At 62.1% G+C, this 55,739-nt stretch carries 58 protein-coding genes and 1 tRNA gene (2 of these 59 cut by a window edge); 44 read left to right on the top strand and 15 right to left on the bottom strand.

Features of this window, described 5'->3' with window-relative positions:
* Positions 1-367 carry the 5' portion of a DUF4864 domain-containing protein gene (locus LB524_RS15075; protein WP_015317725.1) on the bottom strand. 53 nt of this gene lie to the left of the window's left edge, so only the first 367 of its 420 coding nucleotides appear in the window; it begins with the start codon at positions 365-367; its stop codon lies off the left edge, out of view.
* A 319-nt stretch (positions 368-686) separates the two neighbouring features.
* Between LB524_RS15075 and LB524_RS15070 the strand changes: the two genes are divergently transcribed.
* The 16 genes from LB524_RS15070 to LB524_RS14995 all read left to right on the top strand — a co-directional run bounded on the left by LB524_RS15070 (position 687) and on the right by LB524_RS14995 (position 17,458).
* Positions 687-923 carry an Lrp/AsnC family transcriptional regulator gene (locus LB524_RS15070; protein WP_010909609.1) on the top strand — a complete coding sequence of 79 codons (237 nt, stop codon included), beginning with the start codon at positions 687-689 and terminating at the stop codon, positions 921-923.
* A 171-nt stretch (positions 924-1,094) separates the two neighbouring features.
* On the top strand, positions 1,095-2,507 hold the full coding sequence (locus LB524_RS15065) for a circularly permuted type 2 ATP-grasp protein (protein ID WP_181171261.1): 1,413 nt from the start codon (positions 1,095-1,097) through the stop codon (positions 2,505-2,507).
* Between the two features lie 161 nt (positions 2,508-2,668).
* Entirely contained in the window at positions 2,669-3,610 is a 942-nt protein-coding gene (locus tag LB524_RS15060; RefSeq protein WP_015317727.1) for an alpha-E domain-containing protein, read from the top strand.
* 64 nt (positions 3,611-3,674) lie between these two features.
* Positions 3,675-4,466 (top strand): transglutaminase domain-containing protein, encoded by a 792-nt coding sequence (locus tag LB524_RS15055; protein WP_015317728.1) that lies wholly within the window; start codon positions 3,675-3,677, stop codon positions 4,464-4,466.
* A 31-nt stretch (positions 4,467-4,497) separates the two neighbouring features.
* Positions 4,498-5,229: a peptidase gene (locus tag LB524_RS15050; RefSeq protein ID WP_015317729.1), complete on the top strand. Its 732-nt coding sequence runs from the start codon at positions 4,498-4,500 to the stop codon at positions 5,227-5,229.
* Positions 5,230-5,344: 115 nt separating this feature from the next.
* Positions 5,345-6,757, top strand: a complete 1,413-nt coding sequence (locus LB524_RS15045) for a pyridoxal phosphate-dependent decarboxylase family protein (RefSeq protein ID WP_224527798.1) — start codon at positions 5,345-5,347, stop codon at positions 6,755-6,757.
* A 127-nt stretch (positions 6,758-6,884) separates the two neighbouring features.
* Complete coding sequence (locus LB524_RS15040; protein ID WP_015317731.1) at positions 6,885-7,652, top strand: DeoR/GlpR family DNA-binding transcription regulator; 768 nt, start codon at positions 6,885-6,887, stop codon at positions 7,650-7,652.
* Between the two features lie 126 nt (positions 7,653-7,778).
* Positions 7,779-9,305: a glycerol-3-phosphate dehydrogenase gene (gene glpD, locus LB524_RS15035; RefSeq protein WP_015317732.1), complete on the top strand. Its 1,527-nt coding sequence runs from the start codon at positions 7,779-7,781 to the stop codon at positions 9,303-9,305.
* Between the two features lie 43 nt (positions 9,306-9,348).
* Positions 9,349-10,428 carry an ABC transporter ATP-binding protein gene (locus LB524_RS15030; protein ID WP_140726882.1) on the top strand — a complete coding sequence of 360 codons (1,080 nt, stop codon included), beginning with the start codon at positions 9,349-9,351 and terminating at the stop codon, positions 10,426-10,428.
* A 10-nt stretch (positions 10,429-10,438) separates the two neighbouring features.
* Entirely contained in the window at positions 10,439-11,506 is a 1,068-nt protein-coding gene (locus LB524_RS15025) for an ABC transporter ATP-binding protein (protein ID WP_140821755.1), read from the top strand.
* Positions 11,507-12,373: a carbohydrate ABC transporter permease gene (locus LB524_RS15020; RefSeq protein ID WP_027044598.1), complete on the top strand. Its 867-nt coding sequence runs from the start codon at positions 11,507-11,509 to the stop codon at positions 12,371-12,373.
* Between the two features lie 37 nt (positions 12,374-12,410).
* A complete protein-coding gene (locus LB524_RS15015; protein WP_411908819.1) occupies positions 12,411-13,292 on the top strand; it encodes a carbohydrate ABC transporter permease in 882 nt (293 codons plus the stop codon).
* Positions 13,293-13,294: 2 nt separating this feature from the next.
* Entirely contained in the window at positions 13,295-13,582 is a 288-nt protein-coding gene (locus LB524_RS15010) for a DUF2160 domain-containing protein (RefSeq protein ID WP_015317737.1), read from the top strand.
* A 79-nt stretch (positions 13,583-13,661) separates the two neighbouring features.
* Positions 13,662-15,389, top strand: a complete 1,728-nt coding sequence (locus LB524_RS15005; protein ID WP_015317738.1) for an ABC transporter substrate-binding protein — start codon at positions 13,662-13,664, stop codon at positions 15,387-15,389.
* A gap of 91 nt (positions 15,390-15,480) precedes the next feature.
* The gene (glpK, locus tag LB524_RS15000) at positions 15,481-17,016 is read left to right on the top strand and encodes a glycerol kinase GlpK (RefSeq protein WP_224527795.1); all 1,536 of its coding nucleotides are present in this window, start codon (positions 15,481-15,483) and stop codon (positions 17,014-17,016) included.
* On the top strand, positions 16,997-17,458 hold the full coding sequence (locus tag LB524_RS14995) for a DUF6882 domain-containing protein (protein WP_224527792.1): 462 nt from the start codon (positions 16,997-16,999) through the stop codon (positions 17,456-17,458). The genes glpK and LB524_RS14995 overlap by 20 nt, the downstream gene beginning before the upstream one ends.
* A gap of 118 nt (positions 17,459-17,576) precedes the next feature.
* Here LB524_RS14995 and LB524_RS14990 read toward each other — a convergent pair whose 3' ends face one another.
* Positions 17,577-18,047, bottom strand: a complete 471-nt coding sequence (locus tag LB524_RS14990) for a BA14K family protein (RefSeq protein WP_015317740.1) — start codon at positions 18,045-18,047, stop codon at positions 17,577-17,579.
* A 256-nt stretch (positions 18,048-18,303) separates the two neighbouring features.
* Between LB524_RS14990 and LB524_RS14985 the strand changes: the two genes are divergently transcribed.
* Positions 18,304-18,379 (top strand) — tRNA-Lys (locus tag LB524_RS14985).
* A gap of 63 nt (positions 18,380-18,442) precedes the next feature.
* Here LB524_RS14985 and LB524_RS14980 read toward each other — a convergent pair.
* Positions 18,443-18,889 (bottom strand): hypothetical protein, encoded by a 447-nt coding sequence (locus LB524_RS14980; protein WP_224527789.1) that lies wholly within the window; start codon positions 18,887-18,889, stop codon positions 18,443-18,445.
* Between the two features lie 217 nt (positions 18,890-19,106).
* Between LB524_RS14980 and LB524_RS14975 the strand changes: the two genes are divergently transcribed.
* From LB524_RS14975 to LB524_RS14955, 5 genes are all read left to right on the top strand, one after another.
* Positions 19,107-20,168 (top strand): glycosyltransferase family 4 protein, encoded by a 1,062-nt coding sequence (locus LB524_RS14975; RefSeq protein WP_015317742.1) that lies wholly within the window; start codon positions 19,107-19,109, stop codon positions 20,166-20,168.
* Positions 20,169-20,213: 45 nt separating this feature from the next.
* Positions 20,214-22,376, top strand: a complete 2,163-nt coding sequence (locus tag LB524_RS14970) for an amylo-alpha-1,6-glucosidase (RefSeq protein WP_140616516.1) — start codon at positions 20,214-20,216, stop codon at positions 22,374-22,376.
* Positions 22,377-22,482: 106 nt separating this feature from the next.
* The gene (locus LB524_RS14965; protein WP_015317744.1) at positions 22,483-24,258 is read left to right on the top strand and encodes a trehalose-6-phosphate synthase; all 1,776 of its coding nucleotides are present in this window, start codon (positions 22,483-22,485) and stop codon (positions 24,256-24,258) included.
* A complete protein-coding gene (gene otsB / locus LB524_RS14960; protein WP_015317745.1) occupies positions 24,258-25,058 on the top strand; it encodes a trehalose-phosphatase in 801 nt (266 codons plus the stop codon). Before LB524_RS14965 ends, otsB begins: the two co-directional genes overlap by 1 nt.
* Positions 25,058-25,270 carry a hypothetical protein gene (locus LB524_RS14955; RefSeq protein ID WP_015317746.1) on the top strand — a complete coding sequence of 71 codons (213 nt, stop codon included), beginning with the start codon at positions 25,058-25,060 and terminating at the stop codon, positions 25,268-25,270. The genes otsB and LB524_RS14955 overlap by 1 nt, the downstream gene beginning before the upstream one ends.
* Before the next feature lie 6 nt (positions 25,271-25,276).
* Here LB524_RS14955 and dprA read toward each other — a convergent pair whose 3' ends face one another.
* Genes dprA through LB524_RS14935 form a run of 4 tightly spaced genes read right to left on the bottom strand, consistent with a single transcriptional unit; the run spans position 25,277 to position 29,311 of the window.
* On the bottom strand, positions 25,277-26,410 hold the full coding sequence (gene dprA / locus LB524_RS14950) for a DNA-processing protein DprA (protein ID WP_224527769.1): 1,134 nt from the start codon (positions 26,408-26,410) through the stop codon (positions 25,277-25,279).
* Positions 26,407-26,994 carry a glycerol-3-phosphate 1-O-acyltransferase PlsY gene (gene plsY, locus LB524_RS14945; protein WP_015317748.1) on the bottom strand — a complete coding sequence of 196 codons (588 nt, stop codon included), beginning with the start codon at positions 26,992-26,994 and terminating at the stop codon, positions 26,407-26,409. The genes dprA and plsY overlap by 4 nt, the downstream gene beginning before the upstream one ends.
* Positions 26,995-27,047: 53 nt before the next feature.
* The gene (locus LB524_RS14940) at positions 27,048-28,334 is read right to left on the bottom strand and encodes a dihydroorotase (protein WP_224527765.1); all 1,287 of its coding nucleotides are present in this window, start codon (positions 28,332-28,334) and stop codon (positions 27,048-27,050) included.
* Entirely contained in the window at positions 28,331-29,311 is a 981-nt protein-coding gene (locus tag LB524_RS14935) for an aspartate carbamoyltransferase catalytic subunit (protein ID WP_140790177.1), read from the bottom strand. Before LB524_RS14935 ends, LB524_RS14940 begins: the two co-directional genes overlap by 4 nt.
* A 218-nt stretch (positions 29,312-29,529) precedes the next feature.
* On the opposite strand from LB524_RS14935, the gene LB524_RS14930 reads away from it, so the two are divergent.
* The 3 genes from LB524_RS14930 to LB524_RS14920 all read left to right on the top strand — a co-directional run bounded on the left by LB524_RS14930 (position 29,530) and on the right by LB524_RS14920 (position 32,186).
* Positions 29,530-31,158 (top strand): DNA alkylation response protein, encoded by a 1,629-nt coding sequence (locus LB524_RS14930; RefSeq protein WP_015317751.1) that lies wholly within the window; start codon positions 29,530-29,532, stop codon positions 31,156-31,158.
* A 138-nt stretch (positions 31,159-31,296) separates the two neighbouring features.
* The gene (locus LB524_RS14925; RefSeq protein WP_015317752.1) at positions 31,297-31,845 is read left to right on the top strand and encodes a hypothetical protein; all 549 of its coding nucleotides are present in this window, start codon (positions 31,297-31,299) and stop codon (positions 31,843-31,845) included.
* On the top strand, positions 31,845-32,186 hold the full coding sequence (locus LB524_RS14920; RefSeq protein WP_224527762.1) for a DUF6105 family protein: 342 nt from the start codon (positions 31,845-31,847) through the stop codon (positions 32,184-32,186). The genes LB524_RS14925 and LB524_RS14920 overlap by 1 nt, the downstream gene beginning before the upstream one ends.
* Here the strand turns inward: LB524_RS14920 and ruvX are convergent.
* Positions 32,104-32,610, bottom strand: a complete 507-nt coding sequence (gene ruvX, locus LB524_RS14915) for a Holliday junction resolvase RuvX (protein ID WP_224527759.1) — start codon at positions 32,608-32,610, stop codon at positions 32,104-32,106. The two genes, LB524_RS14920 and ruvX, sit on opposite strands and share 83 nt — an antisense overlap.
* A gap of 125 nt (positions 32,611-32,735) precedes the next feature.
* Here ruvX and LB524_RS14910 point away from each other — a divergent pair, with 125 nt between their 5' ends.
* The 6 genes from LB524_RS14910 to LB524_RS14885 all read left to right on the top strand — a co-directional run bounded on the left by LB524_RS14910 (position 32,736) and on the right by LB524_RS14885 (position 37,162).
* A complete protein-coding gene (locus LB524_RS14910; RefSeq protein ID WP_140790171.1) occupies positions 32,736-33,443 on the top strand; it encodes a metal-dependent hydrolase in 708 nt (235 codons plus the stop codon).
* 23 nt (positions 33,444-33,466) lie between these two features.
* Positions 33,467-33,883: a hypothetical protein gene (locus LB524_RS14905; RefSeq protein ID WP_015317756.1), complete on the top strand. Its 417-nt coding sequence runs from the start codon at positions 33,467-33,469 to the stop codon at positions 33,881-33,883.
* Positions 33,884-33,970: 87 nt separating this feature from the next.
* Entirely contained in the window at positions 33,971-34,258 is a 288-nt protein-coding gene (gene gatC, locus LB524_RS14900) for an Asp-tRNA(Asn)/Glu-tRNA(Gln) amidotransferase subunit GatC (RefSeq protein ID WP_015317757.1), read from the top strand.
* Between the two features lie 7 nt (positions 34,259-34,265).
* Positions 34,266-34,721, top strand: a complete 456-nt coding sequence (locus tag LB524_RS14895; protein ID WP_140616365.1) for a GNAT family N-acetyltransferase — start codon at positions 34,266-34,268, stop codon at positions 34,719-34,721.
* A complete protein-coding gene (locus LB524_RS14890; protein ID WP_224527756.1) occupies positions 34,721-36,286 on the top strand; it encodes an amidase in 1,566 nt (521 codons plus the stop codon). The genes LB524_RS14895 and LB524_RS14890 overlap by 1 nt, the downstream gene beginning before the upstream one ends.
* 78 nt (positions 36,287-36,364) lie before the next feature.
* The gene (locus LB524_RS14885; RefSeq protein ID WP_224527753.1) at positions 36,365-37,162 is read left to right on the top strand and encodes a YdcF family protein; all 798 of its coding nucleotides are present in this window, start codon (positions 36,365-36,367) and stop codon (positions 37,160-37,162) included.
* On the opposite strand, the gene LB524_RS14880 is transcribed toward LB524_RS14885, so the two are convergent.
* Positions 37,135-37,851 carry a DUF599 domain-containing protein gene (locus tag LB524_RS14880; protein ID WP_015317761.1) on the bottom strand — a complete coding sequence of 239 codons (717 nt, stop codon included), beginning with the start codon at positions 37,849-37,851 and terminating at the stop codon, positions 37,135-37,137. The genes LB524_RS14885 and LB524_RS14880 overlap by 28 nt on opposite strands.
* Positions 37,852-38,026: 175 nt before the next feature.
* Between LB524_RS14880 and LB524_RS14875 the strand changes: the two genes are divergently transcribed.
* From LB524_RS14875 to LB524_RS14865, 3 genes are all read left to right on the top strand, one after another.
* Complete coding sequence (locus LB524_RS14875) at positions 38,027-39,430, top strand: L-serine ammonia-lyase (RefSeq protein ID WP_224527750.1); 1,404 nt, start codon at positions 38,027-38,029, stop codon at positions 39,428-39,430.
* Positions 39,431-39,506: 76 nt separating this feature from the next.
* Complete coding sequence (locus LB524_RS14870) at positions 39,507-39,944, top strand: DUF1489 family protein (RefSeq protein WP_140616375.1); 438 nt, start codon at positions 39,507-39,509, stop codon at positions 39,942-39,944.
* 272 nt (positions 39,945-40,216) lie between these two features.
* A complete protein-coding gene (locus LB524_RS14865) occupies positions 40,217-40,918 on the top strand; it encodes a DnaJ domain-containing protein (RefSeq protein WP_224527731.1) in 702 nt (233 codons plus the stop codon).
* Positions 40,919-40,964: 46 nt separating this feature from the next.
* Here the strand turns inward: LB524_RS14865 and LB524_RS14860 are convergent, their stop codons facing one another.
* On the bottom strand, positions 40,965-42,386 hold the full coding sequence (locus tag LB524_RS14860) for an SPOR domain-containing protein (RefSeq protein WP_224527728.1): 1,422 nt from the start codon (positions 42,384-42,386) through the stop codon (positions 40,965-40,967).
* A 284-nt stretch (positions 42,387-42,670) separates the two neighbouring features.
* Between LB524_RS14860 and LB524_RS14855 the strand changes: the two genes are divergently transcribed.
* The 3 genes from LB524_RS14855 to clpA all read left to right on the top strand — a co-directional run bounded on the left by LB524_RS14855 (position 42,671) and on the right by clpA (position 46,061).
* Entirely contained in the window at positions 42,671-43,000 is a 330-nt protein-coding gene (locus LB524_RS14855) for a phasin family protein (protein ID WP_015317766.1), read from the top strand.
* Positions 43,001-43,256: 256 nt separating this feature from the next.
* Complete coding sequence (clpS, locus tag LB524_RS14850) at positions 43,257-43,586, top strand: ATP-dependent Clp protease adapter ClpS (protein WP_010909565.1); 330 nt, start codon at positions 43,257-43,259, stop codon at positions 43,584-43,586.
* Between the two features lie 6 nt (positions 43,587-43,592).
* Positions 43,593-46,061: an ATP-dependent Clp protease ATP-binding subunit ClpA gene (clpA, locus tag LB524_RS14845; protein ID WP_140664145.1), complete on the top strand. Its 2,469-nt coding sequence runs from the start codon at positions 43,593-43,595 to the stop codon at positions 46,059-46,061.
* A gap of 79 nt (positions 46,062-46,140) precedes the next feature.
* On the opposite strand, the gene LB524_RS14840 is transcribed toward clpA, so the two are convergent.
* The 4 genes from LB524_RS14840 to LB524_RS14825 all read right to left on the bottom strand — a co-directional run bounded on the left by LB524_RS14840 (position 46,141) and on the right by LB524_RS14825 (position 49,226).
* The gene (locus LB524_RS14840; RefSeq protein ID WP_224527725.1) at positions 46,141-46,572 is read right to left on the bottom strand and encodes an HIT family protein; all 432 of its coding nucleotides are present in this window, start codon (positions 46,570-46,572) and stop codon (positions 46,141-46,143) included.
* Between the two features lie 176 nt (positions 46,573-46,748).
* Positions 46,749-47,963: a GNAT family N-acetyltransferase gene (locus LB524_RS14835; protein WP_224527722.1), complete on the bottom strand. Its 1,215-nt coding sequence runs from the start codon at positions 47,961-47,963 to the stop codon at positions 46,749-46,751.
* A 55-nt stretch (positions 47,964-48,018) separates the two neighbouring features.
* Positions 48,019-48,747, bottom strand: a complete 729-nt coding sequence (locus LB524_RS14830) for a glycerophosphodiester phosphodiesterase (RefSeq protein ID WP_140616389.1) — start codon at positions 48,745-48,747, stop codon at positions 48,019-48,021.
* A gap of 14 nt (positions 48,748-48,761) precedes the next feature.
* Entirely contained in the window at positions 48,762-49,226 is a 465-nt protein-coding gene (locus LB524_RS14825) for a RidA family protein (RefSeq protein WP_015317774.1), read from the bottom strand.
* Positions 49,227-49,364: 138 nt separating this feature from the next.
* Between LB524_RS14825 and LB524_RS14820 the strand changes: the two genes are divergently transcribed.
* The 5 genes from LB524_RS14820 to tsf all read left to right on the top strand — a co-directional run bounded on the left by LB524_RS14820 (position 49,365) and on the right by tsf (position 53,107).
* Complete coding sequence (locus LB524_RS14820; RefSeq protein ID WP_015317775.1) at positions 49,365-50,195, top strand: cell envelope integrity EipB family protein; 831 nt, start codon at positions 49,365-49,367, stop codon at positions 50,193-50,195.
* A gap of 36 nt (positions 50,196-50,231) precedes the next feature.
* Positions 50,232-50,510 carry a DUF4031 domain-containing protein gene (locus LB524_RS14815; RefSeq protein WP_140616396.1) on the top strand — a complete coding sequence of 93 codons (279 nt, stop codon included), beginning with the start codon at positions 50,232-50,234 and terminating at the stop codon, positions 50,508-50,510.
* A complete protein-coding gene (locus tag LB524_RS14810) occupies positions 50,507-51,118 on the top strand; it encodes a LysE family translocator (RefSeq protein WP_224527719.1) in 612 nt (203 codons plus the stop codon). Before LB524_RS14815 ends, LB524_RS14810 begins: the two co-directional genes overlap by 4 nt.
* A gap of 177 nt (positions 51,119-51,295) precedes the next feature.
* Positions 51,296-52,078 (top strand): 30S ribosomal protein S2, encoded by a 783-nt coding sequence (gene rpsB, locus LB524_RS14805; RefSeq protein ID WP_015317778.1) that lies wholly within the window; start codon positions 51,296-51,298, stop codon positions 52,076-52,078.
* A gap of 108 nt (positions 52,079-52,186) precedes the next feature.
* Positions 52,187-53,107 (top strand): translation elongation factor Ts, encoded by a 921-nt coding sequence (tsf, locus tag LB524_RS14800; protein ID WP_224527717.1) that lies wholly within the window; start codon positions 52,187-52,189, stop codon positions 53,105-53,107.
* 4 nt (positions 53,108-53,111) lie between these two features.
* Here the strand turns inward: tsf and LB524_RS14795 are convergent, their stop codons facing one another.
* A complete protein-coding gene (locus tag LB524_RS14795) occupies positions 53,112-54,056 on the bottom strand; it encodes a LysR family transcriptional regulator (RefSeq protein ID WP_224527715.1) in 945 nt (314 codons plus the stop codon).
* Between the two features lie 117 nt (positions 54,057-54,173).
* Here LB524_RS14795 and LB524_RS14790 point away from each other — a divergent pair, with 117 nt between their 5' ends.
* A complete protein-coding gene (locus LB524_RS14790; RefSeq protein WP_015317781.1) occupies positions 54,174-54,701 on the top strand; it encodes a nuclear transport factor 2 family protein in 528 nt (175 codons plus the stop codon).
* Between the two features lie 35 nt (positions 54,702-54,736).
* Positions 54,737-55,739, top strand: the 5' portion of a protein-coding gene (locus LB524_RS14785) for an aldo/keto reductase (RefSeq protein WP_015317782.1). Its footprint extends 107 nt past the window's final position; the window shows 1,003 of its 1,110 coding nt (coding positions 1-1,003); the start codon lies at positions 54,737-54,739; the stop codon falls past the right edge of the window.

The following is a 55,739-nucleotide window of genomic DNA, read 5'->3' as shown; positions in this document are numbered from 1 at the left end:
TGCCGTCAGGCTGCTGCTGCAGCGTGTAGACCGCCTCGTAGTCCTTGCCGTCGGGGCCGACGATCAGCACTTGCTGGACGATCGAACCGGGACCAGTCTGCTCGACCTTGCCGAAAGCATAGGACTGGGGTTTGCGCACAGGCGGGTAGCCGTTGGTCACCATATTCATGAAGGCATCGACGGTCGGGAATATCTGCTTCACGTTTGGGGCGGCAAAGCTGTACGCCTTGGCGCCGTCATCGGCGATGAGGGCCTTCAACTGACTGTCGATGACGGCCTGACCAGCCTTGATCTCGGCATCTCCGGCAGACGCCTGGAAAGCCAGCATGAGCGAAACGAACGCGAATGCGAAAAAGCCGCGGCGCATGGCTTGTCTCCACCGTCCTCGAACCGCCTCCAGAAGTTCCAGGAGACATCCTAACATACGTGCCAGGGCGCCTCACGGTTTCAGCGGCCGCCAATATTCGTCGCGCCTCGGTGCAGAAGCCATGCACGAACGATATTGCAGGGCATGCCCGCGCTGGTGATCGGCGGCAGGCTCTGCAAGCACGGCATGCCGGTTGCGGGGCCGCGCGAGGCGGTGGCCGGGACCCCGCGCCGGCTAAGCGCGCATTCCAGTGCTTGAAAGGCTGCCTCCAGTCTGCCAGAAGGGCCGCTTGGACCTGGAAGTTTAGCGGGACGAAGCCATGAAGGCCTTTTTCGTGCAGATCAAATGCGAGCTGGGCAAATCCTATGAGGTTGCCAGCGCGCTTGCCGACGCCGAGATCGCCTCGGAAATCTACTCCACCGCCGGCAACTACGATCTGCTCGCCAAATTCTATGTCGACGACGAAGAAGACGTCGGCCATTTCGTCAACGAGAAGGTGCAGATTCTTCCCGGCATCAAGGACACGTTCACCGTCGTCACCTTCCGCGCCTTCTAACAGTGCGAGTCAGTTGCCCCGGCACGAGGCAAAGGCTGATCAAGCTCGTATTTGGGCTGCCTTAATTTTGGGCAGCCGCAACATACTGATCGTCCGCTTCCCCCAAATCACCGATTGCGCTTGATTTTCTCCCGCGACGCCAGTGAAATGGCTTCACAGGGGAGTATGCGATTGGCAGCGTTCGATGAAATGCTTCCGGAAGTCTCCGGATTGAGAAGACCGTATTCGGCTTACGATCGCTGGCTGAAGGAGCAGGATCCAGCCAGGCTTACCGAGAAGATGCAGGACGCCGAACGCGTCTTTCGCAAGACGGGCATTACCTTCGCCGTCTACGGCGAACAGGAAGCCTCCGAACGGCTGATCCCGTTCGACATCGTCCCTCGCATCATTTCAGGCAATGAGTGGCGGCGCCTGACGCAAGGCATCGAGCAGCGCGTCCAGGCGCTGAACGCCTTCCTCGACGACATCTACCATCGCCAAGAAATCCTGCGCGCCGGCCGCGTCCCAAGGGATCTCATCGCCAGGAATGAGGCCTTCCTGCCGGAGATGATCGGCGTGCGGCCGCCGGCCGGCGTCTATACCCACATTATCGGCGTCGACATCGTTCGCATCAGCGAGGACGAGTTCTACGTTCTGGAAGACAATGCGCGCACGCCGTCCGGTGTCTCCTACATGCTGGAGAACCGCGAAACGATGATGCAGCTGTTCCCCGAGCTGTTCCAGAAGATCAAGGTGCGGCCAGTGGAGAACTACCCGCAGCTGCTGCGCCAGTCGCTGGCGGCCGTGCGGCCGCAGAACACCGAGGGTGCCCCGACCATCGCGGTGCTCACGCCGGGCAGTTTCAATTCCGCCTATTTCGAACACGCTTTCCTTGCCGACCAGATGGGTGTGCAGCTTGTGGAGGGCCAGGATCTGCGCGTCGTCGACGGCCATGTCGCGATGCGCACCACCGAAGGCTACAAGCAGATCGACGTGCTTTACCGCCGCGTCGATGATTCCTTCCTCGATCCGCTGACCTTCAGGCCGGATTCAGCGCTTGGCATACCCGGCATCATGGATGTCTATCGCGCCGGCAATATCACCATCGCCAATGCGCCTGGCACGGGTATCGCCGACGACAAGGCGATCTATTCCTATATGCCCGAGATTGTCGAATTCTACACCGGCCGCAAGGCGATCCTCGGCAACATCCCGACCTGGCGCTGTTCGGAACCGGACAGCCTGAAATACGTGCTCGAGCACATCCACGAACTGGTCATCAAGGAAGTGCATGGTTCCGGCGGCTACGGCATGCTGGTCGGACCGGCGGCGACCAAGAAGGAATGTCAGGATTTCGCCAAGAAGCTGCAGGCCAAACCGTCTAATTACATCGCCCAGCCGACGCTCGCGCTCTCGACCTGTCCGATCCTGACTGAAAAGGGGCTGGCGCCGCGCCATGTCGATCTCAGGCCCTACGTACTGGTCTCGGATCGCATCCAGATCGTGCCCGGCGGGCTGACGCGGGTCGCGCTGAAGGAAGGCTCACTGGTGGTGAACTCCTCCCAGGGCGGCGGGACGAAAGATACCTGGGTGCTGGATGATTGAGCTGAGCGAGTAGGGATTAGCGATTAGTAAGTAGTGAGTAGTGAGTAGTGAGTAGTGAGTAGTCAGCTATAGAGGGAAAGCGCATGTCATATCTCATATGGATTCAACTATTTACTACTGACTACTCACTAATCCCTACTCACTAGCCCAAGGGCCTTCCCATGCTTCTCGGCCGCACCGCCAACGGGCTCTACTGGATGAACCGCTATATTGAGCGGGCGGAAAACATGGCGCGGCTGGTCGACGCCGGGCTGCGCATGGCGCTCACCCGCACCCAGAGCGCGTCGGAGGAGTGGAATTCGGTGCTGCTCAGCGCCGGCTCCGACATCACCTTCAAGCAGAAATACCCGGACTATACCGCGGCCAATGTCTCCGATTTTCTCTTGCGCGACACGTCGAACCCATCGAGCACGATGTCGTCGATCGAGACCGCCCGCAACAATGCGCGCATGGTGCGCACCGCGCTGACGCGCGAGACGTGGGAGAGCATCAACGAAGCCTGGATGGCGCTGAAACGGATGCTGGCGAGGCCGATAGACGAGCGCGACCTGCCCAACGTGCTCGACGCGATCAAGCGCGAGACAGCGCTGATCCGCGGCTCGTTTTACGGCACCATGCTGCGCAACGAGATCTTCGATTTCTCGCAGCTCGGCACCTATGTCGAGCGCGCCGACAACACCGCGCGCATCCTCGACGTGAAATACTACGTGCTGTTGCCGTCGATCTCCTGGGTCGGCTCGACGCTCGACAACTATCAGTGGGAATCGATCCTGCGCTCGGTGTCGGCGCATCGCTCGTATCGCTGGGTTTATGATGCCGACTATAAGCCGACCAACATCGCCGACTACCTGATCCTCAACGTCCGCATGCCGCGATCGCTGACCTTCTGCTATCGCTTCCTGGCAGAGCATCTGAAGTTCCTGGGCGACGACTATGGCGAGCGCCATGCCTGCCATGCGACGGCGCAAAACACGCAGACAATGCTGCAAGCAGGATCGATCAAGGACATATTCGATGCCGGGCTGCACGAGTTCCTGGCCGGGTTCATTCGCGACAACACAAGGCTCGGCGACGAGATCGCGCAGGACTACAGGTTTTATTGAGCATGATGCCGGGAAGTGGATATCGGTTTTCGCTAGAGATCATGCACGCGAACGGAAGATGGCCATGCGGCTGAAAATCACGCACCGGACCGAATACCGCTACGACGCACCGGTGCAGTATTTGCTCCAGAGGCTGCGGCTGCTTCCCGTGAGCGGGCCGACTCAGACCGTGCTGTCCTGGGCGCTGAAGGTCGAGGGTGCGCGCGAGGAAGTGCGATTTACCGACCATTACGGCAACGACAACAGGCTGTTGAGCGTCGAGGGTGACCACGACTTCATTACAGTCGAAGCGTTGGGCGAGGTGGTGACGCGCGATACATCGGGTGTTTGCGGGCCTCATCAAGGCTTCGCGCCACTCTGGTTGTTCGCGCAGGAGACCGCTTTGACCACCATAGGCGGCGGCATCCGTGATCTTACCGAGGCGGTCGGCAAGGGCACCGACCTTGACAGGCTGCACCGGCTGATGGCCGCCATTGGTGAGCGCGTCGCCTACACGCCGGGGACAACCAATGCGACGACCTCGGCCGAGGAAGCTTTGGTACTGAAAACCGGAGTCTGCCAGGACCATAGCCACATCTTTGCCGCCGCAGCGCGCGCCATGGGATTTCCGGCCCGCTATGTCAGCGGCTATCTGATGATGGATGCGGTGGAGCAGGCTGCAAGCCACGCCTGGGCCGAAGCGCATGTCGCGGGGCTCGGCTGGGTTGCCTTCGACCCCGCGAACGGTATTTCTCCCGACGAACGCTATGTGAAGGTGGCAACCGGCCGCGACTACCGTGACGCTTCGCCTGTGTCGGGAATTCGACTGGGACAGGCGGAAGAACTGCTTGCGGTCACCGTCACGGTAGAGCAGTAATCCCCCAGGGATTACCGCCTTAAGAGATTCCATGACCTATTGCGTCGGCCTCAAGATCGATCGCGGGCTCGTGTTCATGTCGGACACGCGTACCAACGCCGGTATGGATTCGATCTCGACCTTCAAGAAGATGCATGTCTGGGAACAGCCGGGCGAGCGCGTCATCGTGCTGATGTCGGCCGGCAACCTGGCGACGACACAGGCCGTGGTCAGCCTGCTCGACGAGCGCACCAAGGCGGTGACCGACCGCCATGAGAAGCTGCTCGAGACGCCATCCATGTACCAGACGGTGCGGCTGCTCGGCGACACGGTGAAGGAAGTGATCGCGCAATCGTCGCCCGCCGGCGAGAAGGCCGATTCCTATTTCAATGCTTCCTTCATCCTGGGCGGGCAGATCAAGGGCAGCCCGCCACGCCTGTTCATGATCTACCCCGAAGGCAATTTCATCGAGTCGACCGATGACACGCCGTTCTTCCAGATCGGAGAGACCAAGTACGGCAAGCCGATCATCATTCGCGCCTACGAAAAGACGATGAGCCTGGCCGAGACGGTGAAACTGCTTCTGGTGTCGTTCGATTCGACGCTGAAGTCGAACCTGTCGGTCGGCCTGCCGCTCGACCTGCTTTTCCTGGAGCAGGACGCCTTTCAGGTCGGCCTCAAAAAGCGGATCGGCCAGGACGACCAGTATTACCGCACGATCTCCGATGGATGGTCGAATGCTCTGAAGACGGCCTTCGCCAGCCTGCCGGATTTTCCTGGCTAGTCCGCATATCTCGCAGTCCGCCGGCGGCTTCAAATATTTCACATGGTGACTAATATCCGATCTTGAGGAGCCGGCGGCTACCACCGGCAGCCAATGATCGTGTCGGGAGGACAAGATGAACAATGATGATTTCCGGCAATGGTCGCAACGCGCCGCCGATTGGGGCGCCGACTATCGCAATAATTTGCGTGAGCGGCCGGTGCGGCCGCTGATCGAGCCGGGCGACATTTTCAGGAGCATCGAGGCGTCGCCGCCCGAAGACGCGGAGTCGATGGACAGGATTTTCGCCGATTTCCAAGAGAAGATCGTGCCGGGGATGACGCATTGGCAGCACCCGCGCTTCTTCGCCTATTTCCCGGCCAACGCGGCGCCGGTCTCGGTGGTGGCTGAATATCTGGTGTCGGCGATGGCCGCGCAATGCATGCTCTGGCAGACCTCGCCGGCGGCGACCGAGCTTGAAATGCGGACCGTCGACTGGATGCGCCAGGCGCTCGGCCTGCCGGAAGGATTCTCCGGCGTTATCCAGGATTCGGCCTCGTCGGCGACACTCAACGCGGTGTTGACGATGCGCGAGCGGGCGCTGGACTGGCAAGGCAACAAAAAAGGATTGGCCGGGCAGGGCCGATTGCGCATCTATTCCTCCGATCAGGTGCACACTTCGATCGATCGGGCGATCTGGGTGTCAGGCATAGGCGAGGACAATCTCATGCGCATTCCTGTCGCCGGCCGTTTTCGCGCCATGGACGCAGCCGCACTCGACGCGGCAATCGTCGCCGACCGCGCGGCCGGCATGTTGCCCGCCGGCATCATCGCCAGCGTCGGCGGCACCAGCACCGGGGGCACGGACGATATTGCAGCAATTGCGGCGGTCGCCGGTCGGCATGGGCTCTACCTGCATGTCGATGCCGCCTGGGCCGGGTCGGCGATGATCTGCCCGGAGTACCGGCATTTCTGGGCCGGCGCCGAGCTGGCGGATTCCATCGTCTTCAACCCCCACAAATGGCTGGGCGCGCAATTCGACTGCTCGATGCAGTTCATTCGCCAGCCCGAGGACCTCGTTCGCACGCTGGCCATCAAGCCCGAATTCCTTAAGACACATGGCCGCGACGGCATCATCAACTATTCCGAATGGTCGGTGCCGCTTGGTCGGCGCTTCCGGGCGCTGAAGCTTTGGTTTCTGCTGCGCGCGCATGGACTGGAAAACCTGCGAACCATGATCCGCAACCATGTCGCCTGGAGCGAGGGCCTTGCCGCTCGGCTGGCAAGGGAGGTGGATTTCGAGATCGTCACCGAGCCGATGCTGTCGCTGTTTTCGTTCCGGCACAAGGCTGCCTCGGGCGCCGATGCCGACGAGCACAATCTGCGGCTCGTCAATGCGATCAACGACGATGGCCGCATCTACCTGACGCAAACGAAGGTCGATGGAAAGGTGGCGATCCGCTTCCAGGTCGGCCAGTTCGACGCGACGGCGGGAGACGTCGATGCCGCTTTCACCGCCATTACTGAAATTGCGCGTGCCACGGCCTGAAAAGGCTGGATGAAGGTGGCACCGAGGTTCACCCGTACAATCATCAGATTTCGTTAGCCGGCTTGCACCTTTTCATCGGTTTCGTTTTCTATTATAAGCAAAAAAAACGAAAACGGGAGCTTGCCTTATGTATCTGTCGCCGCGCCATGCCGAGATCATCCAGATGGCCAAGGACAACGGCCGCGTGCTGGTCGATGACCTAGCCACGCATTTCAACGTGACGCCACAGACCATACGCAAGGACCTCAACGATTTGTGCGACCAGCGGCTGCTTTCGCGTGTCCATGGCGGCGCCTTGTTCCCGTCCGGCATCGAGAACATGGAGTATGAAGCCAGGCGCAAGATCGCGGCCGACGAGAAGGAAGCGATAGGCCGCGCGGCGGCCAGGCTGATCCCCGACAACGCCTCGCTGTTCATCAACATCGGCACCACGACAGAGGCGGTCAGCAAGGCGCTACTCGATCACGACGGCCTGATGGTCATCACCAATAACATCAATGTTGCCAATAGGATGCGCATCTATCCCTCGATCGAGGTGGTGATTGCGGGCGGCGTGGTGCGCGGCTCCGACGGGGGTGTTGTCGGCGAGGCGGCGGTCGATTTCATCAGGCAGTTCAAGGTCGACTACGCTGTCATCGGCGCCTCGGCTATCGATCATGATGGCGCGCTGCTCGATTTTGATTTCCGCGAGGTGAAGGTGGCGCAAGCGATCATCGCCAACGCCAGGCACGTCATCCTGGTTTCCGACCAGACCAAGTTCGAACGCACGGCGCCTGTGCGTATCGGCCATCTGTCGCAGGTCAACACCTTCATCACCGATCGCTGCGACATCCCGTCCGTGCGCAAGATCTGCCAGGAGGCCGAGGTTCAGCTCATCGAGACGTCGCTTGGCTGACGCAATTCACGGTCTTCTCACAGGCGTGTGATATTTCGTTTGACATTCGTTATGAGTTCGAAATAATTCCGCCACGGTTTCGCAAAAGAGCAAAAATGGTGCAATGCGAAATCGTGGAGGAGCTAGGTGGACACATCTTCAGTCCGGGACATTTTCGTCATAGGTGGCGGCATCAACGGCTGCGGCATCGCCCGTGATGCCGTGGGACGCGGGTTCTCGGTCTTTCTCGCCGAAATGAACGATCTCGCCAGCGGAACCTCGTCCGGTTCGACCAAGCTGATCCATGGCGGGCTGCGCTATCTCGAATTCTATGAATTCCGCCTGGTGCGCGAGGCGCTGATGGAGCGCGAGGTTCTGTGGAAGAACGCTCCGCACATCATCTGGCCGATGCGCTTCGTGCTGCCCTATGCCAAGGGCCTGCGCCCGGCCTGGCTGATCCGGCTCGGCCTTTTCCTTTACGACCACATCGGCGGGCGCAAGTTGCTGCCGGCGACCAGAACGCTCGACATGGCAAGCGACCCGGCGGGCAAGCCTTTGAAGCCGCTGTTCAAAAAGGCTTTCGAATATTCGGATGGCTGGGTCAACGACGCGCGGCTGGTGGCGCTGAATGCACGTGACGCCGCTGACCGGGGCGCAACGATCCGGACTCGCACCAAAGTGGTTGGAGCGCGCCGCGAGGGCGGAATCTGGGCGATAAAGATCGAGGACCTGCAGACCGGCGAGACCGACGAGGTCAAGGCACGGTTGCTGGTCAATGCGGCGGGTCCTTGGGTCGACCACGTGCTGTCCGGCGTCGTCGGCCTCAACGACGTGCACAATGTCCGCCTCGTGCAGGGCAGCCACATCGTCATCGCCAAGAAGTTCGACGACCCGCGCGCCTATTTCTTCCAGAACAGGGATGGTCGCATCATCTTCGCCATCCCCTACGAGGACGAGTTCACGCTGATCGGCACCACCGACCAGGATTATCCCGGCGACCCACATGATGTGAAGATCAGCGACACCGAGATCGACTATCTCTGTGCCGCAGCGAGCGAGTATTTCGCGGTGCCCGTCAAGCGTTCCGACATCGTCTGGACCTATTCGGCCGTGCGTCCGCTCTACGATGACGGCGCCTCCAAGGCGCAGGAAGCGACACGTGACTATGTGCTGAAGGCGGATGGCGGCGACGGCGCCGCGCCGCTGGTCAACGCGTTTGGCGGCAAGATCACCACCTACCGCCGGCTGTCGGAATCGATGCTGGAGAAGATCGAAGGTTTTCTCGGCAAGCGCGGCAAGCCGTGGACATCAGATGCGCCGCTGCCGGGCGGCGATTTTCCGGCCACGGGTTTCGATGCGCAGGTGGCGAAGCTGAAAAGCGCCTATCCTTTCCTCGACCAGCGCTTGGCGCGCCGGCTGACGAGGCTCTATGGAACGCGTGTACAGGTGCTGCTCGGCTTGGCCAAGTCGATCGCCGATCTCGGCCGCAATTTCGGTGGCGATCTCCACGAAGCCGAGGTGCGCTATCTCGTCGAAAACGAATGGGCTGTCACGGCGGAAGACGTGCTGTGGCGGCGGACCAAGCGCGGCCTGCATCTTAACCGCGAGCAGGTCGCGGCACTCGATGAATTCATGCGCGGCATAAGCCGGCAGCACGTCGCGGCCGCCGAATGAAGAGGGGTTTTGAGCTGATGCGGAAAGCCTGGGAGGAGGCGTCATGCTGGAACTGAGGAACGTCACCAAGACGGTCGGTGCGGTCGAGCACATCCGCGACGTGTCGCTGACGCTTCAGCACGGCTCGCTCAACGTTTTGCTCGGGCCCACGCTTTCAGGCAAGACCAGCCTGATGCGGCTGATGGCCGGCCTCGATGTGCCGACCTCCGGCTCGGTCTGGTTCGACGGCCGGAATGTCACTGGCACGCCTGTGCAGAAGCGCAAGATCGCCATGGTCTACCAGCAGTTCATCAATTATCCGGCGATGACCGTCTATGACAATATCGCCTCACCCCTCAAGGTGGCCGGCGTCGAGCAGGGCAAGATCGACAGCCAGGTGCGCGAAGCGGCGGCACTCCTCAAACTGACCCCCTATCTCGACCGCACGCCGCTCAGTCTGTCGGGCGGGCAGCAGCAGCGCACCGCGCTGGCGCGCGCCATCGTCAAGAATGCCAGCCTTGTGCTGCTCGACGAACCCCTTGCAAATCTCGACTACAAATTGCGCGAGGAATTGCGAGCCGAACTGCCGAGGATATTCGCGGCCGCCGGTACCATCTTCGTCTATGCCACCACCGAGCCACATGAGGCCCTGCTGCTCGGCGGCAATACGGCAACGCTGTCGGAAGGCCGCATCACCCAGTTTGGGCCGACCATCGACGTGTTCCGCAAACCGGTCGACCTGGTGACGGCGAGGACCTTCGCCGATCCGCCGCTCAACACCATCGTGCTGGCCAAGAAGGGGGCGGATTTTCTGCTGGAGGGCGGCGTCAAGCTGCCGGTGCCCGCTGATCTCGTCGACATCGCCGATGCGAACTATACGGTCGGCTTCCAGCCGCACCATCTTTCGCTCGACCGGCCCAATGCCTCCGCGGTGCCGGTGCGGGCGAAAGTCACCATCACGGAAATCACCGGGTCCGAAAGCTTCATCCATCTCGACTTTGCCGATGTGCGCTGGGTGATGTTGACCCATGGCATCAGGGATTTCGAGACAGACGCGGTGGTCGAAGTGTTCATCGATCCACGTCACATCATGGTCTTCGACGAGCACGGCCGGGCCGTGACCGCGCCGAAGCTGGCGGCTTGAGGAGGACGATATGGCGCGCATCGACGTCAACCATGTCAGGCATTCCTATCTACCGAACCCGCGCAAGGATGCCGATTTCGCGCTGCGCGAAGTGCATCACACTTTCGAGGATGGTGGTGCCTACGCGCTGCTCGGGCCGTCCGGCTGCGGCAAGACCACGCTGCTCAACATCATATCGGGGCTGCTGCATCCCTCGCATGGCCAGTTGCTGTTCAACGGCAGGGACGTGACCACCCTGTCGACGCAGGAGCGCAATATCGCGCAGGTGTTCCAGTTCCCGGTCATCTACGATACCATGACTGTCTATGACAATCTGGCCTTCCCGCTGCGCAATCGCGGCGTGCCGGAGGCAGACGTCGACCGCAAGGTGCGCGAGACGCTGGAGATGATCGACCTGGCGTCCTGGGCCAAGAAGAAGGCCAGGGGCCTGACCGCTGACCAGAAGCAGAAGATCTCGCTCGGCCGCGGCCTGGTGCGCTCGGACGTCAACGCCATCCTGTTCGACGAGCCGCTGACCGTCATCGACCCGCATATGAAGTGGGTGCTGCGCTCGCAATTGAAACAGCTTCATCGCCGCTTCGGCTACACGATGGTGTATGTCACCCACGACCAGACCGAGGCGCTGACCTTCGCTGACCAGGTCGTCGTCATGTATGATGGCGGCATCGTGCAGATCGGCACGCCGGCCGAACTGTTCGAGCGGCCGCGCCATACCTTTGTCGGTTATTTCATCGGTTCGCCGGGCATGAACGTCATGCCTGTGGCGATCGACGGCAAGACGGCGACGCTCGGCTCGCAGCGTATCGAACTGCCGGGCGCGCCCAAAGCCGCCGGCGGCGCCGTCGAACTCGGCATTCGCCCCGAATATGTGCGGCTCGGCCGGGACGGCATGGCCGTCTCGATCACCAAGGTCGAGGATGTCGGCCGCCACAAGGTGGTTCGCGCCAAGCTGGAAGGCAGGGACATCGCTGCCGTCATCGGTGAGGACGAGACCGTGCCAGCCGAACCGAAGGTGCGGTTCGATCCGGCCGGCATCAACATCTATGCCGGTTCCTGGCGTGTCGAGATGGGGGCATAGATGGACAAGACCTGGAACAACAAGGCCTGGTTCCTCGTGCTGCCGGTGCTGGTGCTGGTGGCCTTCACCGCCGTCATCCCGCTGATGACGGTCGTCAACTATTCCGTGCAGGACACGTTCGGCAACAATGTCTTCACCTGGGCCGGCACCGAATGGTTCGAGGAACTGCTTTCATCCAGCCGCTTCTGGGAAGCGATGGTTCGCAACCTGATCTTTTCCTTTATCATCCTGGCGATCGAGGTGCCGCTCGGCATCTTCATCGCGCTCAACATGCCGAAGAAGGGCTGGGGCGTGCCGGTCTGCCTGGTGCTGATGTCGCTGCCACTGCTGATCCCGTGGAATGTCGTCGGCACCATCTGGCAGGTGTTCGGACGCAACGACATCGGACTGTTGGGCTATTACCTCAACGCGATCGGCATCGACTACAATTACGTGCAGGATCCGTTCGATGCCTGGGTGACGATCATCGTCATGGATGTCTGGCACTGGACCAGCCTCGTCGTGCTGCTCTGCTATGCCGGGCTGGTCTCGATCCCCGATGCCTTCTACCAGGCGGCAAAGATCGACGGGGCCTCGCGCTGGGCGGTATTCCGCTACATCCAGCTGCCGAAGATGCAGCGCGTGCTTTTGATCGCCGTGCTGCTGCGCTTCATGGACAGTTTCATGATCTACACCGAACCGTTCGTCGTCACCGGCGGCGGGCCGGGCAACTCGACGACCTTCCTGTCGATCGACCTCGTCAAGACGGCGCTCGGCCAGTTCGACCTTGGCCCGGCGGCCGCCATGTCGCTGGTCTACTTCCTCATCATCCTGTTGTTGTCATGGGTGTTCTACACCGTGATGACCAATTACGACGCGGAGCGCTGAAATGGCTGGCGCCAATGAACGAACCGAGCGCAATGCGATGAACGGGACCGCCTCGGAAAGTCTCGCCGGTACACTGTCGCAGAGCGATCTCGACAGGCGCATGCGCCGGCGCGGCGAGGAATCGCGCTGGTGGTGGATCGTGCCGACGCTCTACATCATCGTACTTCTGCTGCCGATTTACTGGCTCATCAATATGAGCTTCAAGACCAATGCCGAGATCGTCAACTCGATGACGCTCTACCCGCACACGCCGACGATCGCCAACTACGTCACCATCTTCACGCAGAGGGCTTGGTATTCCGGCTACATCAACTCGATCACCTATGTCGTCATGAACATGGTGATTTCGGTGTCGGTGGCGCTGCCTGCGGCTTACGCTTTCTCGCGCTATCGTTTCCTCGGCGATAAGCATCTGTTCTTCTGGCTGCTGACCAACCGCATGGCGCCGCCGGCCGTGTTCGCACTGCCGTTCTTCCAGCTCTATTCGGCCTTCGGCCTCATCGACACGCACATTGCGGTGGCGCTGGCGCACTGCCTGTTCAACGTGCCGCTGGCGGTGTGGATCCTCGAAGGCTTCATGTCGGGCGTGCCGAAGGAGATCGATGAAACCGCCTATATCGACGGCTATTCGTTCCCGCGTTTCTTTGTCAGGATATTCATGCCGCTGATCGCCAGCGGCATCGGCGTCGCCTGCTTCTTCTGCTTCATGTTCTCATGGGTGGAACTGTTGATCGCGCGCACGCTGACCACCACCGACGCCAAGCCGATCGCCGCCACCATGACGCGCACCGTATCGGCCGCCGGCATGGACTGGGGCCTCCTTGCCGCAGCCGGCGTGCTGACGCTGATCCCTGGCGCGCTCGTCATCTGGTTTGTCCGCAACTATATCGCCAAGGGCTTCGCCCTGGGGAGGGTATGATCATGAATCTCGACCTCTCCTGGATGGCGTGGACGTGGCCGACGGCCGCTTTCTTCGCCACCATTCTTCTGTTGCTGTGCGGCATGGCCGCTTGGGAATACGCCTCGCCAGGCGGCAATCCGCGCGTCGGCATGCTGCGCTTCGAGACGACACGCGGCGATCGCCTGTTTCTGTCGCTGCTTGGCAGTGCCTTTATTCATCTCGCTTGGCTGGGTCTCGTCGGATCCAACCTTTGGTGGGCTCTCGCTCTCTCCGTGGTCTACGCCGTCGGCGTGTTCCGCTACGTATAGAGGGGGAAACTGTTGGAGCGGCCGCGTGCCGGCGACTGCTCCAGATCGCACTTGAAACTTAAAACTGTGGAGGAAACTAATGCGACGGCAATTTTTAACGTCAACGACCGCCCTTGTCCTGTTGCTGGGGGCAGGCAATGCCTATGCCGGAATGGACGAAGCCAAGTCCTTCCTGGACAAGGAAATCGGCCCCCTGTCGACGCTTTCGCGCGCCGATCAGGAAGCCGAAATGCAATGGTTCATCGACGCCGCCAAGCCGTTCGCCGGCATGGACATCAAGGTCGTCTCTGAAACCATCGCCACCCACCAGTATGAATCGCAGGTGCTGGCGCCGGCCTTTACCGCCATCACCGGCATCAAGATCACACATGACGTTATCCAGGAAGGCGACGTCGTTGAGAAGATCCAGACGCAGATGCAGACCGGCCAGAACCTCTATGACGGCTGGGTCAACGATTCCGACCTGATCGGCACCCACTGGCGCTACCAGCAGGTGCGCAATCTGACCGACTGGATGGCGGGTGAGGGCAAGGACGTCACAAATCCGAACCTGGACCTGAAGGACTTCATCGGCACCTCGTTCACGACGGCTCCCGACAAGAAGCTCTACCAACTGCCCGATCAGCAGTTCGCCAACCTCTACTGGTTCCGTTACGACTGGTTCAACGACGAGAAGAACAAGGCCGACTTCAAGGCGAAATACGGCTACGACCTCGGCGTTCCGGTCAATTGGTCGGCGTATGAGGACATCGCCGAATTCTTCACCGGTCGCGAGATAGACGGCAAGAAGGTCTATGGCCACATGGACTACGGCAAGAAGGACCCGTCGCTGGGCTGGCGGTTCACCGACGCCTGGCTGTCGATGGCCGGCAATGGCGACAAGGGCCTGCCGAATGGCTTGCCGGTCGACGAGTGGGGCATCAAGGTCGACGAGAATTCACGCCCTGTCGGCTCCTGCACCGCCCGCGGCGGCGATACCAATGGTCCTGCGGCGGTCTATTCGATCCAGAAGTATCTCGACTGGTTGAAAGCCTACGCGCCTGCCGAAGCGCAAGGCATGACCTTCTCTGAATCCGGCCCGGTGCCGGCGCAAGGGGCGGTTGCCCAGCAGATCTTCTGGTACACCGCCTTCACCGCTTCGATGGTCGACGCCGGCGCCAAGGCGGTGCTGAACGACGATGGCACGCCGAAGTGGCGCATGGCGCCGTCGCCGCACGGCGTCTACTGGAAGGACGGCATGAAGCTCGGCTACCAGGACGTGGGTTCCTGGACGCTGATGAAGTCGACGCCGACCGATCGCGCCAAGGCCGCCTGGCTTTACGCGCAATTCGTCACCTCGAAGACCGTGGACGTGAAGAAGAGCCATGTCGGCCTGACCTTCATCCGCGAGAGTACTATCCACGACAAGAGCTTCACCGAACGTGCGCCGAAGCTCGGCGGCCTGATCGAGTTCTACCGCTCACCCGCCCGTGTGCAGTGGTCCCCGACCGGCACCAACGTGCCTGACTATCCGAAGCTGGCTCAGCTCTGGTGGCAGGCAATCGGCGATGCGTCGTCCGGAGCCAAGACGGCGCAGGAAGCGATGGACTCGCTCTGCGGCGAGCAGGAGAAGGTGATGAGCCGCATCGAGAAATCGGGTGTCCAGGGCGATATCGGCCCGAAGATGGCCGAAGAGCATGATCTCGCCTACTGGAACGCCGACGCGGTCAAGAAGGGCAATCTCGCGCCTCAGCTCAAGATCGAGAACGAGAAGGAAAAGCCGGTCACCATCAACTACGACGAACTGGTCAAGAGCTGGCAAAAGTAAGACGATCTATGCGGGCGTTCGCGCCCGTGTGAAATTGAGGGAGGCGGCGCGTTGCCGTCTCCCTTCTTTTTGTCAAGGCGGAGGATGCAGAATGAGCGGTTTGGTGCTTGCGATCGACCAGGGAACGACATCGACACGGGCGATCCTGTTCGACGGCACGATGAATGTCGCGGGCAGCGGACAGAAGGAATTCGCCCAGCACTATCCGGCCTCAGGCTGGGTCGAACACGATCCGGAGGAGATCTGGTCGAGCGTCATTGAGACGGTGAGGGCCGCGCTGAAGAATGCCGGCCGCGACGCTTCGGATGTGGCTGCGATCGGCATCACCAACCAGCGCGAGACGGTCGTCATCTGGGACAAAGCGACCGGCAAACCGATTCACAACGCCATTGTCTGGCAAGACCGGCGCACCGCACCGTTATGCCAGAAGCTCAGGAAGCAGGGGCTTGAGAAGAAATTCACCCGCAAGACCGGCCTGCTGCTCGACCCCTATTTCTCCGGCACCAAGATCGCCTGGATGCTGGACAAGGTGAAGGGCGCGAGGAAGCGTGCCGAGAAGGGCGAGCTGCTCGCCGGCACCATCGACAGCTTTTTGATCTGGCGGCTGACCGGCGGCAAGGTTCACGCCACGGATGCCACCAACGCGTCGCGCACGCTGGTCTACAACATTGCGGAGAATGCCTGGGACGAGGAGCTGCTGGCCATCCTGCGCATCCCCGCCGCGATGCTGCCCGAAGTCAAGGATTGCGCCGATGATTATGGAATAACAGAGAAAAACCTGTTTGGCGCCGAAATCAGAATCCTCGGCGTTGCCGGCGACCAGCATGCCGCGACGATTGGCCAGGCCTGCTTCGAGCCGGGCATGATGAAATCCACCTATGGCACCGGCTGTTTTGCGTTGCTCAACACCGGCAGCGACCTGGTGCGGTCGAAGAACCGACTCTTGACCACCATTGCCTATCGGCTGAACGGCAAGACCACCTATGCGCTGGAAGGCTCGATCTTCATCGCTGGGGCTGCCGTGCAATGGCTGCGCGACGGCATCAAGGTGATCGGCAAGGCAGAGCAGAGCGGCAAACTCGCGGCGGAAGCCGATCCGACGCAGAACGTCTATCTGGTGCCGGCCTTTGTCGGGCTCGGTGCGCCGCACTGGGATGCCGAGGCGCGGGGCGCGATTTTCGGATTGACCCGCAACACCGGACCGGCGGAGTTTGCCCGCGCGGCACTGGAATCCGTCGCCTACCAGACCCGCGACCTGCTCGACGCCATGCACAAGGATTGGAAGGGCGCCAAGGCAAAGACGGTGCTCAGGGTCGATGGCGGCATGGTGGCATCGGACTGGACCATGCAGCGCCTGGCCGACATTCTCGACGCGCCGGTCGATCGGCCGACAATTCTGGAGACGACCGCGCTGGGGGCGGCATGGCTTGCCGGTTCGAAGGCCGGCGTATGGCCGAAGGCGCGGGAATTCGCCAAGACCTGGGCCTTGGAGCGGCGGTTCGTGCCCGACATGGAATCCGCTACCCGGTCCGTCAAATTGGCGGGCTGGCGGGACGCTGTGCGCCGGACATTGAGCGTCCTTGAGGTGAGGGCTTGGCGAGGGGGAAATGACGCCGGAATGGTATAGCAACTGGTGCGCGGAGGCATTCGAACAGCTTACCGCGAAGAACGCCCGTCTGGAGAAGGATTTCCACTTGGGGCACTGGCCGCGCTATGACTACGACCTGACAACGGGGAAGCTGCTGTTTTCACAGGAAGGGAAGGTCGCGGTCGTCGCCGAAATCCAGATCGCAGGTTCCACGAGCACAATGGCTGGCAACTGGCTGTGGGCCTGGGCGAACTCCAACCTGCCCGACGAACTCCTTGCGGACGCAAAGCAGGTCCGATCCTTCGGGGAACAGAACGGCATCGACGAGCTGGCGCAGGCTTACGTGGTCGATACCGACGACGACCTCGAAGCACTCGGATGGGAACTCAGCGGGGCTATGGTACGGATTTGCGACGCTGTTGGAGCGTACCGCTCTCCCCGCGGCAAAGGCGGCGGTCTTACCTGGTTATCAAGAGCCTGAGCTGGGCCAGCGACAAACGCGACCACTGCCAACCATGTTAGGATAGACGCGACAAGGCCCGCGTCTTCTACACGCGGGCCTTTACTCACCATTACCAGCTACTGATACTCAATACGGATCAGTAAGGGGAGCGGCACTCCCGACGAGGACCATTGTTCGGCTGGAAGGTGTTGTCGGAAGCGCGGTAGCTCCGATAATGATCGTAGCACCACTGAACGTGCGAGTTGCCTTCATAGACGCGGTTGTTCTCGTTGTTGACAATCGCGCCGGTGATCAGCGCGCCAGTCGCGAAGGCGGCCAGCGGGAACCAGTAGTCGCCATGACGGCGATAGCCGCGGCGATATTCACGATAGCCGCGATGCCCATTCCAATACATGTCACCGTTGCGGCTAAAGCTTCGATTGCGCGAGAAATTGCGGTCGAAGGAGCGGTTTCTCCTCCACTCCCGGTATTGCACCGTCTGCACATCCGGCGCTGCCGCCTGGGAGAGTGGCACGAAGTTGGGCTGGGCGTTGACCGGCACCACCTCCGCCGCGACGAATGTCGCCGAAAGGGTGGCGGCAAGCAGGCCCGTTGTGATTCTATTCATTGGTATTCTCCTCGAGGGTTGGCGAACGTCCCTTTGGCAAAAAACGACAGTGCGTCGGATTTGTTCCGCCGTGTAGGCAGCCGTTCCCGCACGAAACCCAAACCGCCGGGCTGGTCGCCAGAACCCGGGGGGAACAAGCAAGGGGCAGCGAATTAGGGCAAAGAGCAGGTTTGGAACCCCTCTTTTCCGGTTGACCGGTCGCGGCACTCTCCCTATGTTCCGCGCAATTTCGAGGGCGGCCTTTTCGAGCCCGCGGGAGCGCGTAGCTCAGCCGGTAGAGCAACTGACTTTTAATCAGTAGGTCATGGGTTCGAATCCCATCGCGCTCACCATCGTCAAATGACATGCCAGCGCTTTTGATTTGCCCATGTATCTTTGCGGCGCTCAACGACCGTTCAGACGCCTCCTGACAGGTGCACGTCCAGAACGGCGGCTTTCTTGGCGATCAGTCCTGTCAGATCCGCGTCGGATCGCTTGGTGCCGGTCCGTTCGCGCAGCAACGAGATGACCGCGCTCATCGAAAGCTGGGCAGTGCGATCGCTCAGGATAGCGTCCACCGCGCCGGCAACATCCGGGGTCTCCGTCGGTGCTCGCATGATCGGTTCCTTTCTGTTCAGGTCGGCCTCGGCGCCGTTGGCCGGTCCCCGCACGCCACGGTCGAAGATGACGGCCAGGCCGTTCTTCACGGCGAGGGCGGCGACCATGTCGTCGAGGTCGTGATCGGAAAGCGCTGGCTCCGAAGGATCTGGCTTCAGGGTTCTGCGGATCACTCGGGCAGCCTGATCAGTCGACACAAAGCCAAAATGCCGTTTTCTGGCCTCGACATATTGCTCGATGATCATGCTCAGGCGCCGCGCTGCGATATCCCTGGGTTGCTGCATCTGGGCCTCCTTCGGCTGCCGCAAGCGCAAGGTCGACAGCACCAGAAGGAAATAGGGCGGCGGATCTACTCAAACAGGGGACGGATCGATCATTCGACGCATCTTGCGCTGATATAGGAACGATCCGGGCCTTGATGCATTTTGGCTCTATGACCAGCTCATTGAGGGACGCCGGGACATGAAGATTGCCCATGTCGCACCACTCTACGAATCGGTGCCGCCACGACTTTACGGGGGTACCGAGCGTATCATCTCGTATCTTACCGAAGCTCTCGTCGATCTCGGCCACGAGGTGACGTTGTTTGCCAGCGGCGACACGAAGAGCTCCGCCAAACTGGTGCCATGCCGCGAAAGGGCGCTTCGTCTCGATCCGCGTCCGCTGAAGTCCGAGATCGCGGCACATTTGTCGATGCTCGACGAAGTGCGCAAACGGGCCGACGACTTCGACGTCGTGCATTTCCATCTGAGCCATTTCCTGCATTTCCCGTTTTTCCGTGATATGCCGCAGCGCACGGTGACAACGCCGCATGGCAGGCTGGATTACGCGGACCTCGCGCAAGCCTATGACCGGTTCCCGCGGTTCCCCATGATTTCCATATCCCGCAGCCAGCGGGCGCGGTTCGCATCCGCGAACTGGCTGGCGACGATCCATCACGGGCTGCCGCTTGACCTTTATGAGGCCGATTTCGAGGCCGGTTCGGACGGTACCTACCTTGCTTTTCTCGGCAGAATGTCACGCGACAAGCGGCCGGACCGGGCAATCGAGATTGCCCGCCGAACCGGCCTGAAACTGAAGCTCGCCGCCAAGGTCGGCGATGGCGACCGCGCCTATTTCGAGGAAGTCGTGCAGCCGCTGATCGATGGCGACCGGGTCGAGTATGTCGGCGAGATTGGTGAGGACCAGAAGGCCCGGTTTCTGGGCAATGCGGCCGCCTTGCTGTTTCCCATCGACTGGCCTGAACCCTTCGGGCTTGCGGTGATCGAGGCCATGGCGTGCGGAACCCCGGTCATGGCTTGGAGTTGCGGCGCTATGCCCGAGATCATCGATCATGGGGTCACCGGCTTTGTCGTCGAAACCATCGAAGATGCCGTCGCCTCGATGCCGGCTCTCCTGCAACTCGACAGGCGACGAATAAGAACGGCCTTCGAAAGGCGGTTTTCGGCCGATAGAATGGCCAGGGATTATGTCGAGGCCTATTCGCGGCTGACCACCGGCCACGAAGAGAGCAGGGCCTCATAGATCTTCAACCCGTTCGGAAACCAGCACGGGACAATCTTCTTGACCATTACCCAACTCGACGAGCGCAAGCTCGATCCTGCGATAGCACTGGCTTCCCTGGACGAAACCGCGCCCAGGGAGCCGCATCGGCTTTACGCTCTCAAGCATGGCGATTGCTTTGCCGTCGCCGACGCCTATGGCGACATACGTGGCGCCGGCGACGGCTTCTTCCGCGACGACACGCGCGTGCTCTCCGAATTTCGCCTGACGGTTGGCGGACGATCGTTGTCGCTGCTGGGCGCATCGCTCAGCCAGGACAACGTCCTGTTCACCAGCAACCTGACCAATCTGCCGATCGAGAGCGCCGCGGGCCGCCAGATTCCGCAGGGCGCGATCCATATCGAGCGGGTCAGGCTTCTGTGGCAGGAAAGGCTATATGAACGCATCACGCTCTCGAACTATAGCCGGGAGCATTCGACGGTCTTGGTGTCACTGCGCTTCGGCGTTGATTTTCGCGACATGTTCGAAGTCCGGGGCTCGACCCGCTCCAAGCGCGGTACCGCGCACACGGCCGAGATCGACCAGAGTTCGGTCGTGCTCCGCTACGAAGGGCTGGACAAGGTCGTGCGGACCTCGGCCATTTCGTTTTCACAGCCCCCGGATCAACTGACCTCCGAGCGGGCGGATTTCTTCATTGCCGTCACCAAGCGCAGCCGCCAGACGCTGTATGTGGAGGTGGGGAGCAAGACAACGGCCCGCCCGCAAAGTGAACGTTTCCGGGCCGCGGCGGCGCGCGCCCGTTTCGGCATGCGCGCCAAGCGCCGGCATGGGGCAACGCTGCACAGTTCAGGCCGCGTCTTCAATGATTGGATGGAACGGGCGCGTGCCGATGTGGCATTGCTCACCACGGAACTGGCGACCGGGCCTTACCCATATGCCGGTATCCCGTGGTTCTCCACCGCCTTCGGCCGCGACGGCGTGATTTCAGCTCTGCAGATGCTTTGGCTCAATCCCGGCCTGGCTCGTGGCGTGCTTGCCTTTCTCGCCCAGCACCAGGCGACCGAAACCTCTCCCTTCAGCGATTCCGAGCCCGGCAAGATCATGCACGAGACCCGCAAGGGCGAGATGGCGGCGCTGAGCGAGTTGCCGTTCGGCCGCTACTATGGCGGCGTCGATACGACGCCCCTCTACATCCATCTCGCCTGCGCCTATGCGGACCGCACGGGAGACACGGCTTTCATCGATGGCCTTTGGCCATCGCTGTGCGCCGCCGCCGAGTGGATCGAGACAGCGAGCCGTTCGACAGGGTTTCTTACCTATCAGCGCGCCGCGGAATCCGGCCTTGCCAACCAGGGATGGAAGGACAGCTTCGATTCCGTCTTCCATGCCGACGGCCGCATTCCGAAAGGGCCGATCGCGCTGGTCGAGGTGCAGGGTTACGTCTTTGCAGCATTTCGGGGATTGGCAAAGCTGGCACGGCTGCGCGGCGAAGAGGAGCGGGCGGAGAATTGGGAGCTGCGCGCCGATGCCATTCGCCAACAAGTCGAACGCCACTTCTGGATCGAAGAGCTTGGCTACTATGCGCTGGCGATCGATGGCGATGGCCAACCCTGCAAGGTGCGCACGTCCAATGCGGGTCACCTGCTCTATGTCGGCCTTCCCAATCCGGATCGCGCACGCATGGTCGCCGACCAGCTGCTGTCGGCTTCGTTCCATTCCGGCTGGGGGCTGAGAACGCTGGCGGACGATGCGATCTTCTTCAATCCGATGTCCTATCATAACGGCTCCATCTGGCCGCACGACACCGCGATCTGCGCCGCCGGGCTGGCGCGATACGGCATCCGCGACAGCGTGGTGCGGTTGATGAGCGGGACCTTCGAATCCGCGGTTCATTTCAACATGCGGCTACCCGAACTGTTCTGCGGGTTCACGCGCTCGGCCGGCGAAGCGCCGATTGCCTATCCGGTGGCTTGCCTGCCGCAGGCCTGGTCCGCGGGCTCCGCCTTCATGCTCATGCAGGCCTGCCTCGGCCTACAGATCGACGGTTGGACGAACGAAATTCACGTGACCCGGCCGCACTTGCCGATCGGCATCGACAATCTTGTCATTCGCCATCTCTCGGTGGGACATGTGGCGGTGGACCTGACGTTTCAGCGCGTGGGGGATCGTGTCGGTGCCTTCCTTGCGGATGCGCATGAAGGATTGGTGCCACTGGTGGTCAAGAGCTGAAAAATCGGAACCATCACGGGTGCGGAACGTTGGATCAGCACGCCAAGGATGCTGGAGTTCCTGTCGGTGGATCTGCCGCGTCCCATTGAAAGGTAATCAATTCGAAATGCCCGACAACAGTTCGTACCTGGTCGTACCCTCGGCCGCACTGTGGCTCTTCGTTCTCGTAATTGTCGGTATCTCATGCGTCGCGCTCGCGGTGGTGCTGTCACGGGCGCGCCGGGCCAGAAACATGAAGCTCGCCCGTCTCGAAGCAGGATCCGTTCGCAGCCCATTGCCGGAGTTCGAAAAGAACGGGCAATCCGCGGCCGCCGCCCTCGTCCAATGGTCGCCGGAAACGTTGCGTCACATTCTGGCGAAGGAACTTCCCGATGCACAGGTGATCGTGGTGTCAAATCGCGAACCCTACATCCATAACCGCAACGGCGACGGCATCCAGCTGGTCGTACCCGCCAGCGGGCTGGTCTCCGCCCTGGAGCCGATCACGCGCGCCTGTGCGGGCACATGGATCGCCTATGGCGGCGGTTCGGCCGATGCGCTGGTGGTCGACGAAAACGACCGCGTCGAAGTGCCGCCCGAAAACCCTTCCTATACGTTGCGCCGTGTCTGGCTGAGCGAGGAAGAACAGCAAGGCTATTATCTCGGCTTTGCCAATGAGGGGCTTTGGCCGCTGTGCCACATAGCCTTCACCCGACCGATATTCCGTGCGTCCGACTGGGAGGCCTACGAGGCGGTCAACCGCAAATTCGCCGACACCGTCGTCGCGGAGGCACGCAACGAGCGGCCCATCGTGCTGGTCCAGGACTACCATTTCGCCCTGTTGCCGCGGATGATCCGGGAGCGCCTGCCGGAAGCCATCATCATCACCTTCTGGCACATTCCATGGCCGAATTCCGAGGTATTCAGCATCTGCCCATGGCGCGAGAAGATCCTAGAAGGATTGCTGGGCAGTTCGATCGTCGGCTTTCACACCCAGTTCCATTGCAACAACTTCATCGACAGCGTCGACCGCTTCCTGGAGAGCAGGATCGAGCGCGAGGATTCCGCCATCTCCTATGGCGGCCAGATCAGCCTGGTTCACGCGTATCCAATTTCAATCGAATGGGAGCCGGCTCGACAGGCCCAGCTGCCCGACGTGGCGCAATGCCGGCGGCATGTTCGTGAAAAATTCGGGCTGGCGGACGATGTCAGGCTGTGTGTTGGCGTCGAACGTCTCGACTACACCAAGGGCATCCTCGATCGCTTTACCGCACTCGACGAGCTGCTGAGGCTCCATCCGGAATGGATTGGCAAGGTCGCCTTCCTGCAGATCGCGGCACCCAGTCGCGGCACCTTGCCCGCATACCAACAGTTGCATGAAGAGTGTCTGCGTCAAGCCGAGGATCTCAACCGGCGCTATGGCCGCGACGGCTACACTCCCGTCCTGATGGTCACGGAACATCATTCGCAGGAACAGGTCTACGAAATCTACCGGGCCGCCGACGTTTGCTTGGTCACGAGCCTGCATGACGGCATGAACCTGGTGGCCAAGGAGTTCGTCGCGGCGCGCAATGACGAACAGGGGGTCCTGCTGCTCAGCATGTTCGCCGGCGCTTCCAAGGAATTGCTGGAAGCGCTGATCGTCAATCCCTACGACGCCACAATGATGGGCGACGCCTTGTTGCAGGCTTTGACGATGTCGTCGGAAGAGCAGCGGCAGCGCATGCAAAGGATGCGTGAGGTCGTTCGCGACAATAATGTCTACCGGTGGGCAGGCAGCATGCTTCTCGATGCCGCGCGCCTGCGCAAACGCGTTGCGGTCGATCGCGCCGTCGGCGCCGCCCCGACCTCATCGGGCAACGTGATCTCGCTGCTCGATCGCAGACGGGTGGCGGCGCTGTGATGTCGCTTCTGCCAAAACTGCCCGCGCCTGAGCTCCCAACAGGCCCGTGGGCCTTGTTCCTGGACATTGACGGCACGCTTCTCGAACACGCCGCGCATCCCGATGCGGTGGTTGTCGGCGATGAATTGCGTACGCTGCTGGCGAGGCTCGAATTGCAATTGGATGGAGCTCTGGCGTTCATCACGGGACGATCGATCGCCGCGGTCGACCATCTTTTCCAGCCGCTCAGATTGCGCGCCGCCGGGCTGTATGGGCTTGAGCACAGGCTCATCCGCGACGGCCCGGTCGAGGCAGCGGGAGAGCCGGCCGACATTGCGGCACTTGCCGAGGAAATCGAAGCGGAGCTGGGCAGTTCGGACGTTTATATCGAGCGCAAGGGACCGATCCTGGCAGTCCACACGCGCGCGGCACCGCAACTGTTGCAGCGCGCGACGCAACTGGTCGAACAGGCGTTGGGCAGGTTGCCTACGGGATATCGGGTGCTGGCCGGCAATGCCGGCGTTGAATTGATGCCGCTGGAGGCAGCAAAGGGAGCCGCCATCAGGCGCTTTCTGGATCTGCCGGCTTTCGAGGGGCGGCGGCCGGTGTTTCTGGGCGACGACACATCCGACGAAAATGGTTTCGAGGCCGTGAACGAGATGGACGGCATGTCGATCCGCATCAAACCGCACGGACCGACAGCGGCGCGCCATGTGCTTGCCGACGTCGGGGAGGCTTTGGCTTGGCTGGGTGCGGTGAGCCAGCGTAATTTGGGTGGATCGACCGGCCTGGTCCATCCCTTCAATCGAAGGAGTCCGTGATGACCCAATTCACCAGTCTCATCTTGGAGATCATGCCTGCCTGGCTACGCCGGCGGTCGCTGCCGAATACGCACGAGACCCAGCCGAGTTTCGATCCGTCGCGCCCGCAGGACGCGGATGAGGTCTGGCGCCAGTTTGTTCAAAAGGATCTCTTTGACGCCAACATGCAGGATTACGACGAGACCGGAGATAGAAAGACCAGCCGCCACTGAGGGCGGTTAGCCTTCCCCGAAAACAAGCGAAACATTTCCACCGGCGTGACGCTCGAGGCGGCCGGCAAGGTCGAGTTCAAGCAGCACCATGAAGACCTGGGCGGGATGCAGGCCGGTGTGGCGGATGATCTCGTCGATCGGCACCGGTGTCGGCCCCAGCGCCTCGATCACCTTGGCCCGGTCGCTCTCGCCTGGTGGCGGTGTGGCCGAAAAGTCGGGCGGGTCCTCAAACGGCGGCAGATCAGGCGCCCGCATGCCGGTCAGCGGAAGGATCGCCCTGGAAATGTCCGAAGCTTCGGTGACCAGCGTGGCGCCGTCTTTGAGCAGACCGTTAGTACCGGCCGCGCGCGGATCGAGCGGGGAGCCGGGTACCGCAAAGACCAACCGGCCCATCTCGCCGGCAAGCCTGGCGCTGATCAGCGAGCCTGAGCGCTGTGCTGCCTCAATCACCACCAGCCCAAGAGCGGCGCCCGCGACAAGGCGGTTGCGGCGCGGGAAATCCTGGGCACGCGGCTGCCAGCCGAACGGCATTTCCGAGATGATGGCGCCACGCTCCGCAATGTCATCGCACAGACCGGCATTTTCGGGCGGGTAGGGCAGGTCGAGCCCACCGGCGAGCACGCCGACCGTACCGGTCAAGACACTGCCCTGATGCGCCGCCGTGTCGATGCCACGTGCCAGGCCGGAGACGATGCCGTAGCCGTCTCGCCCGAGATCGGCTGCCAGCATGCGCGCCATCTTGATGCCGGCAAGCGATGCGTTGCGGGCGCCGACTATCGCGACACCCGGCAACCGGAACACCGCGGCATTGCCCCTGACCGCCAGCATCGGCGGCGGATTGTCCATGCTGCGCAACAGCGGCGGATAGTCCGCCTCCCCAATACCGACAAAGCGTGCTCCAACTCGCCGCGCGGCCTCCATCTCGGCCTCGGCCTCGGCAAGGGAAGGGATGCGCACGATCCGGTTGGCGCCGCCGGAAATCATCAGTTCCGGCAGCATTTCCAACGCGATTTCGGCCGAACCGAAACGGTTGATCAGGTCGCGAAAGGAGGCAGGGCCGACATTCTGGGTGCGGATCAGCCGCAGCCAGCTCAGCCGCTGGCGATCGGTGAGACGCGGCCCGGCGGCCGGTTCGCTCACCCCTTGGCTCCGATCTTGCCTTCGGAGCCGGCAATCAGTCGCGAAATGTTTTCTCGGTGCTTGATGAAGACAATGATGCTCATCACCACGAACAGAATGGCTATCTGCGGCGTGCTCAGGAAATAAAGCGCGATCGGCACCACCACGGCAGCAGCCAGCGCCGCCAGCGATGAGTAGCGGAAGAGGAAAGCCATCACCAACCATACGACAGCGAAGATCAATGCGACTTGCCAGGCAAGGCCGACCAGCACGCCGAGATAAGTGGCGACGCCCTTGCCACCCTTGAAGCCGAGCCATGCCGGGAACAGGTGGCCCAGAAAGGCGCCGAGACCAGCCCAGATCGCGGCTTCAGGCGCGAAATGGCTTGCTATCAGCACGGCGGCCGTGCCTTTCAGCACATCGAGCAGCAAAGTCGCGGCGGCAAGCCCCTTGTTGCCGGTGCGCAGCACATTGGTGGCGCCGATATTGCCTGAACCGATCTTGCGCACATCGCCAAGGCCGGCCGCGCGGGTAAGCAGCAGGCCGAACGGAATCGAGCCCAGCAGATAGCCGAACACCAGCGCCAGGATTGGGCCGTAAGTCATTGTTCCCCCCGCGTTCCCCCAACCATGCCTGAAGTCGCATGGCTACCGCCGGCTCAGGCAGAAAATATTGTGCGGCCCGCCACCAGCGTTTGCAAGACCTTGCCTTGCAGCCGTGCGCCTTCGAAGCAGGTGTTTTTCGAGCGCGAGCGGATACCGCTTTCGCTGACTATCCAGGGTTCATCGAGGTCGACAAGCGCGAGATCGGCGACGGCGCCTGGCTTCAGCGTGCCGCCGGCCAATCCAAACAGCCTCGCCGGCGCGGTGGACAAGGTTTCGATCAGCCTGAGCAGGGGCACGTCGCCATTGTGGTAGAGGCGCAAGGCTGCGCCCAGCAGGGTTTCGAGGCCAATGGCACCGGCCGCGGCGTCGGCGAAGGGCAGGCGCTTGGTATCGACGTCCTGCGGATCGTGCGAGGAGACGATGACATCGACCGTTCCGTCCTTGACCGCATCGATCATCGCCAACCGGTCCTCCTCGGCCCGCAGCGGCGGCGTCAGGCGGAAGAAGGTGCGGTACTCGCCAACGTCGTTTTCATTGAGAGACAGATTGTGGATCGACACGCCAGACGTCACTGCCGCGCCGTCGGCCTTCGCACGCGCCACGGCGCTTGCCGCCATTGCCGTCGAGATCTTCGCGGCGTGGTACGAACCTTGCGTCAGCCGCGCCAGCGCGAGGTCACGCTCGAGCGGGATGGATTCGGCTTCACGTGGAATGCCGGAGAGGCCGAGCCAACTGGCATACAGGCCTTCGTTCATGACGCCCGACGACCCAAGATCGGCATCCTGCGTTTCATGGACGATGGTGGCGCCGAAATCGCGCGCATAGGTTAGCGCGCGACGCATCACCAGCGCGCTCGATATGGTATGCCTGCCATCGGTGAAGGCGACCGCGCCCGCCTCGCGCAGCAGCCCGAACTCCGTCATTTCGCGTCCGTGGAGGCCCTTGGTGATGGCGGCGGCCGGAAAGATATTGACGACGGCCGTGTCCTTGGCGGTGCGCAGCACGAATTCGACCAGCGCCACATTGTCGATCACCGGATCGGTGTCTGGCATCATCACGATGGACGTGACGCCGCCGGTCGCCGCGGCGACACTTGCCGAAGCGATGGTTTCGCGATGCTCGCCGCCGGGCTCGCCGATGAAGACCCGACCATCGATCAGGCCGGGGATGATCGCCTTGCCGCTGCAGTCGATCGCCGTAGCGCCGTCGGGGACGCCGTGGTTCAGCGCCGCCTTGCCCGCGGCAACGATTTTCCTGCCTTCGACTATGACGGAGCCAACTTCATCAAGGCCGCGTGACGGGTCGATGATGCGGGCGCGTTCAAAGACCGTGATGCTCATGCGCCGCGGCCTTCTTGATTGCGGCCCTCTTGATTGCGGCGGGGATCGAGCAGCGCTTCCATCACCGCCATGCGCACGGCGACGCCCATTTCCACCTGCTCCTGGATGACGCTTTGCGGGCCGTCGGCGATTTCGGACGCGATCTCGACACCGCGGTTCATCGGGCCAGGATGCATGACAAGCGCGTCATCCTTGGCGGCCTTCAGTTTCTCGGCGTCTAGACCAAAATAGCGGAAATATTCGCGCACCGACGGCACGAAGGCTCCTTCCATGCGCTCGCGCTGCAAGCGCAACATCATCACCACATCCGCGTCCTTCAGGCCCTCCGCCATCGAGCGGCAGACGATCACGCCCATCCTGTCGATGCCCGAGGGCAATAGCGTCGAGGGCGCCACCACCCGTATTTGTGCGCCGAGTGCGTTGAGCAGCATGATGTTGGAGCGCGCCACACGCGAATGCAGGATGTCGCCGCAGATCGCCACGATCAGCTTCGACAGCGCACCCTTGGCGCGGCGGATGGTGAGTGCGTCGAGCAGCGCCTGTGTCGGGTGTTCGTGGGCGCCGTCGCCGGCATTGACCACCGAGCAGCCGACCTTCTGCGCCAGGAGGGCCGCCGCGCCCGCCGACTGATGGCGGATGATCAATATGTCAGGGCGCATGGCGTTGAGCGTCATCGCGGTGTCGATGAGCGTTTCGCCCTTCTTTACCGAGGAACTCGCCACCGACATGTTCATGACATCGGCGCCGAGCCGCTTTCCGGCCAGCTCGAACGAGGATTGCGTGCGGGTCGAGGCTTCGTAGAAGAGATTGATCTGGGTGCGGCCGCGCAGCGTCGAAGTCTTTTTTTCGGACTGGCGCGAGATCGCGACCGCCCGATCCGCCCTGTCGAGCAAAAGCTCGATGTCGGCGGGCGAAAGATCGCTGATGCCCAGAAGATGGCGGTGAGGGTAGAGTGGCAGGGACGAAGCGTCGGTCATCTCAAGGGGCTGCTATAGGGTGCGGATTTCGCGCCCGCAAGCACCCGCTTCGGATTGACGCCGTTCTCCTCAATTTTTTCGTGTAGATAGCCGATTAGATCGGCCGGTATTTTCGTCGCGCGTGCAGCAACGCTTGGCTATATCTAAGCCGACGGCCTCGGATTCGAGGCTTTCCGACAATAGGGCCTTTCTAGAAGGATCGGCTAGAGGGATTGGGCGTGACCGACGACGTAACGAACCAGCCGCCGCCGCTGACGGGCGGCAACGCCTGGCGAGGCGATCCGTTGCTGATCCAGCTTGCCGAGCGCTTTTCCGATCCGGTGCGCAAGGATCTCGACGGGCTCGGCCGTTTCGTGCTGACGCAAGAAGCGCAGGAACTGGCGCGCCTCGCCAATGTCGAGACGCCGAAACTCAGGACGCATGATCGCCAGGGACGGCGCATCGACCTGGTCGAATTCCATCCCGCCTACCACGCCTTGATGCGCCGCTCGGTGGCCAACGGCCTGCATTCCTCGGTCTGGGAAAATGGCGACGCCGAGATCGGCCGCCGCCATCAGGTGCGCGCCGCCCGTTTTTACCTGACGGCGGAACTCGAGACCGGGCATCTCTGCCCCATCACCATGACCAGCGCCTCGCTGGCGGCATTGATGGCCAGCCCAAAACTGTTTCGCGAATGGGCGCCGCGCGTGACGACGCGCAAATACGACCAGAGCCAGAAGCCGCCCGTCGAAAAGACCGGACTGACGCTCGGCATGGGCATGACCGAGAAACAGGGCGGCACCGATGTGCGTGCCAATGTGACCCGGGCGGAACGCGTCGGCAGCGGCTTCTACCGCCTGACGGGACATAAATGGTTCATGTCGGCGCCGATGTCGGACGCCTTCCTGGTGCTGGCACAGGCGCCGGAGGGACTGTCCTGCTTCCTGGTGCCGCGCGTGCTCGGCGACGGGTCTGGCAACGGCTTTCGCTTCCAGCGGCTGAAGGACAAGCTCGGCAATCGCTCGAACGCGTCTTCCGAGGTTGAATTCGTCAACGCCATCGGGGAGATGGTCGGCGAACCCGGCGCCGGCGTCAAGACGATCATGGACATGGTGACGCTGACCCGGCTCGACTGCGCGGTGGCGTCTTCGGCGATCATGCGGGCGGGGCTGGCCGAAGCGATCCATCATGCCCGCCATCGCCAGGTGTTCGGTTCGACCTTGATCGAGCAGCCGTTGATGCAGCGCGTGCTGGCCGACATGGCGCTCGATGTTGCCGCGGCGACCGCGCTGTCGTTCCGGCTGGCGCGTTCCTTCGACGAGGCGGCGAGCGATCGCGGCGAGGCGGCGTTCGCCCGCGCCATGACGCCGGTCGTCAAATACTGGGTCTGCAAGATCGCGCCGCCGCTGCTTTACGAGGCGATGGAGTGCCTTGGCGGCAATGGCTATGTCGAGGAAGCTCCGCTCGCCCGTTATTACCGCGAAGCGCCTGTCAACGCGATCTGGGAAGGATCGGGCAATGTCATGGCGCTCGACGTGCTACGCGTGCTTGGCCGCGCGCCGGGGCTTTTCGAAGAAGTATTGACCGGTATCGACCGCGACCTCGGCGCCGGCGGGCGCGGTACGATCGGCGTTCTGAAGGCGGCCATGCAGGTCGCTTCGACCGACGAGGGCTCGGCCCGGCTGCTGACGGAACAGCTTGCGCTCTCTGCGGCGGCCGCCGAGTTGCGTCGGCTCGGGGCAGGGCGGATCGCCGATGCCTTCGTCGAGACGCGGCTCGCGGGCCAGTGGCGCAATACCTACGGCATGCTCGATTCGCGCCACGACGCGCGCATGATCATCGATACGCTCTATCCGCCGGTGAATTGACGGAGATGCCTTTCATGTTCGAGCGGCGTTGCCGGAATCCCCACTGACCTCGCCGTCGCCGTTAACCTTAACAAATGGTTTCCGTTGCGGCGGCCAACCGCAAAGCCCACTGTCAATCCTGTCGAAGCAGGAATCACGATGCGACACGTACTAACCTCCTTTCTGTCCGTGCACTGGGCGATCGTTTTTGCCCTGCTTGCGGTGATCTGTATCGATGGAAATCGAGGTGTGACGGCGGCTCTCGGCGTACTCGGCGTGACCGTCGAGAGCGCCCAGTTTGTCAATCTGGAGAACATCGTCGTGGTCGCTCCGCTGGCGATCGCGTTGCTGGTCGTGGCGGTGCTGTTCTTCTGGGCCTTTGTCGATACACTGATCAACGACGCGTCCAGCCCCGGCGCCGACAGCGTCGTTCGCATCGCCTTTATTTCCGCTTCCGGCGTGATGTCGATGATCCTGATCGGCGGTGCCGCCCAAGGCATCAACGGCCTGTTCATGGTGGTCGCCGTGCAACTGGCCGCACTTCTGGTCTCCTATGTCGCGATGCTTGCCGAACGGCGTTCGGTAGCTGCGCTGGATGAGGAGGATTTCCACGCCACGGCGCACAGCATGGCGAAGGCCGCGGCGCATAATTCGCTGCTCTCCATGATATCGGGACGGACCGGCCCGAATGGGAAGGGAGGCCGCTGATGCGCTACATCTTCGCGTTGTGGGCCGCGCCGATGGCGCTGTTTTGGGGCTGGTTCTACCTGTCGCTCAACGACATGAATTTCGGCTATGTGATGCTCAGCCGGCAGTTGCACGATTTCGTGTTCCAGCTCTACGGTCAGATGCTCGGCATCGACCCCGCAACCATCCCGGGCATGGTGGCAAAAGCCTGCGTGTTCGATGGCTTGCTGCTCGTGGCGATATGGATGTTTCGCAGGCGTCGCGAGATATTGGGCTGGGTCAGGCGTCGCTGGACGGGTCCGGTCCCGTTCGATCGGCTGTATCGAGTGACTGAAGCCGGTCCAAAACTCCCTGCAGAATAAAGGCGGCCGCCGCCGAATCGATCTTGCCGGCGCGTTTGGCGCGCGAGAAGTCCATCTCGATCAGCGTCCGTTCGGCCGCGACAGTCGACAGCCGCTCATCCCAGAACACGAAGGGCAGGTCGCTTAGCTGCGCCATGTTGCGCACGAAAGCGCGCGATTTCTGTGCGCGCGGACCTTCCGATCCATCCATGTTGATCGGCAATCCGATCGCCACCGCACCGACATTCTCCTTCGTCAGCAACGCCAGAAGGACGGCGGCGTCGAGCGAGAATTTCCTGCGCATGATGACCGGACGCGGATGAGCGAAGGAGAACCCCCGATCGGAAACCGCCACGCCGATCGTCTTGTCGCCGAGATCGAGCCCCGCCAAGGTCCTGCCGTTGGCGAGCCGTGCCGGCAATTGCTCAATCGTGATGACGGTCAACGGTTTTCCCTCGTTTTTTTCGACGGCACGCGTCCTTTCGGATGCCCGGCGGACACTATACCCTTTGATCTCAAGGCTATCGGCGTTCTATCCTTTGGCTCGGGAAAAATCGAGGAAATGCATTCATGAAACTGACCTGGTATGGCCACTCGGCCTTCCGCATCGAAACCGGTGACGCGAAAATCCTCATCGATCCCTATCTGATCGGCAACCCGTCCTGGACGGGCGGGTGGGAAGGACCGGCCGAAGGGATCACGCATGTTCTTTTGACGCACGGGCACAGCGACCACATCAGCGGCGCGCTGGAAGTGCTCGGCAAGAGCGGCGCGCAACTGGTCGCCAATTTCGAGATCTGCATGTACCTTGTCGGCAGGGGCGTCAGCGACAAGAAGATCAATCCCGGCAACATTGGCGGCACGGTCGATTGCGGCGGTTTCACCTCCACTTTCGTTCAGGCGCTGCATTCATCCTCCTTTGGCGAAGAGGGCGGCAAGAACGTCTATCTCGGCAATCCGGGTGGGCTGGTCCTGCATTTCCCGGAAGACCAGACGCTCTACCACATGGGTGACACCGACATCTTTTCCGACATGGCGCTGATCAATGAATTGCACGAGCCAAAGATTGGCATCGTTCCGATCGGCGATCGCTTCACCATGGGCGGTGCGGTGGCGGCCCTTGCCTGCCGCCGCTTCTTCAAGTTCGAAACGGTGGTCCCTTGCCATTTCGGCACGTTTCCAATGATCGACCCGACGCCCGAGAAGTTCGAAGCCGGGCTGGAAGGATCTGGGGTCAAGCTTGCATTGCCGAAGATTGGTGAAACGATTACCATCTAGAACAGCCAAAGCGGAACAAATCCATGGCATTAGGGCGATCTCTTTGCGTATCGATGTTTGTCGCGGCGTCGCCCGCGCTTGCCGCGGATGACTTCATCGAAGGTGTCTATCTCCAGTCGGAGGAACTCTGTACCCAAGCCAAAAAGGATACGCTGCAGACGCTGATCGATGCCGGCAACATCGTTCTTTCGAAGAACGGCCTGCAAGGCGTCGAATACAATTGCGAATTCGTTCAGGTCAGCAAGGCGACACGCTCGCCGAGCTGGGCTGTGACGGCGATCTGCCAGGAGCCGGGCTATGTCTTTCCTGACGTCCTGTCGGTGACGCAGATGAACCCGACGCAGGTCGATCTCGTGTCGGCCCGGCCGATCGACGATGAAAGCGAGGCGAGCGGCAACAGCGGCAGCTACTATCTGTGCGCGGGCATTGCTCTGCCATGAGGTTGTTGCCCGATTGTCGGGCGGCACATGTTGCGCGTCGCGCGCCGCGCCGCTATAGCCCGGACTGGTTTTCCCCGAGGCAAATACATGTCCGTTGATGTCAAGACAGTGAAGCGCGTGGCGCATCTCGCCCGCATCGCGGTGAGCGAGGAAGATGCCGAGCGTATGACCGGCGAGTTGAATGCCATACTGGGCTTCGTCGAGCAGTTGAACGAGGTCGATGTTTCCGGCGTCGAGCCAATGACGTCGGTGACGCCGATGGAAATGAAGAAGCGCGGCGATGTCGTCACCGACGGCAACAAGGCGGCCGACATCGTCGCCAACGCGCCCGCGACCGACGAGAATTTCTTCCTCGTGCCGAAGGTCGTGGAGTAAGGCACCGATGGCTATCGAGATCGCCATCGAAACGCCGCTGCAGGACGACGTGCGCGGCCTGGTCGCGGAACTCAACGCGACCTTGCTCGAACTGACGCCGCCGGAGCACTGCTACCACCTGACGGTCGAGCAGATGGCAGGCAAGGACACGACGGTTTTCATCGCTCGCGACAACGGCGTCGCCATTGGTTGTGGTGCACTCAAGCGCCATGACGATGCCATTGGCGAGGTCAAGCGTATGTACACGAGGCCTTCGCATCGTGGCCGCAAGATCGGCGCTGGAATCGTCCAACGGGTCGAGGCGCTGGCGCGCGATGAAGGGTTGAAGCGGCTGGTGCTGGAGACCGGCGATCGCCATCCCGCCGCCTGGACCGTCTATGAACGCGCCGGGTTCTCGCGCTGCGGCCCGGTGCTGGACTATCCCGATTCCGAGTGGTCGGTGTTTTACGAAAAGAGCCTTTGATGAGCGACCTGACCCATCTGACGATTTCGCAGGCCCGCGCCAAGCTGCGCGCCAAGGAAATCACCGCGACCGAGATCACCGAAGCCTATCTCTTGGCGATCGATCGCGCCAATCCGGCGCTCAATGCCTATGTGGCGGTGACGGGCGACAAGGCGCGCGACATGGCCAAGACGTCGGACGCCAGGCTGCTCAAGGGCGAGGGCGGTGCGCTGGAAGGCATTCCGCTCGGGATCAAGGACCTGTTCGGTACCGAAGGCGTCCACACCCAGGCCTGCAGCCACGTGCTCGACGGTTTCAAGCCGCGCTATGAATCAACGGTCACGTCCAACCTGTGGGCCGACGGCGCGGTCATGCTGGGCAAGCTCAACATGGACGAATTCGCCATGGGCTCGTCCAACGAAACCTCCTACTACGGCCCGGTCATCAACCCATGGCGGCGTTCGCGCCTCGATACGGTGGTGATGCCGACGACGCATCAGGGTGATGGCGGCTTCGTCTCAGCAGGTGGCACGAAAACCCAGCGTAGCCTCCACAATGCGCAGCTGGTGCCGGGTGGTTCTTCTGGTGGTTCGGCGACCGCCGTGTCCGCCTTTCTGTGTGCAGGCGCAACCGCCACCGACACCGGCGGTTCGATCCGCCAGCCAGCCGCGTTCACCGGGACCGTCGGCATCAAGCCGACCTATGGCCGCTGCTCGCGCTGGGGCATCGTCGCCTTCGCCTCGTCGCTCGATCAGGCCGGACCGATCGCCCGCGACGTCCGCGACGCCGCCATTCTTCTGAAATCCATGGCCTCGGTCGATCCCAAGGACACCACGTCCGTCGACCGGCCGGTGCCGGACTACGAGGCGGCGATCGGCAAGCCGATCAAGGGCATGAAAGTCGGCATTCCCAAGGAATACCGTGTCGACGGCATGCCGGAAGAGATCGAGGCGTTGTGGCAGAAGGGCATTGCCTGGCTCAAGGACGCCGGCGCCGAAATCGTCGACATCTCCCTGCCGCACACCAAATACGCGCTGCCGGCCTATTACATCGTGGCGCCCGCGGAAGCTTCTTCCAACCTCGCCCGCTATGACGGCGTCCGCTACGGCTTGCGCGTGCCGGGCAAGGACATCGTCGAGATGTATGAGAAGACCCGCGCCGCCGGCTTCGGCCGCGAGGTCAAGCGCCGCATCATGATCGGCACCTATGTGCTGTCGGCCGGCTACTATGACGCCTACTACCTGCAGGCTCAGAAGGTGCGCAACCTGATCAAGCGCGACTTCGAAAATGTCTTCGCCGCCGGCGTCGATGTCATCCTGACACCTGCGACGCCGTCCGCTGCCTTCGGCATTGCCGACGAGGACATGGCCGCCGATCCGGTCAAGATGTATCTCAACGACATTTTCACGGTCACCGTGAACATGGCCGGCCTGCCCGGCATCGCCGTGCCCGCCGGCCTCGACCCCAAGGGGCTGCCGCTCGGCCTGCAATTGATCGGCAGGCCGTTCGAGGAAGAGACGCTGTTCCAGACCGCCGCCGTCATCGAGCAGGCGGCCGGCACATTCCAGCCGGAGAAGTGGTGGTAAGGGTATCGCTCGCCTGACGCATGGTCCTGAAAATCGCGATCGATTTTGGTCAGCCTTGCGGGCTGTAATGAGTGAGCGATGTTCTACTATCTTTCCAAGATATTCTGGTTCTTCATCCAGCCGCTCAACCTGACGATCTTCCTGCTTTTGGCAGGGCTGCTCGCCGGGATGGCCGGCCGGCGGCGACTTGCCGTCAGCGGCGGCGTGCTGGCGTTTCTGATCCTCGCGCTGTCGGCCTGGACGTCACTTGGAGCGATAATGCTCAATCTGCTGGAGGAACGCTTTCCCAGGCCGCCGCTGCCGGAGAAGGTAGACGGCATCGTCGTGCTCGGCGGCGGCTTCGAGGGCGCTATCAACCTTGTGCGCGGCGGCTATGAATTGAACAGCAGCGGCGATCGCATGGTCGAGACCGCGATCCTCGCCCGGCGTTTCCCGCAGGCAAAGGTGGTGGTCTCCGGTGGAAACGGTTCACTGTTCTTCGACGGCGAAGGTGATGCCGACACCGCGCCGCGCCTGCTCGAGGCGCTGGATGTCCAGGCCGACCGGCTGCTCCTCGAAGACAAATCCCGCAACACTTACGAGAACGCGGTCTTCAGCCGCGAACTGGTCAAGCCCAAACCGGGCGAGACATGGCTTTTGGTGACATCAGCCTTTCACATGCCGCGCGCCAAGGCCCTGTTCGACAAGGCGGGCTTTCCAACTGTCCAATGGCCGGTCGACTATCGCACCTCGGGTCGGGAAGGCATCGGCTTGTTTCGCGACAATGCGGCCGATTCACTGCAGAACACGACCGTCGCGGTCCGCGAATGGATCGGGCTTTTCGCCTATTGGCTTTCCGGACGCATCGATCAGCCGTTTCCGACGCCGGGCGGCTGACCGATCACCGCGCGCCGCGCCGCGGAGAAGAACTGCCGCCGTACCAGGACGGCCAGCAGCAGAAGCGTCGACAGCACGAACACCAGGGGATCGACGAACCAGCCGAGATAGCCGATCGAGAAGAACACGCCGCGCAGGCCCGAGTTGAAATGCTTGCCGGCCAGCATGTTCATTTGCGTCGCGCGCCACACGGCCGTTTGCGTGAGGGGATTGCGCGAGGCCTCGCCATGCGGGATCGGCACGGCGCCGATCAGGATCGAACAGTAGTTGAACAGCCTGTAGGCCCAGCCGAATTTGAAGAAGGAAAAGGCCAGGATCAGCACCAGTCCCAGCACCTTGATCTGAAAGGCCGAGCGCGACGGCGCGCCGCCCAAGGGCAGGGTGCTCAGCACCTCAAGCACCCGGTCCGACGCGCCAAGCAGGGCGAAGCAGCCGCCGAGCGCGATCAGCGAACTGGAGGCGAAGAAGGCGGTACCCTGCTGCAGGCCGCTCATGATGGCGGTGTCGACGATGCGGATCTCGCGCTCGGCCATGGTGCGCATCCAGGCCTCGCGTTGCGCATTCATGGCGGTGGTCAGCGACACGCGGCTGACCAGGTGGCCGTCCGAGGCGAGCGTGTGCAGCACCCATGCGAGGAGGAAAAAGCCCAGCGCCGCGAGATCGGCCGTCGAAAGATAGGAATCGCCCATGGCGCCGAATCTACCATATTCGGCCCGGTTGCTTCGATGACCTTGCACGGCGCGTTGCACTCGATGTCGCTGCCGGAGCAAACAAGGTCGGCAGGTGCTGCGCCGCGATTGTCAAAAGAGCGGAAACATCCCGGGAATTCCTATATGTAATCCTCGACGTGACCCAGGAGACAGCGTGTTCCTTTCGGTTTTCGACCTGTTCAAGATCGGCATCGGCCCCTCGAGCTCGCACACGATGGGACCGATGACGGCTGCGCGCCGCTTCCTCGACGAGGTCGCGGGCGACGACTGGCCGCGTCCCGCCGGCGCCAAGGTCGATCGCATCGGCGCCAGCCTGCATGGCTCGCTCGCCTATACCGGCATCGGCCATGGCAGCGACCGTGCCGTCATTCTCGGCCTTGCCGGCCAGACGCCACAAACGGTCGACCCCGACCGAGCCGACGACATTGTCAGCCGCATCACCGCCGACAAGCTGGTTTCACCGCCCGGCCACCCCTCCTACCATTTCGATCCGGCCACCGATCTGGTTCTCGACCGCAAGACGCCGCTCACCGGCCATGCCAACGGCATGGCGTTCTACGCTTACGACGCCGGCGGCCGGTTGCTGCTCAAACGCATCTACTATTCGATCGGCGGCGGCTTCGTGGTTTCGGAAGAAGAGCTGCAACGGATGAAGTCGAAGGGCTCGGTCACAACCGAGGGCAAGAAAGTGCCGTATCCCTTCAAGAATGCGGTCGAGATGCTGAAGATGGCGGCCAAGAGCGGCCTTTCCATTGCCGAAATGAAGCGCGTCAACGAGGAGACGCAGATGTCGCGCGAGGCGCTCGACACCGGCCTCGACGCGATATGGGACGCCATGAAGGGCTGTATCGACCGTGGCCTTTCGCAGGACGGCATCATGCCCGGCGGCCTGAAAGTGCGCCGCCGCGCCAGACAGCTCCATGACAAGCTGCAGGAGCAGTGGCAGCAGAACCGGCCGAACCCGCTGCTCGCCAATGACTGGCTGTCGATCTATGCGATGGCGGTCAACGAGGAGAATGCGGCGGGCGGGCGTGTCGTCACCGCGCCGACCAATGGTGCCGCGGGCACACTGCCGGCGGTGCTGCGCTACTGGCTGCATTTCCATCCCGAGGCCGACCAGCCGAGCATTCGCGACTTCCTGCTGACGGCAGCCGCCGTTGGCGGCATCATCAAGTCCAATGCGTCGATATCGGGCGCCGAGGTCGGCTGCCAGGGCGAGGTCGGTTCCGCCTCGGCGATGGCTGCGGCCGGCCTGTGCGCGGTCATGGGCGGCACGCCCGAGCAGGTCGAGAATGCTGCCGAAATCGCCTTGGAACACCATCTCGGCATGACTTGCGACCCGGTCGGCGGGCTGGTCCAGGTGCCCTGCATCGAGCGCAACGCATTGGGTGCCGTCAAGGCGGTGACGGCCGCGTCACTGGCCATCAAAGGCGACGGCGTGCATTTCGTGCCGCTCGATGCAGCGATCGAGACGATGCGCCAGACCGGCCTCGACATGAACGAGAAGTACAAGGAAACCAGCCTTGGCGGCCTGGCGGTCAATGTCGTTGAGTGTTGAGGGCTGGCCCAAGCCGGCACTGTGGAGAAGTCCGTCAGGCCGTTGACGTCCCGGCGCTCCGGACTAACCTTGGGCGATGGCTCTCAATCTCCTAAAGCTTTGCGTCGGTTGCGACAGTGTCGAGGATCTCGAAGAGTGGATCGCCTTCCGCCTTGACGAGCGCCGCCGTGCCGGCGAACCAGCCGAACACTGGCACACCACCCGCATGATGCCGACACGTGGCGACGAGGTCACCGATGGCGGTTCGCTCTACTGGGTGATCAAGGGCAGCGTGCAGTGCCGCCAGTTGATCACGGAAATCCGGCCGTTCACCGATGACGACGGCATTGGCCGCTGCCATTTGATGCTCGATCCCGAGGTGGTGCGCACCGACTGGCAGCCGCGCCGCGCCTTCCAGGGCTGGCGTTACCTGAAGCCGGCGGACGCCCCGGCCGACCTCGGCAAGGGCAAGGCGGGATTGGTCGAGATGCCGCCGAAACTCAGGCGCGAGCTGGCCGACCTCGGCCTGCTCTAGGGCTTGAGCGAAGGATTGCCTACTGCCGCGCCCGCGTTTTCTGGCCCTCAATCTTGCCCCGCGCTGGACTTGCAAGCGACGCGACGACGCCACATCTTGAAATCCATGCGCGATGAAGAACTGTCGACACAGGCCGCTGTGCTTTGGAGGATCAGTTCGCATGATGGTCCTCCTTCCGGCCCGATTAAAGGCCATGATTCTGGCGCACGAAAAGTGTTGAAGGACATCACGCGGCTGTCCGAGCGGACAGGACCCCTGCGGGGCGGTGCGAAATGTTAGGCGCAATTATCATCGTGGTCGCGTTGTTGCTGGTGCTGCTGGGGGTAGCCACCGCATTTCTCCGCGCGGATCCGGCGCAACTCGCAAGCGGAATGAGAAAATTGGGACCGATCCTGCTGGCGCTGGTGGGTGGCGCCGTGCTCCTGGTCGGGCGCCAAGGCATCGGCGGCATCATCCTGTTCGTGGCAATCGCCTGGTACGGCGCCATGCATACGGGCGGGCCAAAGGCCAGACCGGGTGCTGGAAAACGCTCAACGGTGCGGACGGCGGCACTCGAGATGGAACTCGATCACAATACTGGCGGCCTGGAAGGGCTGGTGCTGGCCGGCCGCCACGATGGCAAGATGCTTGGCTCGATGACCCTTGCGCAATTGCAGCATCTCTACCGCGAACTCTCCGGCGATCCGGAGAGCCGGCAGTTGCTAGAGACGTATCTTGACGGCAGATTTCCCGTCTGGCGCAAATACGCTGAGACGAACGGTGGCGAAAGGCTGGGTGTTGCGCCAGGTCCGGGCGCCATGACTAAGGAGGAGGCCTACAAGGTCCTTGGTCTTGAAGCGGGGGCCGCCGCGGCGGATGTCCGCAAGGCGCACCGCCGCCTGATGCAGCGCCTGCACCCCGATATCGGCGGCACGTCTTTCCTGGCGGCGCGGATTAACGAAGCCAAGGACGTCTTGCTCTCCAATCACAACTAGTCTCCTTCGACGCAAAAATTTTCCGGGAGATATCTTCCACGCAGTCCTATTGCTGGACGGCGTAGCACTCGATTTTCTTCTTCTTCAAAGCGGTGCAGGCCTTCCAGGCGGCATCCTTGGACCCAAAGCCGCCGAAGCGAGCGCGGTAGTAGGTGGCGCCGTCCTTGTCGAAAGCGACGGTGAAGCCGGAAGCGTTGGCCAGCACCTTGGGAGCCTGCTTGGTGGTCTTGTCGAGGAAAGCCTGGGCTTCGGACTGCTTCGGCGAGGAGGCAACCTGGATGGCCCAGCCTGACGGAACCGACGCGGTGCTGACCGGATCAACGGCCGGGGTGGGCTCGGCATAGGCGGCCACGACCTGGGCGGTGGCGACCTTGGGAGCGGAGACGATGACCGTCTTTACCTTCTTTGCCGGGACAACCAGCTTGGGTGCCTCCGCCTCGGCTGTATCCTCGTCCTCGCTGTCGCCCTGGGCAATGGTCGCGTCGTCGGCGACGGCCGTATCGGCTTCCGCCACGGCCACCGGCTTTTCGTCCGGGGTCGGCGCGTCATGCTTGGGCAGGAGAACCTTTGCAAGTGCGCTGATGGGGTTGCTGTCCGCCTTGGCAACGAGGTCGCCGCCACCGCGGGTCGAGGCCCTCGGCAGATAGGTGTTGATCAGGCCTGCCATCTGGTTGTCTCGGCTGCCGCCCGACGTGCCGCCCATGACAACGGCGACCAGGCGGCGGTTGCCGTCATTAACGGAGGAGACGAGATTGAAGCCGGAGGCGCGGGTATAGCCGGTCTTGATGCCGTCGACGCCCTTGATGCGTCCGAGCAGACGGTTATGGCCATTGATGCGCTGGCGACCGTAGAGAAAGGATCGCTGCGCGAAATAGCCGTAGTACTGGGGAAAATGTTCCCTGAGCGCAATGCCGAGCGTGGCCATGTCGCGCGCGGTGGTGAACTGTCCCGGATCCGGCAGGCCGTTGGCGTTGCGGAAGACCGTGCCGTTCATGCCGAGCTGCCGCGCCTTGGCCGTCATCATGCGGGCGAAGTTGGTTTCGTTGCCGCCGAGCATTTCGCCGAGCGCGGTCGCCGAGTCGTTGGCCGACTTCGTCACGATCGACAGGATCGCGGTCTCGACCGCCACCGATCCACCAGGCTTCACGCCGAGCTTGGTCGGCGCCTCGGCTGACGCATGGGCCGAAAACACGACTGGCGAGTTTCTGCTGATCTTGCCCTTCGCCATCGCTTCAAAGGTCAGATAGAGCGTCATCATCTTGGTCAGCGAAGCGGGATAGCGCCGGCCATCGGCATTAGCCGAGTACAGCACCTTGCCGGTTTTGGCATCGACGACGATGGCCGCGGATTTCGCCGCGAGCGACGAGGCGACGTCCGCGACGACGAAGGTCATCGCCATGGCGAGGATCATGATCGTTTTAAGAGGGAACGCGGATTTGGAAACGAAGCCCGACAACGCCTGACGCACTGGTAGTTCCTTTGAATTTCTCGTTGCGCTGGAGGCGGCAAAGGGATCCTGCCTCACTTCTGGCCAAGCTAGCGGGGCAGCGTTACCAATCCGTTTATGGTAACCGCCGCGTTCACCATTTTCTGGGGGTTTGAGCCTTCCTTTATTCGAATTTTAGCCATTGCCGCTGCCCGCGGGGTCGCGAGTCCCCGACTTCTTGACTTTTGTGCGCTGCACAATATATATTATGCATTGCACAACGGCGCTCGGGGCAGGGCGCGTCAACCGTCCAGGGAGAGTACGAAATGACCCAGACCTATGAGGACTTCAGCAAATACGGCAAGGAGTTCGCCGACACCGGATTGAAGAGCTTCGCCTCCTTGTCCAAGGGCGCGCAGGCGATCGCCACCGAGGCCGGCGAATACACCAAGAAGAGCTTCGAAGCCGGCAGCGTCGCGTGCGAGAAGCTGTTCTCGGCCAAGTCGCTGGACAAGGCGATCGAGATTCAATCCGACTATGCCAAGCAGTCGTACGAGGCGTTCGTCGCCGAGGCTACCAAGATCGGCGACCTCTATGCCGAACTCGCCAAAGAGGCCTACAAGCCGTTCGAATCGATCGTTGCCAAGGCAAAGTAATTTTTCGCCCGTGAATTGAAAATCCGGCCCTTTGGGCGCGGGACAAAACCCGACCGCGGAAACGCGGCCGGGTTTTTTCATGCCAGCGCTTCACGATTGCGAAAAACCGCCAGGTTGGTCACCTAGCCATATTGTCAGCTAACCAGAAGGGCTTAAAATCGTCCATCGAACACCTACATGTTGAACTCGCATGAGGATTCGAAAGAGGCAGGATTACGTGACGATCGGTTTGACTGCCACGAGACAAGTGGCGCGGATGCAAAACGGCGGCGGCGACGGCAATGAGGCCGGCCGCGGGACGGCCGTCATCACGCGCACCAAAACCAAAACCAAAAAGCCCAGCCTTTACCGGGTCCTCATCCTCAACGACGACTACACTCCGATGGAGTTCGTGGTTCACGTGCTGGAGCGTTTTTTCCAGAAGGACCGCGAAGCCGCCACACGCATCATGCTTCATGTTCACAATCATGGAGTGGGCGAGTGCGGGGTCTATACATTCGAGGTGGCCGAGACCAAAGTGTCTCAGGTCATGGATTTCGCCCGACAGAATCAGCATCCGCTGCAATGCGTGATGGAGAAGAAGTGAGGTAACATGCCGGCTTTCTCCCAAGGCCTGGAAAAGGCGCTTCACCAGGCGCTGACGCTCGCCAATGAGCGCCACCATGAATATGCAACCCTTGAACATTTGCTGCTCGCGCTCATCGACGACACCGAGGCGGCCGCCGTCATGCGCGCCTGCAACGTCGATCTCGACGAGCTGAAGCACACCGTTCTCACCTACATCGATACCGAGCTCGACAATCTGGTTACCGGCTACGACGAGGACTCCAAGCCGACCGCCGGCTTCCAGCGCGTCATCCAGCGCGCGGTGATCCATGTGCAGTCATCGGGTCGCGAGGAAGTGTCGGGTGCCAACGTGCTCGTGGCGATCTTCGCCGAGCGCGAAAGCCATGCCGCTTATTTCCTGCAGGAACAGCAGATGACCCGCTACGACGCGGTCAACTACATCTCGCATGGCATCGCCAAGCGGCCGGGCGCGTCGGAGAGCCGCAGCCCGCGCGGTGCCGATGACGAGCAGGGCGGCCCGAACGGCGCCGAGCCACAGGAGGAGGGCGGCAAGAAGAAGCAGCAGCAGGACGCGCTGACCGCTTATTGCGTCAACCTCAACAACAAGGCCAAGGCCGGCAAGATCGATCCGCTGATCGGCCGCGAAGGCGAGATCAACCGCACCATCCAGGTGCTGTGCCGCCGTTCCAAGAACAACCCGCTCTATGTCGGTGACCCCGGGGTCGGCAAGACGGCGATCGCCGAAGGTCTGGCCAAGCGCATCGTCGAGGGCGACGTGCCGGAAGTGCTGCACAATGCCACCATCTTCGCGCTCGACATGGGCACGCTGTTGGCCGGCACGCGCTATCGTGGCGATTTCGAGGAACGGCTGAAGCAGGTCGTCAAGGAGCTCGAGGATTATCCGGGTGCCGTGCTGTTCATAGACGAAATCCATACGGTGATCGGCGCCGGCGCCACTTCGGGCGGCGCCATGGATGCGTCGAACCTGTTGAAGCCGGCGCTGTCTTCCGGTGCGATCCGCTGCATCGGTTCGACCACCTACAAGGAGTTCCGCCAGTTCTTCGAGAAGGACCGTGCCTTGGTGCGGCGCTTCCAGAAGATCGACGTCAACGAACCGACCGTCGAGGACGCCATCGAGATCATGAAGGGCTTGAAGCCCTATTATGAGGAATTTCACAAGGTGAAGTTCACCAACGAGGCGATCAAGGCCTCGGTGGAGCTGTCGGCGCGCTACATCAACGACCGCAAGCTGCCGGACAAAGCGATCGACGTGATCGACGAGACCGGCGCCTCGCAGATGCTGGTGCCGGAAGCCAAGCGCAAGAAGACGATCGGCATCAAGGAGATCGAAGCGACGATCGCCACCATGGCGCGTATCCCGCCGAAGACGGTTTCGGCCGATGACGAGAAGGTGCTGCAGGGCCTGGACATTGAGCTCAAGCGCGTCGTCTACGGCCAGGACACCGCCATTACGGCGCTGACCTCGGCGATCAAGCTGGCACGGGCCGGCCTGCGCGAACCGGAAAAGCCGATCGGCTCGTACCTGTTCTCGGGCCCGACCGGCGTCGGCAAGACGGAGGTCGCCAAGCAGTTGGCCGCCTCGCTCGGCGTCGAACTGATCCGCTTCGACATGTCGGAATATATGGAACGCCACACCGTCTCGCGGCTGATCGGCGCGCCTCCCGGCTATGTCGGTTTCGACCAAGGCGGCCTTTTGACCGACGGTGTCGACCAGCATCCGCACTGCGTGCTGCTTCTCGACGAGGTCGAGAAGGCGCATCCGGACCTGTTCAACATCCTGTTGCAGGTGATGGACCACGGCAAGCTGACCGACCACAATGGCAAGCAGATCGACTTCCGCAATGTCATCCTGATCATGACCACCAATGCGGGCGCATCCGATGCGCAGCGCGCGGCGATCGGTTTCGGTTCGACCAAGCGCGAAGGCGACGATGTCGAGGCGATCAACCGGCTGTTCACGCCGGAATTCCGCAACCGTCTCGATGCGATCATCCCGTTCGGCTCGCTGCCGGTGCCGGTGATCCATCAGGTGGTGCAGAAGTTCGTCATGCAGCTGGAAGCCCAGCTCTCCGAGCGCGGCGTCACCTTCGACCTGTCGCCGGACGCGATCGCCTGGCTTGCCGACAAGGGTTATGACGAACGCATGGGCGCGCGTCCACTTGGCCGCGTCATCCAGGAGCACATCAAGAAGCCGCTGGCCGACGAGGTGCTGTTCGGCAAGCTGAAGAAGGGCGGCACGGTGCGCGTCACCGTCGAGAAGAAGGAAACCGGCGAGACCGGCCTGAAGCTCGAATCACTCGCCGACGAGGCGCCGGTGAAGCCGAAGAAGGAAGAGCCCGAAGACGCGCCGAAGCCGCCCAAGGCGGTGGCCAAGAAGCCCGCGGCCAAGAAGGTCGTCGCGCAGAAGCCGGAGCCCAAGGGCAAGGATGGCGGCAAACGCAGCCTGGTGCCGCAATTGCCCCGCAAGGGCTGATCGGAACTTACTCGGAAAAGCCCCGGAAACGGGGCTTTTTCATTGCGCCAAAGTCATATGAAAGCGGCGAACAGACACCTCAGCCCGCGAGCGCGGCACGGATCTTGCCGGCATTCTCCGCCAGCACTTCCGGCTTCTCCATCTGTCCGGAATGCGGTTTGAGCGCCACGCCCTCGAAGCGCGGAACCACATGCACATGCAGGTGATAGACGGTCTGTCCGGAGGCTGGCTCGTTGAACTGCATTATGGTGACGCCATCGGCGTTAAAGGCTTTCTTCACCGCCAGCGCCATTTTTTGAACAACTGTAAAGAGCGAGCCAAATATCTCCGGGTTGGCGTCGAGCAAGTTGCGCGACGGCGCTTTCGGCACCACCAGCGTATGGCCCGGTCCTTGCGGCATCACGTCCATGAAGGCCACTACGGCGTTATCTTCGTAAACGCGGTGCGAAGGAATTTCTCCACGCAGGATCTTTGCGAAAATGTTGTCTGTGTCATAGGCGGTTTCGGCCATGGCGAACGCTCCGGATTGTGCCTCGCCGTCCCGTGTAGCGAAGCTCTTCCGGAGCGGCAAGACTATGGCCGACGTGATCGGCCATCCCAAATTCGACAAGCGCGTCATGAAGCGCCTTTTGCGCTGCGATGGTGCTTACGCACCCATGGCCGGGGCATGGCACGCCAAAGAGCCTGCTATTCCTCGAGATCCTTGCGGAACGGGGTATGTTCTTCCAGATATTCGCCCATCCGCTCCACTTCGCGCCGCTCGCGCCTGAGATAGTCGGCGACCGCGTTGCGCAGGCCAGGATGGGAAATGTAGTGGGCCGAATGCATAGTCACCGGCCGGTAGCCGCGCGCCAGCTTGTGTTCGCCTTGCGCGCCTGCCTCGACCACCTTCAACTTGCGTTCGATGGCGAAGTCGATGGCCTGGTGATAGCAAACCTCGAAATGCAGGTAGGGGTGATCCTCGATGCAGCCCCAGTTGCGGCCGTAGAGCGCGTCGGAACCGATGAAGTTGATGGCGCCGGCAATATAGCGCCCGTCGCGCCTGGCCATCACCAGCAGGATGTCGTCCGCCATGCGTTCGCCGATCAGCGAGAAGAACTGGCGGTTCAGGTAGGGGCGGCCCCATTTGCGGCTGCCGGTGTCCATATAGAAGGCGAAGAAGTCGTCCCAGGTCTTTTCGGTCAGGTCCTTTCCGGTCAACCAGTCGATCGAGATGCCATCGGCCAGCGCCTCGCGCCGTTCCTTCCTCATCGCCTTGCGTTTGCGTGAGGCAAGCGTGGCGAGGAAGTCGTCATAGGTCGAAAAGCCTTCGTTGAAGAAATGGAATTGCTGGTCGGTGCGATGCAGGAAGCCCGCGGCTTCCAGCGTCGCGACGTCGCTCTCCTGCACGAAGGTGACATGCGCAGAGGACACGCCGAGCTTGTCGGTCACCATTTTGAGACCGGCCGCAAGCCCAGCCTTCACCGCATCCTGATCCTCGCCTTTGCCGACCAGCAGGCGAGGGCCGGTGACGGGGGTGAACGGCACGGCACTTTGCAGTTTTGGATAGTAACGGCCGCCGGCGCGTTCGAAGGCATCCGACCAGCCGTGATCGAACACGTATTCGCCCTGGCTGTGCGACTTGAGATAACAGGGAACGGCGCCGAGGAGCCTGCCTTGCGCGGTCTCCAGCCGCAGGTGATGACCTTGCCAGCCGGTGCGACGCACGGCACAGCCGGAATCCTCCAGAGCGCTCAAAAAAGCGAATGAAACGAGCGGGTTGTACCCAGCTTCCGTGTCGCCACGCGTGGTTCCGGCAAAGCCGTTCCATTCGTCGCAGGTAAAGGCACCGATGCCGGCGGCGATGCGGATCGAATAGTCTGCATTCGCCATTTGTCCGTCGCCGTCATCGCCCTGATCCATGAGGCTTATTTAAGCTCCATTCGGGCCGCTACAAGTCACGTTTCGGGCACCCTGCTCAGGCGACTTCGACCAGGTCGGGTTCGAACCCTTCGAACGTCATCTGGTCGGCATATCTAAAGGTCAGGTCGATCGCGGGCTGATCATGCACCGTCCAGGTGATGACAGGCATTTTGAGCTTTTCGCGCACGAAGCTGACAAACGGATTCGGCAAGTCGCCTGCGGCATAGGAGGTAAAGGCGAGTTCGTGCGCCAGCATGGCGAAATGTGCTTCGATCAGCTTGGCGTCCTTGCCATAGGCGGTCAATCCAGCCGGGATGCCGGGCGCGTGTTTGGGGAAATCGCGGATCAGCCAGTGATCGAATGACATGATCGCCGCCTTGCCCTTGTAGCGCTTGAGCATCTTGCCGACGCGCGCCACCAGGCCTTCGTCGCGACCGGGAGTTCCTTTCAGTTCGACGACCATGGGCACGCGACCATCGACGAGGTCGAGCGCTTCCTGCAACGTCGGCACGTGATCCGCCGTGCCGCCAACCTTGAGCGCGGTAAGTTCGGCCGCGCTGCGTTGCCAGACGAAACCGTCCTGCCCGGTCAGCCGTTGCAAATCGTCGTCATGGATGACGATGGGGACGCCATCCGACGACAGATGCACGTCGCATTCGATCGCGTAGCCGCGTTCGGCCGCGGCAGCGAAGGCGGAAAGCGTGTTTTCCCAGCGCGTCTTGTTCATGTCGTGAAAGCCGCGATGGGCAACCGGCCGGGCCGTCAGCCAGGAGAGGTCGGTCATGTCAGCACCTACACTCATTCGACTTCGAAGATCGCTTCGATTTCCACCGCGGCATTAAGCGGCAGGGAGGCGGTGCCGACGGCCGAGCGCGCGTGCTTGCCGCTTTCGCCGAGCGCGGCAACCAGGAAATCGGAGGCGCCGTTGGCGACCAGATGCTGCTCGACGAAGTCGGGGGCAGAGGCCACGAAGACGGTGATCTTCACCAGGCGACGGATCTTCTCGAGGTCGCCAAGTGCCGCCTTGGCCTGTGCCAGGATGTTGATGGCGCAGTATTTCGCCGCGTCCTTGCCGCTTGCCGTGTCGACGTCGCGGCCGAGCAGGCCGCTTGCCTGCAGCTTGCCGTCCTTGAGCGGCAACTGACCAGCGGTGAACAGCAGGTTGCCGGTCCTGCAATAGGGCACGTAGTTGGCGGCGGGTGCGGCGGCGACGGGAAGCGTCACGCCGAGATCACTTAGCCGCTTTTCGATTGTTTCACTCATTGCTTTTCCCTATTGCTGGAAGGCGCCGCGCTGGCCGGGCCGAAATTGCTATTTTTGCCTCGCTTCCGCCACGACTTTTTTTAAGCTGGACCATCTTTCCCTGCGGCCTGCCATCAGCCGCGACGATCGGAGTACCTCATGCGCGCGACGCGCCTTGCATTCCACGCCGTTCTGTTGTCGGCGCTTTTGCCAACAGGCGCCGCTGTCGCCGCACCGGCGCTGCAGGCGCATCGTGCCGTCTATGATCTCACGCTCAAGAAGGCGGACGATCGGTCCGGCATCACCGGCATCACCGGCCGCATGGTCTACGAGTTCAATGGCTCGGCCTGCGAAGGCTATACGGTGAAATTCCGTTTCGTCACCCAGATCGCCACCAACGACAACACGAAGCTGACCGACCAGCAGACGACGACTTTCGAGGATGCCGAAGGCAAGACCTTTTCGTTCGTGACGAAATCCTTTGTCGACCAGAACCTCGACAAGGAGGTCAAGGGTATGGCCACGAAAGACGCGAAGGGCCTCAAGGTCGATATCGACAAGCCGGAGAAGAACAGTCTCGAACTCGCCGCCACCCAGTTTCCGACCCAGCATCTGGTCGAGCTGATCGGAAAGGCCGAAAAAGGCGAAAACTTCTATCAGACCAACTTGTTCGACGGCTCGGAAGACGCCAACAAGGTGATGACGACCACGGTTGTCGTCGGCAAGAAGAGCGAGGCCGACAAGGCCGATCCGGAAGCGCCGGCATTGGCGAAGCTTGCCACCGACAAATACTGGCCGGTCGACATCGCCTATTTCGACGACAGCGCCCAGAACGGCGAGGAAGTGCCGGAATACCGGATCAGCTTCAAGCTGCACGAGAACGGCATCACCCGTGATCTCGTCATGGACTATGGCGACTTCTCGATGACCGGCAAGCTGGTCAACCTATCGCTGTTCGACCAGACAAAGCCTTGCCCAGTATCGAAATAGCAGGGTCGGGCAATTGAGCTGGCCGTGGCGGGCTTGATGGCAGTCTATGTAGATGCGGCGATCTGGAAATGGGCCGGCCATCTCTGGTGCCATCTCCTAGCCGACGACACCGACGAATTGCATCGCTTTGCGGCGGAACTCGGCATCAAGCGCTCGTCCTACCAGGGCCCGCCCAAGACATCCGCTCCGCACTATGACATAACCGGCTTCGAGCGCGACCGTGCGGTGCGGCTCGGCGCCATCGAGTGCAGCCGCGAGCAGATCGTCGCCATCTTCCGGCGCGTGCGGGTGCCCAACGGAAAGTCCAAGCGATGACACCAACGGCATTCCTGGCATATTGCGCCGCTGTGACGCTCGCCGCCGCCACGCCGGGGCCGGCAATGTTCGCGGTCATCACCAACGGCGTGTCGCGTGGGTTCCTGCGGGCCTTCATGGCCGGCCTTGGGGTCGCCGCCGGCGATGCCGTGCTCGTCACTCTGGCGCTGCTGGGGTTGGTGGCCCTGGCTCAGACCTTCGAATGGATCTTCCTCCTGTTGAAATATGCCGGCGCCGTTTATCTGATCTTTCTCGGCGTCAGGATGTGGCGGGCCTCGGTCGCGCAATCGAATGAGCCGCGGACGGGGCAGGCGAAGTTGTCCCGATCCTTCCTGCTCGGCGCGTCCATAGCGCTCGGAAACCCGAAGGCGATCCTGTTCCATGCCTCGATCATGCCGCTGATTCTCGATCTCGACACGATGACCTTTTTCGATGGCCTGCTGGTGGTGGCGACCGTCATCAGCGTCAATATCGTGACAATGGGGGTCTATGCCGCGCTCGCGGGCCGGGCTTCGGGCTGGTTCAGGACACCCAGGCGCATGCGGCTGATGAACAGGTTCGCCGGCAGCGCCATGATCGGCACCGGAGCGCTGATTGCCGCACGCTAGGCGTTAAAGCGCCGCCCCGCTTGCGTTTGTCGGACTTCCCCTCTATATGCGCGCTCATTCCACACACGGACTTTGGTGTCTGCCCGGGAGAAATCCGGCTGAGACCTCCGGTGGTGTTCGAGGACCTCGGTCCAAAAATGCCTGTGTCCGTGGAGGCTAACCGGAAAGGAACTTAGAATGGCACTGCCTGATTTCAGTATGCGCCAGCTTTTGGAAGCTGGCATTCACTTCGGCCACCAGACCCACCGCTGGAACCCGAAGATGGCGTCCTACATCTACGGCGCCCGCAACAACATCCACATCATCGACCTCTCGCAGACGGTGCCTTTGCTGCACCAGGCGCTGAAGCAGGTTTCCGACACCGTCGCCAAGGGCGGCCGCGTGCTGTTCGTCGGCACCAAGCGCCAGGCGTCGGACATCGTTGCCGATGCGGCACAGCGTTCGGCCCAGTACTACGTCAACTCGCGTTGGCTCGGCGGCATGCTGACCAACTGGAAGACGATCTCGAACTCGATCCAGCGCCTGCGCAAGCTCGACGAGATGCTGGCCGGCGAAGCGCAAGGGTTGACCAAGAAGGAACGCCTGAACCTCGATCGCGAGCGCGAGAAGCTCGACAAGGCGCTCGGCGGTATCAAGGACATGGGCTCGACGCCCGACCTGATGTTCGTGATCGACACCAACAAGGAGGCGATCGCCATCCTCGAGGCCAAGCGCCTGGGCATCCCGGTCGTCGCCATCATCGATTCGAACTGCGATCCGGACAAGATCGATTTCCCGATCCCCGGCAATGACGACGCGGCCCGCGCCATCCAGCTTTATTGCGACCTGATTGCCAAGGCCGCCATCGACGGCATCGCCCGTCAGCAGGGCGCGCTCGGCATGGATATCGGCGCTTCGGTCGAAGCTCCGGTCGAACCGGCGCTCGATCCGGCTCCGGCGTCGGAAGCCCCCGAGGCTTGACAATCGAAGGCCGGTTGCGGCCTTCATCTTTCTCATATTTTGGCACGCTAGACAGACGCACCATCGAATACCGATGGTGCGTCGGTGCATTTAAACAAAGAGGCGACAATGAGCATTTCGGCTGCACAGGTCAAAGAACTCCGCGACTTGACCGGCGCGGGCATGATGGACTGCAAGGCGGCGTTGAACGAGACCAACGGCAACTTGGAAGAGGCCGTTGACTGGCTGCGCAAGAAGGGTATCTCCAAGGCCGACAAGAAGGCCGGCCGTACGGCAGCCGAAGGTCTGATCGGCGTCGACAACGGTGTGCGTGAAGCTGCCGTGGTCGAGGTGAATTCCGAGACCGACTTCGTCGCCCGCAATGCCGCCTTCCAGGAAATCGTCGCCAACGTCGCCAAGGTGGCGCTTGCCTATGGCACGACCGAAGCGGTCGCCGCCGCCAAATATCCGGGCTCCGACAAGTCGGTCACCGACACCATCAAGGACGCGGTCGGCACTATCGGCGAGAATATGGGCTTCCGCCGCTCGGCCAAGCTCACCGTTCCGCATGGTGCGGTTGCGACCTATGTGCACAACGCTGTTGCCGATGGTCTCGGCAAGCTCGGTGTGCTGGTCGCGATCGAGACCACGGGCAACGAGCATGCCGCCAATGCCTTTGGCCGCCAGGTCGCCATGCATGTCGCCGCCACCAACCCGATGGCGCTGACCGCCGAGCAGATCGATCCGGCCGCGATCGAGCGTGAGAAGGCAATCTTCTCCGACCAGGCGCGCCAGTCCGGCAAGCCGGAAGCCATCATCGAGAAGATGGTCGAGGGTCGCCTGCGCAAATTCTATGAGGAAGTCGTGCTCCTGAAGCAGGCCTTCGTGCTCAATCCCGACATCACCGTCGAGAAGGCGCTGCAGGATGCCGAAAAGGAAATCGGCGCGCCGGCCAAGATCACGGCCTATTTGCGCTTCGCCCTTGGCGAGGGCATCGAGAAGGAAGAGACGGATTTCGCCGCGGAAGTCGCGGCGGCGGTCAAGAAGTAACTTCTTACCGGTCCATTTCGCCTGTGTTTTTTCGGCCGGACATCCGCTGGGATGCCCGGCCGATTTCGTTCGCGGTGTCGATAAAGGCCCTGAGTTTGGGCGCCATCGCCGCGCGACGCGGAAAGTAGAGGAAAAGGCCGGGTTCCTCGATCGCTGATTGCGGCAGAACCTGCACCAGGCGACCGGCCGCGAGATCGGCGCGCGCCAGCGGCTCGAACATGTAGGCAAGGCCCACTCCGGCGAGAGCCAGATCGATTGCCGCAAGCGAGTCCGTCACGATGGCCGTACCGCTGGTTTCCATGACCACGTCCTTGCCGTCCCAGGTCAAATCCCAGCGATAGAGGGCACCGGAGCGAACGAGACGGTATCCGATGCAATTGTGGTTCGCGAGATCGGCCACGCTGCGCGGACGGCCATGTCGCCCGATATAGGCGGGCGAGGCGACGATAACGGCTTTGAAGGGCTGCGTCAGTCGGATGGCCACCATGTCCTGGGCGATCATCTCGCCGAGCCGGATGCCGCCGTCAAAACCTTCGCCGACGATGTCGACCAACCCTTGATCAGCAAAAATCTCGACCGTGATGTCGGGATATCGCTCGGCCATCGCCGCCACGACCGGCGTCACCGCCAACGGCATTGCAATGTTGGAGGCGTTGATCCTGAGCAGCCCGGACGGCCTACCCTTGACGCTGCGGATACGATCCATCCGCTCGGCGATATCCTGAAGGGCAGGGGCCGCCGTTTCCACCAGCGCCTTGCCCGCCTCGGTGAGCGAAACGCTGCGCGTCGTGCGCGCAAACAGCGGCTGGCCGATCCGCTCCTCGACGAGGCGCACTGCATGGCTGACCGCCGAAGGGCTCATGCCCAGTTCGGCCGCGGCAAGGGCAAAACCGCCGCGCCGGGCGACCGCAATGATGACAGGCAGATGGCTGAGCAGATCCCGGTCCATTCATGAACAGTATCGCATAGTCTTTGCGGAGAATGCAATCTTATCGACGCCGAGGCAGAGGTCCACATTGTCGCCAACACATCGGCGATCGGGCTGATGGTATCGAGGAGAAGAGATATGAACGCCTTGAAACACGCTACCTTCGCCGCAGGGCTTGCCTTGGCGCCGCTCGACGCCGGCGGGGCCGAACCGATGGGCTGGCAGGCGCTTGCCGATGACCGCGCCATCATCCGCATCGCCGATGCCATCGACCGCGCGGTCGACGCGCAGGACTGGAAACGCGCGCGCAGCTATTTCGCGGATAGGGTCACCGCCGACTTCAGCAGCCTGTCCGGGCAGCCCGCGGCCAACATCGCCTCCGACGATCTGATCGGCGCCTGGGCCGGCAATCTCAAAGGCAGCAAGACCAGCCTGCATCTGCGCACCAATCACCAGGTCGTCCTTGAAGCGGACACGGCGACCGTTCTGTCGAACGGCTACGCCTGGAACCGGATGGAGGGCAATGGCGACCCGCTCTGGGAGGTCTGGGGCACGTATGAGCATCACCTCACGCGCTCAGCGGCTGGCTGGAAGGTCGATGGCTTCACCTTCCGCATGACGCATGAGCGCGGCAATCCCTGGGTCAAGGCGACACCTGGCCAATGACGCCCGCATCAACCGGACCAAGATCGGAAAAGACAATGACGATGAGCTACTACACACTCGGCAACAGCGGGCTGCGCGTCAGCCGGCTGGCACTGGGCACGATGACTTTCGGGACGGAATGGGGCTGGGGCGCGGACCGGGATACGGCGCGCGCGATGTTCGACGCCTATGTCGAGGCCGGGGGCAATTTCTTCGACACCGCCGACCTTTACACCGGCGGCACGGCCGAGACCTGGCTCGGTGAATTCGTAGCCGAGCGGGGCTTGCGCGACAAGGCGGTGATCGCCACCAAATTCACCATGAACTCGAACCCCGGCAATCCGAACGCCGGCGGCAATGGCCGCAAGAACATCATGCGTGCCGTCGACGCATCGCTGAAGCGGCTGGGTACCGACTATATCGATCTCTATCTCATGCATATCTGGGACAGGCTGACGCCGGCCGAAGAAGTGCTGCGTACGCTCGACGATCTGGTTCGGGCAGGCAAGATACGTCACATCGGCCTGTCCGACGTGCCGGCCTGGTATGCCGGGCGGGCGCAGGCGATCGCCGAACTGCGCGGCTATGAGCCGATCTCTGCGTTGCAGCTTGAATACTCCCTGGCGGAGCGTGCCATCGAGCATGAATTCGTGCCGTTCGGGACACGCCATGGCGCCGGCATCATGGTCTGGAGCCCGCTGGCAAGCGGACTGCTAAGTGGCAAATACCGCCCGGCGCAGGCGGGCAATGCCGGCCGGCTCGACGGCTTCCGCAACACCACCCACCCAGGCTTCCAGAAATTCAGCGAGCACAACTGGGCTGTGGTGGCGGAGCTGGAGAAAGTCGCCGCCGAACTCGGCCGCGGCATGGCTCAGGTCGCGCTGAACTGGGTGGCGACTCAGCCAGGAGTTGCCACCGTCATTCTCGGAGCAACGCGGCTTTCGCAGCTGCAGGATAATCTTGCGGCGCTCGATTTCTCCATACCGCCCGCGCTTCGCCAGCGCCTGGACAAGGTGAGCGGCACGCCGGCACCGTTCCCGCATTCTTATTTCGGTCCCG

Source organism: Mesorhizobium sp. ESP6-5 (genome assembly GCF_020164695.1).
GTDB lineage: Bacteria > Pseudomonadota > Alphaproteobacteria > Rhizobiales > Rhizobiaceae > Mesorhizobium > Mesorhizobium australicum.
The sequence above is the reverse complement of the archived record's forward strand: the minus strand, read 5'-3'. Positions and strand labels throughout refer to the sequence as shown.

Bases quoted from the DNA above. Each gene is read 5' to 3' on its own strand.
- LB524_RS15070 (WP_010909609.1), top strand. From the start codon at position 687: ATGAAGGCCTTTTTCGTGCAGATCAAATGCGAGCTGGGCAAATCCTAT.
- LB524_RS15060 (WP_015317727.1), top strand. From the start codon at position 2,669: ATGCTTCTCGGCCGCACCGCCAACGGGCTCTACTGGATGAACCGCTAT.
- LB524_RS15055 (WP_015317728.1), top strand. From the start codon at position 3,675: ATGCGGCTGAAAATCACGCACCGGACCGAATACCGCTACGACGCACCG.
- LB524_RS15050 (WP_015317729.1), top strand. From the start codon at position 4,498: ATGACCTATTGCGTCGGCCTCAAGATCGATCGCGGGCTCGTGTTCATG.
- LB524_RS15045 (WP_224527798.1), top strand. From the start codon at position 5,345: ATGAACAATGATGATTTCCGGCAATGGTCGCAACGCGCCGCCGATTGG.
- LB524_RS15040 (WP_015317731.1), top strand. From the start codon at position 6,885: ATGTATCTGTCGCCGCGCCATGCCGAGATCATCCAGATGGCCAAGGAC.
- LB524_RS15030 (WP_140726882.1), top strand. From the start codon at position 9,349: ATGCTGGAACTGAGGAACGTCACCAAGACGGTCGGTGCGGTCGAGCAC.
- LB524_RS15025 (WP_140821755.1), top strand. From the start codon at position 10,439: ATGGCGCGCATCGACGTCAACCATGTCAGGCATTCCTATCTACCGAAC.
- LB524_RS15020 (WP_027044598.1), top strand. From the start codon at position 11,507: ATGGACAAGACCTGGAACAACAAGGCCTGGTTCCTCGTGCTGCCGGTG.
- LB524_RS15015 (WP_411908819.1), top strand. From the start codon at position 12,411: ATGAACGGGACCGCCTCGGAAAGTCTCGCCGGTACACTGTCGCAGAGC.
- LB524_RS15010 (WP_015317737.1), top strand. From the start codon at position 13,295: ATGAATCTCGACCTCTCCTGGATGGCGTGGACGTGGCCGACGGCCGCT.
- LB524_RS15005 (WP_015317738.1), top strand. From the start codon at position 13,662: ATGCGACGGCAATTTTTAACGTCAACGACCGCCCTTGTCCTGTTGCTG.
- glpK (WP_224527795.1), top strand. From the start codon at position 15,481: ATGAGCGGTTTGGTGCTTGCGATCGACCAGGGAACGACATCGACACGG.
- LB524_RS14995 (WP_224527792.1), top strand. From the start codon at position 16,997: ATGACGCCGGAATGGTATAGCAACTGGTGCGCGGAGGCATTCGAACAG.
- LB524_RS14990 (WP_015317740.1), bottom strand. From the start codon at position 18,047: ATGAATAGAATCACAACGGGCCTGCTTGCCGCCACCCTTTCGGCGACA.
- LB524_RS14980 (WP_224527789.1), bottom strand. From the start codon at position 18,889: ATGATCATCGAGCAATATGTCGAGGCCAGAAAACGGCATTTTGGCTTT.
- LB524_RS14975 (WP_015317742.1), top strand. From the start codon at position 19,107: ATGAAGATTGCCCATGTCGCACCACTCTACGAATCGGTGCCGCCACGA.
- LB524_RS14965 (WP_015317744.1), top strand. From the start codon at position 22,483: ATGCCCGACAACAGTTCGTACCTGGTCGTACCCTCGGCCGCACTGTGG.
- otsB (WP_015317745.1), top strand. From the start codon at position 24,258: ATGTCGCTTCTGCCAAAACTGCCCGCGCCTGAGCTCCCAACAGGCCCG.
- LB524_RS14955 (WP_015317746.1), top strand. From the start codon at position 25,058: ATGACCCAATTCACCAGTCTCATCTTGGAGATCATGCCTGCCTGGCTA.
- plsY (WP_015317748.1), bottom strand. From the start codon at position 26,994: ATGACTTACGGCCCAATCCTGGCGCTGGTGTTCGGCTATCTGCTGGGC.
- LB524_RS14940 (WP_224527765.1), bottom strand. From the start codon at position 28,334: ATGAGCATCACGGTCTTTGAACGCGCCCGCATCATCGACCCGTCACGC.
- LB524_RS14935 (WP_140790177.1), bottom strand. From the start codon at position 29,311: ATGACCGACGCTTCGTCCCTGCCACTCTACCCTCACCGCCATCTTCTG.
- LB524_RS14925 (WP_015317752.1), top strand. From the start codon at position 31,297: ATGCGACACGTACTAACCTCCTTTCTGTCCGTGCACTGGGCGATCGTT.
- LB524_RS14920 (WP_224527762.1), top strand. From the start codon at position 31,845: ATGCGCTACATCTTCGCGTTGTGGGCCGCGCCGATGGCGCTGTTTTGG.
- LB524_RS14910 (WP_140790171.1), top strand. From the start codon at position 32,736: ATGAAACTGACCTGGTATGGCCACTCGGCCTTCCGCATCGAAACCGGT.
- LB524_RS14905 (WP_015317756.1), top strand. From the start codon at position 33,467: ATGGCATTAGGGCGATCTCTTTGCGTATCGATGTTTGTCGCGGCGTCG.
- gatC (WP_015317757.1), top strand. From the start codon at position 33,971: ATGTCCGTTGATGTCAAGACAGTGAAGCGCGTGGCGCATCTCGCCCGC.
- LB524_RS14895 (WP_140616365.1), top strand. From the start codon at position 34,266: ATGGCTATCGAGATCGCCATCGAAACGCCGCTGCAGGACGACGTGCGC.
- LB524_RS14890 (WP_224527756.1), top strand. From the start codon at position 34,721: ATGAGCGACCTGACCCATCTGACGATTTCGCAGGCCCGCGCCAAGCTG.
- LB524_RS14885 (WP_224527753.1), top strand. From the start codon at position 36,365: ATGTTCTACTATCTTTCCAAGATATTCTGGTTCTTCATCCAGCCGCTC.
- LB524_RS14880 (WP_015317761.1), bottom strand. From the start codon at position 37,851: ATGGGCGATTCCTATCTTTCGACGGCCGATCTCGCGGCGCTGGGCTTT.
- LB524_RS14870 (WP_140616375.1), top strand. From the start codon at position 39,507: ATGGCTCTCAATCTCCTAAAGCTTTGCGTCGGTTGCGACAGTGTCGAG.
- LB524_RS14865 (WP_224527731.1), top strand. From the start codon at position 40,217: ATGTTAGGCGCAATTATCATCGTGGTCGCGTTGTTGCTGGTGCTGCTG.
- LB524_RS14855 (WP_015317766.1), top strand. From the start codon at position 42,671: ATGACCCAGACCTATGAGGACTTCAGCAAATACGGCAAGGAGTTCGCC.
- clpS (WP_010909565.1), top strand. From the start codon at position 43,257: ATGCAAAACGGCGGCGGCGACGGCAATGAGGCCGGCCGCGGGACGGCC.
- clpA (WP_140664145.1), top strand. From the start codon at position 43,593: ATGCCGGCTTTCTCCCAAGGCCTGGAAAAGGCGCTTCACCAGGCGCTG.
- LB524_RS14840 (WP_224527725.1), bottom strand. From the start codon at position 46,572: ATGGCCGAAACCGCCTATGACACAGACAACATTTTCGCAAAGATCCTG.
- LB524_RS14835 (WP_224527722.1), bottom strand. From the start codon at position 47,963: ATGGATCAGGGCGATGACGGCGACGGACAAATGGCGAATGCAGACTAT.
- LB524_RS14830 (WP_140616389.1), bottom strand. From the start codon at position 48,747: ATGACCGACCTCTCCTGGCTGACGGCCCGGCCGGTTGCCCATCGCGGC.
- LB524_RS14825 (WP_015317774.1), bottom strand. From the start codon at position 49,226: ATGAGTGAAACAATCGAAAAGCGGCTAAGTGATCTCGGCGTGACGCTT.
- LB524_RS14820 (WP_015317775.1), top strand. From the start codon at position 49,365: ATGCGCGCGACGCGCCTTGCATTCCACGCCGTTCTGTTGTCGGCGCTT.
- LB524_RS14815 (WP_140616396.1), top strand. From the start codon at position 50,232: ATGGCAGTCTATGTAGATGCGGCGATCTGGAAATGGGCCGGCCATCTC.
- LB524_RS14810 (WP_224527719.1), top strand. From the start codon at position 50,507: ATGACACCAACGGCATTCCTGGCATATTGCGCCGCTGTGACGCTCGCC.
- rpsB (WP_015317778.1), top strand. From the start codon at position 51,296: ATGGCACTGCCTGATTTCAGTATGCGCCAGCTTTTGGAAGCTGGCATT.
- tsf (WP_224527717.1), top strand. From the start codon at position 52,187: ATGAGCATTTCGGCTGCACAGGTCAAAGAACTCCGCGACTTGACCGGC.
- LB524_RS14795 (WP_224527715.1), bottom strand. From the start codon at position 54,056: ATGGACCGGGATCTGCTCAGCCATCTGCCTGTCATCATTGCGGTCGCC.
- LB524_RS14790 (WP_015317781.1), top strand. From the start codon at position 54,174: ATGAACGCCTTGAAACACGCTACCTTCGCCGCAGGGCTTGCCTTGGCG.